At 38.9% G+C, this 57,671-nt stretch carries 43 protein-coding genes, 1 tRNA gene, 1 other RNA gene and 2 other annotated features; of the genes, 42 read left to right on the top strand and 3 right to left on the bottom strand.

The genetic code is table 11. The features are described from left to right. Positions 1 to 64 precede the first annotated feature (64 nt). The 28 genes from DWX61_RS12015 to DWX61_RS11880 all read left to right on the top strand — a co-directional run bounded on the left by DWX61_RS12015 (position 65) and on the right by DWX61_RS11880 (position 34,807). Complete coding sequence (locus DWX61_RS12015) at positions 65 to 487, top strand: RNA polymerase sigma factor (RefSeq protein WP_022615780.1); 423 nt, start codon at positions 65 to 67, stop codon at positions 485 to 487. Continuing rightward, on the top strand, positions 484 to 723 hold the full coding sequence (locus tag DWX61_RS12010; RefSeq protein WP_118625508.1) for a helix-turn-helix domain-containing protein: 240 nt from the start codon (positions 484 to 486) through the stop codon (positions 721 to 723). Before DWX61_RS12015 ends, DWX61_RS12010 begins: the two co-directional genes overlap by 4 nt. A 442-nt stretch (positions 724 to 1,165) precedes the next feature. Next, complete coding sequence (locus DWX61_RS12000) at positions 1,166 to 1,318, top strand: transposon-encoded TnpW family protein (protein ID WP_118625506.1); 153 nt, start codon at positions 1,166 to 1,168, stop codon at positions 1,316 to 1,318. A 94-nt stretch (positions 1,319 to 1,412) separates the two neighbouring features. After that, positions 1,413 to 3,089, top strand: coding sequence for a recombinase family protein (locus DWX61_RS11995; protein WP_118625504.1), 1,677 nt, complete (start codon positions 1,413 to 1,415; stop codon positions 3,087 to 3,089). A 561-nt stretch (positions 3,090 to 3,650) separates the two neighbouring features. Then, the gene (locus DWX61_RS11990) at positions 3,651 to 3,917 is read left to right on the top strand and encodes a hypothetical protein (RefSeq protein ID WP_118625502.1); all 267 of its coding nucleotides are present in this window, start codon (positions 3,651 to 3,653) and stop codon (positions 3,915 to 3,917) included. Between the two features lie 264 nt (positions 3,918 to 4,181). Further along, the gene (locus tag DWX61_RS11985) at positions 4,182 to 5,357 is read left to right on the top strand and encodes a peptidoglycan-binding domain-containing protein (RefSeq protein WP_182433992.1); all 1,176 of its coding nucleotides are present in this window, start codon (positions 4,182 to 4,184) and stop codon (positions 5,355 to 5,357) included. A gap of 300 nt (positions 5,358 to 5,657) precedes the next feature. Continuing rightward, positions 5,658 to 6,215, top strand: a complete 558-nt coding sequence (locus tag DWX61_RS11980) for a Uma2 family endonuclease (RefSeq protein ID WP_118625498.1) — start codon at positions 5,658 to 5,660, stop codon at positions 6,213 to 6,215. Positions 6,216 to 6,308: 93 nt separating this feature from the next. After that, positions 6,309 to 6,893: a hypothetical protein gene (locus tag DWX61_RS11975; protein ID WP_118625496.1), complete on the top strand. Its 585-nt coding sequence runs from the start codon at positions 6,309 to 6,311 to the stop codon at positions 6,891 to 6,893. Between the two features lie 207 nt (positions 6,894 to 7,100). Continuing rightward, a complete protein-coding gene (locus DWX61_RS11970; RefSeq protein ID WP_118625494.1) occupies positions 7,101 to 8,918 on the top strand; it encodes an N-6 DNA methylase in 1,818 nt (605 codons plus the stop codon). A 522-nt stretch (positions 8,919 to 9,440) separates the two neighbouring features. Next, on the top strand, positions 9,441 to 9,716 hold the full coding sequence (locus DWX61_RS11965; RefSeq protein ID WP_118625492.1) for a hypothetical protein: 276 nt from the start codon (positions 9,441 to 9,443) through the stop codon (positions 9,714 to 9,716). A gap of 157 nt (positions 9,717 to 9,873) precedes the next feature. Next, on the top strand, positions 9,874 to 10,128 hold the full coding sequence (locus DWX61_RS11960) for a hypothetical protein (RefSeq protein ID WP_118625490.1): 255 nt from the start codon (positions 9,874 to 9,876) through the stop codon (positions 10,126 to 10,128). Next, on the top strand, positions 10,121 to 11,170 hold the full coding sequence (locus tag DWX61_RS11955; protein WP_182433991.1) for an FtsZ/tubulin family protein: 1,050 nt from the start codon (positions 10,121 to 10,123) through the stop codon (positions 11,168 to 11,170). Before DWX61_RS11960 ends, DWX61_RS11955 begins: the two co-directional genes overlap by 8 nt. 93 nt (positions 11,171 to 11,263) lie before the next feature. After that, positions 11,264 to 11,563: a hypothetical protein gene (locus DWX61_RS11950; RefSeq protein WP_118625486.1), complete on the top strand. Its 300-nt coding sequence runs from the start codon at positions 11,264 to 11,266 to the stop codon at positions 11,561 to 11,563. A 20-nt stretch (positions 11,564 to 11,583) separates the two neighbouring features. Next, positions 11,584 to 12,270: a hypothetical protein gene (locus DWX61_RS11945; RefSeq protein WP_118625484.1), complete on the top strand. Its 687-nt coding sequence runs from the start codon at positions 11,584 to 11,586 to the stop codon at positions 12,268 to 12,270. Positions 12,271 to 12,336: 66 nt separating this feature from the next. After that, complete coding sequence (locus DWX61_RS11940; protein WP_118625482.1) at positions 12,337 to 12,648, top strand: hypothetical protein; 312 nt, start codon at positions 12,337 to 12,339, stop codon at positions 12,646 to 12,648. Positions 12,649 to 12,741: 93 nt separating this feature from the next. After that, complete coding sequence (locus tag DWX61_RS11935; RefSeq protein WP_118625480.1) at positions 12,742 to 13,062, top strand: hypothetical protein; 321 nt, start codon at positions 12,742 to 12,744, stop codon at positions 13,060 to 13,062. Between the two features lie 77 nt (positions 13,063 to 13,139). Further along, positions 13,140 to 13,364: a cold-shock protein gene (locus DWX61_RS11930; RefSeq protein ID WP_118625478.1), complete on the top strand. Its 225-nt coding sequence runs from the start codon at positions 13,140 to 13,142 to the stop codon at positions 13,362 to 13,364. A 109-nt stretch (positions 13,365 to 13,473) separates the two neighbouring features. Further along, positions 13,474 to 13,848 carry a hypothetical protein gene (locus DWX61_RS11925; protein WP_147419627.1) on the top strand — a complete coding sequence of 125 codons (375 nt, stop codon included), beginning with the start codon at positions 13,474 to 13,476 and terminating at the stop codon, positions 13,846 to 13,848. A gap of 52 nt (positions 13,849 to 13,900) precedes the next feature. Continuing rightward, a complete protein-coding gene (locus tag DWX61_RS11920) occupies positions 13,901 to 15,157 on the top strand; it encodes a DEAD/DEAH box helicase family protein (RefSeq protein ID WP_118625474.1) in 1,257 nt (418 codons plus the stop codon). Between the two features lie 320 nt (positions 15,158 to 15,477). Next, positions 15,478 to 15,846, top strand: coding sequence for a hypothetical protein (locus DWX61_RS11915; protein ID WP_118625472.1), 369 nt, complete (start codon positions 15,478 to 15,480; stop codon positions 15,844 to 15,846). Positions 15,847 to 15,963: 117 nt separating this feature from the next. Continuing rightward, a complete protein-coding gene (locus DWX61_RS11910) occupies positions 15,964 to 16,947 on the top strand; it encodes a hypothetical protein (RefSeq protein WP_118625470.1) in 984 nt (327 codons plus the stop codon). 64 nt (positions 16,948 to 17,011) lie between these two features. Beyond that, positions 17,012 to 19,633, top strand: a complete 2,622-nt coding sequence (locus DWX61_RS11905; protein ID WP_118625468.1) for a hypothetical protein — start codon at positions 17,012 to 17,014, stop codon at positions 19,631 to 19,633. Between the two features lie 257 nt (positions 19,634 to 19,890). Further along, positions 19,891 to 20,064 (top strand): hypothetical protein, encoded by a 174-nt coding sequence (locus tag DWX61_RS18960; RefSeq protein WP_021650867.1) that lies wholly within the window; start codon positions 19,891 to 19,893, stop codon positions 20,062 to 20,064. Positions 20,065 to 20,090: 26 nt separating this feature from the next. Continuing rightward, positions 20,091 to 20,570 (top strand): hypothetical protein, encoded by a 480-nt coding sequence (locus DWX61_RS11900; RefSeq protein WP_021650866.1) that lies wholly within the window; start codon positions 20,091 to 20,093, stop codon positions 20,568 to 20,570. A 35-nt stretch (positions 20,571 to 20,605) separates the two neighbouring features. Further along, a complete protein-coding gene (locus DWX61_RS11895; protein ID WP_118625466.1) occupies positions 20,606 to 23,431 on the top strand; it encodes a tail fiber domain-containing protein in 2,826 nt (941 codons plus the stop codon). Between the two features lie 50 nt (positions 23,432 to 23,481). Continuing rightward, positions 23,482 to 23,892, top strand: coding sequence for a hypothetical protein (locus DWX61_RS11890; RefSeq protein WP_147419626.1), 411 nt, complete (start codon positions 23,482 to 23,484; stop codon positions 23,890 to 23,892). A gap of 86 nt (positions 23,893 to 23,978) precedes the next feature. Beyond that, positions 23,979 to 33,332 carry a phage tail tape measure protein gene (locus DWX61_RS11885; RefSeq protein WP_118625462.1) on the top strand — a complete coding sequence of 3,118 codons (9,354 nt, stop codon included), beginning with the start codon at positions 23,979 to 23,981 and terminating at the stop codon, positions 33,330 to 33,332. A 266-nt stretch (positions 33,333 to 33,598) separates the two neighbouring features. Further along, positions 33,599 to 34,807, top strand: coding sequence for a tyrosine-type recombinase/integrase (locus DWX61_RS11880; protein ID WP_147419625.1), 1,209 nt, complete (start codon positions 33,599 to 33,601; stop codon positions 34,805 to 34,807). 77 nt (positions 34,808 to 34,884) lie between these two features. Here the strand turns inward: DWX61_RS11880 and DWX61_RS11875 are convergent. The 3 genes from DWX61_RS11875 to DWX61_RS11865 all read right to left on the bottom strand — a co-directional run bounded on the left by DWX61_RS11875 (position 34,885) and on the right by DWX61_RS11865 (position 38,430). Continuing rightward, positions 34,885 to 34,958 (bottom strand) — tRNA-Pro (locus tag DWX61_RS11875). 263 nt (positions 34,959 to 35,221) lie between these two features. After that, the gene (locus DWX61_RS11870) at positions 35,222 to 35,704 is read right to left on the bottom strand and encodes a hypothetical protein (protein ID WP_118515942.1); all 483 of its coding nucleotides are present in this window, start codon (positions 35,702 to 35,704) and stop codon (positions 35,222 to 35,224) included. A 455-nt stretch (positions 35,705 to 36,159) separates the two neighbouring features. Further along, positions 36,160 to 38,430 carry a glycoside hydrolase family 3 C-terminal domain-containing protein gene (locus DWX61_RS11865; RefSeq protein ID WP_118625458.1) on the bottom strand — a complete coding sequence of 757 codons (2,271 nt, stop codon included), beginning with the start codon at positions 38,428 to 38,430 and terminating at the stop codon, positions 36,160 to 36,162. A 339-nt stretch (positions 38,431 to 38,769) separates the two neighbouring features. Continuing rightward, positions 38,770 to 39,043: a binding site (T-box leader), on the top strand. Between the two features lie 96 nt (positions 39,044 to 39,139). Between DWX61_RS11865 and DWX61_RS11860 the strand changes: the two genes are divergently transcribed. The 14 genes from DWX61_RS11860 to DWX61_RS11795 all read left to right on the top strand — a co-directional run bounded on the left by DWX61_RS11860 (position 39,140) and on the right by DWX61_RS11795 (position 56,712). Beyond that, positions 39,140 to 40,795 (top strand): 2-isopropylmalate synthase, encoded by a 1,656-nt coding sequence (locus DWX61_RS11860; protein WP_182433990.1) that lies wholly within the window; start codon positions 39,140 to 39,142, stop codon positions 40,793 to 40,795. Between the two features lie 123 nt (positions 40,796 to 40,918). Continuing rightward, positions 40,919 to 42,865, top strand: coding sequence for a DUF2142 domain-containing protein (locus DWX61_RS11855; RefSeq protein ID WP_118369078.1), 1,947 nt, complete (start codon positions 40,919 to 40,921; stop codon positions 42,863 to 42,865). A 486-nt stretch (positions 42,866 to 43,351) separates the two neighbouring features. After that, positions 43,352 to 44,185 (top strand): cell wall hydrolase, encoded by an 834-nt coding sequence (locus tag DWX61_RS11850; protein WP_118515945.1) that lies wholly within the window; start codon positions 43,352 to 43,354, stop codon positions 44,183 to 44,185. A 215-nt stretch (positions 44,186 to 44,400) separates the two neighbouring features. Continuing rightward, positions 44,401 to 45,891, top strand: coding sequence for a threonine synthase (gene thrC / locus DWX61_RS11845; RefSeq protein WP_118369074.1), 1,491 nt, complete (start codon positions 44,401 to 44,403; stop codon positions 45,889 to 45,891). A gap of 82 nt (positions 45,892 to 45,973) precedes the next feature. Further along, positions 45,974 to 46,151: non-coding RNA, 6S RNA (gene ssrS / locus DWX61_RS11840), on the top strand. A 59-nt stretch (positions 46,152 to 46,210) separates the two neighbouring features. Beyond that, positions 46,211 to 47,269 (top strand): aldose epimerase family protein, encoded by a 1,059-nt coding sequence (locus DWX61_RS11835; protein WP_118369072.1) that lies wholly within the window; start codon positions 46,211 to 46,213, stop codon positions 47,267 to 47,269. 35 nt (positions 47,270 to 47,304) lie between these two features. Beyond that, positions 47,305 to 47,892, top strand: coding sequence for a GNAT family N-acetyltransferase (locus DWX61_RS11830; protein ID WP_118625456.1), 588 nt, complete (start codon positions 47,305 to 47,307; stop codon positions 47,890 to 47,892). Positions 47,893 to 47,917: 25 nt separating this feature from the next. Further along, positions 47,918 to 48,811 (top strand): YihY/virulence factor BrkB family protein, encoded by an 894-nt coding sequence (locus DWX61_RS11825; RefSeq protein ID WP_118369068.1) that lies wholly within the window; start codon positions 47,918 to 47,920, stop codon positions 48,809 to 48,811. Positions 48,812 to 48,858: 47 nt separating this feature from the next. Continuing rightward, positions 48,859 to 49,080: a binding site (T-box leader), on the top strand. 95 nt (positions 49,081 to 49,175) lie between these two features. Beyond that, positions 49,176 to 50,195, top strand: a complete 1,020-nt coding sequence (gene pheS / locus DWX61_RS11820; RefSeq protein ID WP_118369122.1) for a phenylalanine--tRNA ligase subunit alpha — start codon at positions 49,176 to 49,178, stop codon at positions 50,193 to 50,195. A 66-nt stretch (positions 50,196 to 50,261) separates the two neighbouring features. Continuing rightward, positions 50,262 to 52,679 (top strand): phenylalanine--tRNA ligase subunit beta, encoded by a 2,418-nt coding sequence (gene pheT / locus DWX61_RS11815; protein WP_118369066.1) that lies wholly within the window; start codon positions 50,262 to 50,264, stop codon positions 52,677 to 52,679. Next, positions 52,679 to 53,287: a histidine phosphatase family protein gene (locus DWX61_RS11810; protein ID WP_118369064.1), complete on the top strand. Its 609-nt coding sequence runs from the start codon at positions 52,679 to 52,681 to the stop codon at positions 53,285 to 53,287. The genes pheT and DWX61_RS11810 overlap by 1 nt, the downstream gene beginning before the upstream one ends. Positions 53,288 to 53,583: 296 nt before the next feature. Then, a complete protein-coding gene (locus DWX61_RS11805) occupies positions 53,584 to 53,796 on the top strand; it encodes a ferrous iron transport protein A (RefSeq protein ID WP_044962386.1) in 213 nt (70 codons plus the stop codon). Positions 53,797 to 53,941: 145 nt separating this feature from the next. Then, positions 53,942 to 55,603, top strand: coding sequence for an anti-phage protein ZorA-like protein (locus DWX61_RS11800; RefSeq protein WP_118625454.1), 1,662 nt, complete (start codon positions 53,942 to 53,944; stop codon positions 55,601 to 55,603). A 14-nt stretch (positions 55,604 to 55,617) separates the two neighbouring features. Beyond that, positions 55,618 to 56,712, top strand: coding sequence for an OmpA family protein (locus tag DWX61_RS11795; protein ID WP_118625452.1), 1,095 nt, complete (start codon positions 55,618 to 55,620; stop codon positions 56,710 to 56,712). The last annotated feature ends 959 nt before the right edge of the window (positions 56,713 to 57,671 follow it).

Here is a 57,671-nt window from a genome sequence, read left to right as displayed (position 1 = left end):
AGGGAGAAAGAAGCAGAAATTCCTATCAACTCGCTCCCTTTCAAGGCTGGAAAGGGGGTGAGCAATGATGAAGCCATCTGAATTTCAGACAACCATAGAGAACCAGTTTGATTATATCTGTAAAGTCGCTATGGAGGATGAACGCAAAGACTATCTCAAAGCGTTGTCCAGACAGTGTAAACGGGAAACCCTGTTCTGTGATATGGACGATTACACCGTCAACTTGTTTTCTTCCGAAGACACCTATCCCTCCCATTTCCATACTTTTGAAATGGACGGATTTACTGTCCGCATTGAAAACAGCCTATTAGCAGAAGCGTTGGAAAATCTGGATGGAAAGAAACGTGACGTTATCCTGAGATATTATTTTCTTGGATTTGACGATACGGAAATTTCAAAAATTCTGGAAGTTAATCGTTCTACTATCCAGAGAAGAAGACACGCCGGACTGGAATTTATCAAAAAATTTATGGAGGAAGAAGCATGACAGCAAAGCACCCTATGATTCCGTTTCCTGTGATTATAAGGGCTGCGGACGGCGATATTGAAGCAGTCAACCAGATTGTACGCCATTACAGTGGTTTTATTGCCAGCCGTTCCATGCGTCCCATGAAAGACGAATACGGGAACACCCACATGGTTGTAGATGAAACCCTACGCCGCCGGATGGAAACACGTCTGATTGCAAAGATTTTATCTTTTGAAATCAGGGAACCAAAGTAAAAATAACGCTCTCCTGTGGAAGCATGGACAAGCCCATGCTTCCCAGACAGAGCTTGCCAGTCTATTAAAGTGCATTTTAACAGGCTGACAAAGCCGGATTGTTCCTTGAAAAAGAAAGCGTCTAATCAACGCAGCATAAAGCAGCCGAATACGTTTCGATAGAAAGAGAGCCGTTGGGCTGGCACGCCGTAACCCACCAAAGGAGGGATGAAACCGGATAGCGATTCCTGCCAGCGTTCCATAAGCAGCTTCCCGCAAAAGCTGCCGCCATGACCTTCTATCGTGATAATGATACTTCCGTACAGCCTTAGTCCGTGTGATGATGTAGCACCGCTGGCAAAGGGTACGGCTGGATGAGAACCATGCAGGGGTGAGATTCCCATGAGCTTTAGCGAAAGCTGTTCGGTTTGCTTCAAAGAAAATAACAGGAGGTTGTTATCTTATGGAAAATACAAATAATCCTGCCCCTGAAATGATACGGGAATACCAGATAGGAAACACCTGCTATGTGGTAAAATCCCGCTCAAAAGAACAGGCACAGGAAGACGCAGTAACGAAAGTAAAAAGGCTTATCCATAATGACTTGAAACAATAATTTTGATATAAAACAAGGCAGACAGAAAACAGAAAATGCGGTACAATAAAGTTGCAAAAGCATTGTCTGTTTGACTGTCGGATAGGAGGTATTTATGTTACAGCAGTCAAACAGCACTATCACTTCCATTTATCCGATTGGAAATCAAACAGAGGAATTAACCGCATTATACTGTCGGCTTTCACAAGATGATAAACAGGAGGGTGATTCAAACAGTATTATTAACCAGAAAAAAATCCTGAAGCGTTATGCAATCGAGCACGGGTATCAGCCTTATGTGTTTTTTGTAGATGATGGATTTTCCGGTACAAACTTCAACAGACCAGATTTTCAAAGAATGATTGCAGAGGTCGAAGCAGGAAGAATTAAACGCGTTATAGTCAAAGATATGTCAAGACTTGGGCGCGATTATTTGCAGGTGGGAATGTACACAGAAATTATGTTCCCGAACATGGATGTCCATTTTATTGCTGTCAATGATGGCGTAGATAGTCATGTGGGGGATAATGAATTTACCCCATTTCGTAACATAATCAACGAATGGTACGCAAAGGACACCAGCAAAAAAATCCGTGCAGTCAAACGTTCTAAAGGAATGGCAGGCGAGCATATCGGTTCTCACGCTCCTTATGGCTACATGAAGAATCCTGACAATAAAAAGGAATGGCTTATAGATGAAGAAGCCGCCGAAGTGGTTCGGGAAATCTTCCGTTTATGTGTCAATGGTTATGGACCCACACGAATTGCCAATATTCTAACGGAAAGAAAAATTCTTTGCCCTACTTATTATGCGCTAGAGCATGGGGAAAAGCCACGAACCGTTCTTCCACCTGACAAGTATCTGTGGAGCGCGACTGTGGTATCTCATATCTTAGAAAGAATGGACTATTTAGGACATACTGTGAATTTTAAGACCCATGTTAAGTCTTATAAAAATCGCAAAAAAATTGATAACAGTCCTGAACAATGGAAGATTTTTGAGAATACCCATGAAGCAATCATTGACAAGGAAACCTTTGAGATTGTACAGAAAATCCGTTCTGGAAAACGCCGCCCTACCAAAATGGGGGATATGCCTATGTTCTCTGGTTTGCTCTACTGTGCAGATTGTGGAAGCAAAATGACATTTCATAGGCAAATGGCACAGAGCGCAGAGAAACATAATTTTGTATGCAGCAATTACCGACACAATTCAAAATCATGTACTATGCACTATATTCGTAATGTAGTAGTTGAACAAATTGTACTGGAAAACCTGAAAGAAGTTATCCGCTATGTGTCAGATTATGAAGATGAATTTGTTCAGATGGTAATGGACACGGATATGCGGCAAAGAAATAAAGAACTGTTGCACAAGAAGAAGCGGCTTACAGAAATTCATTCCCGTATTCAGGAGTTGGACAAAATTTTTCAACGGATTTATGAAGACAACATTAGTGGAAAACTTTCAGATGAACGCTTTATGAAACTTTCAAGAGGATATGAGGAAGAACAGCATACTTTGCAGGAAGAACAGACTTCCTTAGAGAAAGAATTACAGAAAGAAGAAAAACAATCTGTGGATGTAAAGCAATTTCTTTCAGTAGTCCGCAAGTACACTAACCTTACAGAACTCACACCAGAAATTGTGCATGAGTTTATCGACAAAATTATTGTCCATGCTCCTGATAAGAGCAGCGGTAAACGCTTACAGGAAATTGAAATTATCTATAACCATATCGGAGTATTCGACCATTCAAAGGTCACTTTGTGGAAAGGAAAAGCGGTATAGTACATAACATACTATACCGCAAAACCTAAATCTTAAAAACATCCTTACCAAACCCTCACATTTATAAGGCTATCTGGGAGTTTTCAGTTTATAAGAAATAGTTTGATAATCAAAGCAAATATCAAGGATTGTTGTTCGTGATTAAAATATTTTTGGGTTATGAGAGAGTGAGATTGCACAATATATAGTATGTAAAACATAAATAACATACAATATATAGCATACCAGAAACCAATTACACACAACATATAGCACATAAAACACCAACATCATCCCTGCTGCAACATTAATAAATATACCATCCCCCGTTTTGGGGACGCTCAGAAAAGTTAGAGTCTTCTCCAAATGGAGAACAGTCTAAATAATTGTCACCAAGTGACAACTTTACGGCAAATTTGCCAGAATGTTAAACGGATCATTCCATACTGGGTGAGGTTCAAAAAAACTATCCTTATATATTCATAACCGACAGTATCGGTTACTCCTATTCAGAAAATTGCTATTACCGAAAAGTATAGACCTATTTATGAAAAACAGGCAAAGGAGAATAAGCAAAATGCAATGATGATTGCAAGACAAAACAATGAAAACAATAAGAATGAACAGTTTTTGCAGATTTCTTCAACAACTGTCGATTCTAAAAATAAAATTGATGTACGTGCTAAATTAGCAGAAACAGCGGGTGTATCAACTGATACATACTCTAAAGGAAAGAAGATATTAGATTCAGACAATGAGAAACTAAAACAAGAAGTTCTCTCAGGTGAAAAGAGTATCAACGCAGGATATAAGGAATTAACTGGAAAGAAAGAGAATCAGTATATATAACCGTTCTCAAATCTGGGAACGCTACATAATGGAATCAACGCTACCGATTCTCAAAATGGAAACGCTCATACAGTTCACAGAATGACTACCTTAGTATTTCTGTGAACAAAATAATATAATAATCATAGTATCATCGAAAAAGAAAAAATATAATCTGTTGAATGGGTGTTCTTAACATGATATTATAATGAATAAGAAGTTGTATTCTTATTTAAAATAGGAAGTTGCTCAGATAAAAAATAATAAAGAATGGAGAGCGAACAAATGAAAAAGAAAATATTCAAAAGTGTACTTGCTGTTATTACGGCAATTTCTATGATGTCTTCGATAACGGTAATGGCAAAAGAGAAAAATAATACTGCATCTCAAGAAGACTTTTTAGATGATTTGAAAACAGGTCTTGAAAAACGCTGGGAAATTAGTGATAACTCAGGAGATACTGAAAGTATGTCCAGTGATGAAGTTATAGATTTTGATACAAATGTTGTAAACGCAGAATATGATCTGTTAGAAAAATATAAGGATTGTACTTTTGATAATAAAAAATTTTCAATGATGGCAGCTGCATATATTGATGCGCTTGAAACACAGCAAAAAGCTATTGGATATTATAAGGATTCTAATAGCATATATAATCAGTTTTGGAGTGCTGGTTATAACGTTCGTGCTATATTGGTTCCGGATTTTGTAGATTATTATGGCATGGATATTGAGGATCAAACAAATTTGAAAGAGTTTAGAGATACTAAGACAGCATTAGAATCTGGTACAGCAACATACACCATTACTTCAACAGATACTACAGATGGAACAACATCCGCTGATACAAGTGATGTCAATTTAGGTGAAAATCAACAGCCGATAGAAGTTTATAATGACGATGGCATTAAAATTACAATCACAGGATATGGAAAATCACAGTATAATAGCCAGAGATTAGTGATGAGCGTTGTCAATTTGTATCATAAGGATATATCAATCTCATCAGCAAACAACAGTATAGTTGTGAATGGAACATCTATTAATTCCTCACTATATGGTGAAATTCAATCTGGAAAAACTGGTGAAGCAATTTTAGATATTTATCAGGATCAGCTCGGAAGTATAGATATTGATGATATCAGTACTATTGATTTTAAATTGGCAATTTATAAAAAAGACAGTTATCAGTTAAAAGCAGAAACAAATGAGATTTACTTAACTGTTAATAATGGAATAGTATCACAGAGAGTTGTTTATACTGACAAAGAAAATATTCAAAAAGTTCAGCAATTATTAACGCAGTTGGGATATAACTCAGGAAGCACCGATGGAGTTCCAGGAAAATTGACAAATAGTGCAATTCTTCAATTTGAAAAAGATTATGGATATGCTGAAAACACAGATATTACACCGGATTTAATTGCTCAGTTGGAACAGGCAGTGCAGCAACAAAATTGATTTTTTATGACGGAAGGGAAGTAAAACAGAATTGTAACTATTAAATTCTACGCTGAGAATCCTTATATACAACCTTAAATTCTGGACGAAAACCATCTACCCTAACAACTTTACCTTAAAGGCATTTGCGTTGAAATTTGATGGTTATTTCATTAATATATTGTGAAGAAATGAGTATAACACGACTGCTGCTGTGATGATATTTATATCTGCTTTGTTAGAAGCAGAAAAATAAGTTGCTGAACAGACATGATCTATATTATAATGTACATATAACAAAATTCACTTGGAGGTGATAATATGCCATTACTTAAAGAGGAATATAGAAAAGAAGAGAAGATTAATGGTGTAATCTATAATATGTCACCATCACCGAATTATCAGCATGGGATTGTAGACGGTAATATTTATTCCATCATAAAAATAGGATTAAAAGGCAGCTTGTGTTTAGCATTTATGGAGAATCTGGATTATAAATATCATGCACAGGAAAATAATGATTATGTGATACCGGATGTAATGATTATATGTGACCGTAAGCATTTGAAAGGTTGTTCTTATACTGGTACACCCAGATTTATTGTGGAAACTCTTAGTCCTGCAACAGCATTGAGAGATATGACCGTAAAGAAAGAAATTTATCAAGCAGCAGGCGTAGAAGAGTATTGGATCATCTCACCGAAAGAAAGAGCAGTACAGATTTATTATCTTGAAGATGGTAAATATGATTTGAAGTATAGCTATATCTTGCAGGATGATCCAGAAGAAGATCATTATAATGCAGATACAGTGGTGACGCTGAAAGATTTTCCGAAAATCTCTATGACATTAGCAGAGATGTTTGAGAACGTAGAATAAAGATTAAATAATAGACGATTTTACAAAAGAGGATTTTCATATACAAATAGTAGTATAGAAAATTCTCTTTTTTATAAAAGGAGCTGTCAAATAATGAGTATTATAAATTTTTTTGTAGAATTTACACCGTGGTTAAAAGAATTTGTTTTTGATCAAATACTTACAGAGATAATTAATGCAACTAAAAATAGACTTTTTAATGGTCATTTAAAGAAAATTGAAAAAGGAAAATTTGAGATTGCATATACTACTGTTGGGTATAAATATTGGGAGAAAGATATTCCATGTAATGGGGATTATCTTTTAGATGAAACTGGATTACCAATTCGAAATATGGGACAAACTGGCGTAGATATTTTACATATGGATGTTTTTGTAAATGGAAATCAAACAAGAAATATAACTTACAAGGAAGGAGAAGATCATTATTCAACAGGTGAGATTAATTCTACAAAAAATGTAAATTTAAATCTAAACGAAATTGATAAAAAACATAATGAATTAAATGTTGTAATAATATTATTAATGAAATCTGATAAAAATATGTATGTTCAAGAAATAACCATAAAATTTCAACGTTGCGATGAAAACAGGTGGCGTAGAATTTCGTGTAATACAGATATATTTTTTAAGAAATCAAAATTGGATTTGGAAATAAAACGCATTTCAGAGTCTTGAAAATTTTTGTCGACATGATTTTAAAAGAGATATTTGAAATATGTAATAGACATAATTTAATATGAACAGTATGAAAGCCTCTCAGGAGTTAATCTGGGAGGCTTTTGTGTTGGAAACAAAACTTAGGTTATCAATAACCTTGACTAAAAAAATAAATAGATGTATAGTAAAATAGTGATTTGATATATAGAACGGAGGATTATAAGATTGGATGCAATAAGAGTTCAGAGCCACTTGAAAGAAATTCAAGATTATATAAATTATAAATCTCAAAGATCAGATGCTTCTTTATTAATGCTAGAAGCATCGTCTATTATTGTACTTATTGGTAAAGAACAAATGGACGAAATAATAACGTATGTTAAATTAAACTTAGTTTCAAGACATGTGCCTTTTGGAATTGTTGAAAGTATAAAAAGAAGTGCAAGCAATAAGGAGAAAAGATGTCGAGATATAATTTGGGGGGTGGCAGGAGACTTTATTGATATATCAGACACAATATTAATAACATTGTTTGATTCATTGGCTTCGTTAGGTGAAGAACATTTGAAAGAATTTATTTTGAATCCGCCTTTTAAAGAGGTAGCTCAAAATTATAAGTTGCTTAGTAATTTTAACGAAATAAACACAATAAATGACTTGGTGATGAAATTATTAGATGTAAAAAAAGAAAATAGCATTTTACACGCTGATTGTGGCATAGGGTCATTTTTGTTAGAAATGGCACAAAAATATAAAGCTACTTGTTTTTGCGGATATTCATCAAATATAAGATTTGCAGATATAGCGAAAGCCAGAGCATATATATGTGATTCTAATATTCAAATTGATAGGAAAGAGATATTTACTATATCTGAACAAATGTTTGATGGTATATATGTAACTTACCCATTTAATATAAAGTATGACATGGACGAAATGATACCAAAACTTTATTTGTCGTCCATTGCAAAAAATAATTTAAAGATAAAAAGATATTCATCAAATATGTTAAGTTGTGTGTTCTTTTTAGAACAATTGTCACATGATGGAAAGATGATTGTTTTAGTTCCAGAAGGTGGATTATTTAATAGTGTAGACAAAAATATAAGGGAATTGATGATTAATAATAATTATTTGGATGCGGTTATTTCTCTTCCTGTTGGAATTTTATCACCATATACAGGTGTTAAATCATCACTTTTAGTATTAAAGAAGAATAGAGCGTTAACAGATAAAGTGATTATGATAGATGCGGAAGAAATGTGTCATAAAACAAGAAGAGAGACTATTTTTACAGAAGAAGATATTGATTCAATTGTAAATTTGTATGTACATTCTGGAGAAAATAAATATTTAGTAACTAGGGAGGAGATTGTACAAGCGGATTACTATTTATCAGTTCAAAAATATATAGACAGTGGAGAAGTGTTAATAAATGGTACAGAATTAGGAAAAATGTGTACTATTATTTTTAGGGGATACCAGATTAATGCACAAAATTTAGATAACATTATTACTGATAATCCAGAAATCACGCCATATAGAATTATAAATATATCGGATTTAACAAATGAGGGATTTATAGTTGATGGGCTTACTCCTGTAGTTATAGAGGATATATCTAAAGTTCAAAAATTTCTTTTAGAAGATGGTGATATAGTATTGACTGCGAAAAATACAACAATAAAGTGTGCCGTTTATGAGCAAAAGAATGATATAAAGACTATATTAAGCGGAAATCTTATTGCAATTCGTACTAATAAGAAAGTCTTAAATCCGTTTTATCTTAAAACATTTTTAGATAGCGAAACAGGAAAGGCACAGTTATCAAGTATTCAAACGGGAACATCTATAAAAACTATTACTCCGAAAAACCTTGAGAAAATGGAAGTGTCATTATTACCAAAAACGGATCAGGATGAATTGGCAACAAAATACGTAAAAAAATTAGGTGAAGTTAAGGAATTAATAAACAAATATGTTTCAACAATGAATGAAATAGAACATATTTATGATGATAGTATTGAAATTATTCCAAATTAGGTTATCAAAAACCTTTTTGAAAAGATATAGAAAACATATTGACACATTCCAGATGGAATGATATAATCAAAACATCAACAAGAGCAGTAGAGAAACATAGCTGCTCAGTTGATGGGACAATAGTATATCGGAACGAGTAAGGAAACTTAAAAATTTTGTAACGTTGCAATTGACAGAACACATGTTCGGATATATAATGGTGTTACGGAAAATAAAAAGGAAAGTTTCAGCATCTCCTACAACGCTGAAACTTCCCTTTAGTTTGGAAAGAGCTTCCTACGACTCAATCCAATATGTAATTGTACAGGCATCACGAATGAAGTCTATACTTTTCCTTAGACAAGATAAAGTATATCATTAATTTCATTTTTGTGCAAGTCTGCACAGTTTATTTCCCGATAAAAAAATTTAAGAGTAATAAGAATATGACAGGTAAGCTATGTACTTTTGTGCATTCGCAGATCAGTTTATTTCTTATACCTAAAATGAACCATGAAAACTGAATAACAGGAGGATCACAGTATGGTTAAAGCCGAAGAAATTATGGCAATGTATCCAAGACTACGCTATTATGTGCCATCTTGGGGAGATGATGTACTCGAAGTGAACATCATGGATTTACTACCTGGTGATATGGCGTTGGTAAGTGTAAACTTTTATTCATTTAGAGATAGTGAAACATTTACCATTCCGCTAAAGCACGTATTCAAAACCCGTAAGCAAGCACATAGAAGCAGAAAACGATGGGAGAAGTCTATCAAAAAGCAGCAAAATGAGCCAGAAAAGACGGATGTTTGAAACAATGATTTCATCTTGATTATATGGATGGAATCAAAAATTTTTACCTTTCAGTGGTCAGTTATACAACACTATTGAAATTGTATTACTATCCTATAGCACACTACGGACTAACTAATAAACAGGAAAGTGATAAATACGGGAGGTGATTTATCAAATGAACAGATTGGGTTATGTGATTCTAAAGATTTTGAAAAAGAAGAATTGTACCAGTCATTTTCACAGCATGACATTACAGGAAATCATGGAAATGTCAAAATCATGCAGAACAACAACTTCTCGAAAAATAAAAAATTTACGAGAGCAAGGATATGTAGAGCGTGGATGTGGAGATTGGCAAGCATACACATATTACATCACAGAAAAAGGCTTGAAGCTAATAAAGAATGAAGAGGAGAACGAACATGCTTAAAGATTCAACGGCAGTTATTGGTTTAGGTTTAGGCGGTATGACTGTAACTTATGAGTTCCAGGAGAGAAATTATCTTACATATTCGGTAAACGGATCAGAACAAGATATTAAAAGTATTCCCAATGCTAAAAATAGTATGAGGCTTGAAGGATATGACGGTCTTGCAGGAAATAGAGAACTTGCCTATGAAGCGTTAAAACGTAACAAGCATATATTGAAGAAACTTAAAGAAATAGAGAAAAAAATCAATATTGTGATTGCTTCTGGAGGCGGTTCATCAGGATCAGGATGTATTACATTTGTAAGTGAAATTCTGGTGCAAAATCCAGATAAAATTGTTGTTCCAGTAATTCTTATGCCAAGACAAGATGAGTCAATTCAGAAAAGACTGAATGCGTATAACGTAGCAAAAGAACTTATGCAGATTGAAGAACTGGGTGCAATCATCTTTGTAAATAATGAATCTTATTCAGATTTGAAAAAGATTAATACGATTCTGGTAAATATGTTGGATGCATTTTTAAGTGATACTTCCTATTCCAGTGGGTCAAACTTTGATGATTCTGAAAAGATGAAGATGCTGAAAGATAACGGTGCATTTGTGATTGCTATGTTATCTGATAAAAATTCAGAAAATAACAGAGTAACTACCGCTGATATGGTAAAAGCATTAACTGTAAAAAATATTTTTCTTCCTATCAATGCAGATGGTATTGTTGGAAACCTTGGAATCATCAATCAAGGCAAAAATAAGATTGACGAGCATGAAATTGAAAAAGCTATTGGTGTTCCAGAGAACATTTTTACGGGATCTAATGGAGCGGTCAATATAGCTTGTGCATCAGGATTATCTTTTCCAGTTGAATATATTAAAAAACTTGGTAAAGATGCTTCGGATGAACAACGTGCTAGGCTCAGTCGTAGACAATCTTTAACTCTACTTGATGATTTAGAAGAGATTGAGAGTCCAGTTATTCCAGATAATAAGTCAGTAAGTAAGCGTAAACGTACAAGTCTGGAATTATTGGAAGGGTTAGATTGAGAAGCTACGAACAACTATGAACAAGTAACATATAGAGAATATATAAGTAACCTATATCAAAACAACAAGTAAGAACACAGGAGGACAAGAGACATGATGACAAAAGATTCAGCAACAGTAGAACAGTTTATGGAGTGGGTTGGAGATGCAAAAGTAATGATTGCTATCAATTCATATGAAGTATGTGAAAAAATAATGGGAGTAGAGATTCCTTTTGCGGAAGTTCACTATGACAAAAACAAGAAAGAGATTACTTTCTCATCTAATGACAAAGCATCACTTACGCTCAAGACAGACAGCATTGAGCGTATTGATAAAATCAGCGAGAGAGATACCTGTTATTCCATTCGCATGGAAGTATACAATATCAATTTTATCGTAATCAGACGCTAATACAGGGGAGGACACATATCATGATGAAAAAAATCACAGTTGAAGAATTTAAGAAAGCAATGGCAGATAAAACATGGAGACATATGGATAAAAGTGTTCCGGGAATTGTAGGGTTTATGGATGGAGATAAAATCCATATGTCATATATGTTGGAAAATGCAGATCAGATATTAGTGGATACAGACACAGGTGTATATATTTTGGATTATGGCGAATGCGGGGCAAGTGTTTTTGAAGAAGCCAACGTTGAAAAATTTAATTTAAGAAGATATATCCGTATGAAGGAATATATGACAGATGAGGAATTAGAAAATGTTGAAAAATTAAGTAAGGTAAGAGAGAAAGTTATGATGGGTATGACAATAAAACAAGCATATGAGGAAGTGGGGATTGAGATTCCGTCCAACAACGATAGTGAATCAAAATCATTCATTGGAGTACCAGTACATAAACAGTGTGAACTAGCACGAACATGGACAAAAAGTATTGCTTCCGATGAGCAGATTAAATTGGAGCTTATGAGTAAAACTGATGCTGAATGGTGCTTATGGTCAGAAATTATGGATAAGATTTTATCTGTAAGTAATCTTTCTTTAGATAAAGGAAGAATTATTTTTCAGATTGGCACTGTAAACAATATTGATCCTGCTACATTATTTGTTGCCTATATGGACTGGAAGAACAAAAACAAAGAAACAGCAAACTAAAATAAACACACAGAGAAATATATATCAGTGGATGGAGCTGCATCTGAGAAAAGGAGAACTAAAATTATGTCAGAAAATATTATGAGTGGAATTATGAAAGCGGTAAATAAAAATCTTGAGCGTGACATTGCTAAAAAGCTTAATAGCTTATGTAGCAAATATTACAACAGCAATAAAAAGCTTCAGGAAATGATTTCTAAAGAGAATTTTTCCGATGTTATCAAGAGGGCAAATGTTGATTTCACAAATGGAAATCTGAATGTTTCCGTAGATCCTCAAGATGATGATATCGTTGCAGAAGAGAATAAAAAGAAATTCGATGAATTCTGTAATGAGTTTTTCAATCAGGCGGTATCTGAATATTTTGCAATTCATTAATCAGAAATTGCAACAGAGAAATAAATAATATACAGTGCATTGCATCGGTATATCTGGTGCAATGTACTATCAAAAAACACAGGAGCAAAAAACATGAAGAAGAATACAACACCTAAAAAATTATTGGATGCTATTAATAATAAGAAGTTATCTGTTGTTGGCGGCAAAATATATTCAGTTGATATGGTAAGAAACTACCCACCAGACCAATTTGTAGAAGAATTAGAGTTCCTTTGTGAATCAGGATGCTTTGCAGAGATGATTGATATTAAATATGAGGTTGCTGTGGGACATGTATTGTTAGACATTGGACGGATGTGTGCAAAGGATATCTATGCATTAATGCAACTTGATGTTGCTGATGGTGTTACACCACAAGAGATTAAAGATATGCTGCTGTATACAGATTACTAAATGAAATAGAGAACTAATAGGTAATACGGGTTCGATTCCCGTATTGATTATATGTATAGAGAAAGGAAAAATTAAAAATGTCAGAAGAGAAGAAAGTGATAGGAACAGTTAAATGGTTCAATCCAGAAAAAGGTTACGGATTTATTACAGTGGATGATGGTACTGAGTATTTCATCCATTATACAGGAATTAGTATTGATGGAAGAAAAGGATACCGTTTTCTCAAAGAGAAAGAAGTTGTTAAGTTTGATGTAGGACAGAATGAAAAAGGTTCATATGCGACAAATGTAACCTTAGCTTAATCAGAATTGAGCAACAGAGAACGATAAATAAAAAGGTCAGTTTGTGAACTGGAGAACATCATAAGGGATTTCCTTAGTTCAACCGATGAAAATGGGAAAGGATAGACTAATGGATAAGGAATTTTTAGCCAGTAAAGAATTTTTAGATTATATGAGAAAAGAATCCAGAAAAGTAGGGGCTGCAAATCTCAAAAGAGTAGCAAATACAGGAAAGAAATTTTATCTTGGAGAATTGAATATTTCTAACGGAGTAATGGCAATGGGATATAATCTGGATTCCACAGAGATTCAATCTTTGCTTAAAACATATGAGTCATGTGATTGGGGTGAGGGATGGGAAGATGCAAAAATAAATGAAGCAGCCATAAGATCTGGACATGGTGATGTTATAGGAATTTATAGACTTGATGGTAAAGAAGTTTGGATTCAAACGGATTTGAATGAAAATCCACAAACAACAATTTTCTTACCAGAAGAACGATAAGAAGAGAATAAATAACAGATAAATAAAGTTTTAGCATGAGGAGGAATGCGTTATGATTGAAGAATCAGTAATTAAAATTGTAGATGACATTATGGGAAGTGGGAAAAGTACATGGGCAATTAATCACATCAATCAGAATCCTGACAAAAAGTTTTTATGTATAGTACCACTTTTATCAGAATGTGAGAGATTTAAAGAGAAAACAGATATTGATATTATTGATCCAGAAAAATGGGGGAGTAAGTGGAAGAATTTCAGATGGTTAGTTGAGAATGATAAAAATATTGTAACAACTCATTCGCTAATAAAAATGATGGATCTGGATATGTTGGAATTATTAAAAAGCAAGAACTATGTACTGATGATTGATGAATGCCTAGATGTTCTGGATACATATAAAATCAGCAAGGATGACTTAAAAATCATATTTAATGAAAAACTTGTGTCATTAGATGAAGATGGATTTTTAGTTTGGAATGAAGAAAGAAAACCATATAAAGGTGTTTATGGTGATATTAAAAGACTTTGCAGTTTTAAATCGTTAATGGGATTTAAAAAAGAGAATAGTGATGAATTAGCAAGGATTATTATGTGGAATTTTCCTGTTGATTTTTTCAAATGTTTTGATGAAAGTTATATTTTTACATACTTGTGGGAAGGAAGTATTCAGAAATCTTATTTTGATATTCATGGAATCAAGTACGAAAAATATATGTTGGATTATGATAGACAATTGATTCCGCATTGTAAAGAAATTGAATATGAGAAGAGAAAAAATATTGTTGATTTAATTAATATATACGATGGCAAATTTAACAAAATTGGGATGAAAATAGGAAAGTCAAATCCATTATCAAAATCATGGTATGAAGATAAGAGAAAAAAGAACAGATCCATATTTTCACAGTTGAAGAACAATACAGAGAATTATTTTAGAACGGTTACTAAAACAAAATCCATAGATAATATGTATACAGTTTTTAAACCTTACTGTAAATATGTGAAAGGTGAAGGATATACAAAAGGATTTGTTTCTTGCAATGCAAGAGGAACCAATGAGTTTAAAAATAAGAAGTCTTTAGCGTATCTAATAAACTTTTTTATGTCACCTGATATAAAACAATTCGTAGAGCATTACCATATTGAATTTGATGATAATTTATTTTCTTTATCTGCTTTATTACAATGGATTTGGAGAAGTCAAATAAGAGATGGTAAATCAATAAATCTTTATATTCCCAGTGAAAGAATGAGAGAATTATTAAAAATGTGGATTAATGAATGTAAGACAATGAGTGAAGCAGCATGATAAAAATGTGGAAAATGAGCTTCTTAAAATCCACATTTAGTTTCTGAAATGCCCTATTTACAAGGGTTTCAGGGGTCTTTCCGTAAAGAAAAGGATAAGGTAATACTATATTAATTCAATCATAATATCATAAATAATCTGCTTAAAAGAGATAATCCAGAATGTGTCACATTTTTTATATTTCGTAGCGTAAGCGGAGAAATGTAAAAAATTGCACATTGTGATGCTACTAATTCTCTGTTCACAAGCTTGCTTGTGGGCAGAAATTAGGAGTCTACTGTCAGAGACATAAGTTACTACACAAAGAAAGGCGAACACATATGTATAGAAAAACGATACAGCATGAGAAAGAGAATTTATCCAATGGACTAATCAGTGAAGAATTAATATATGCCTGTCTGATGACTTGTGAAAAGGTTATCAGCAAAAATGCATATTTAGAGAAGAAATGGGGCAAATGGTATGAGGGTCTTACTGGATCAGCAGATGCTAGTAACTATAACGCAGATAGACTCACATGGATGGAGTATAGAAAGAAATTACAATCCCTGCTGCTGGATAAACATTCTATGAGAGAAATCATACAGAATACAAAGTCTACAAAAGTATATACGGATACTGCCCCAAAGACAATGGTAAAGACAGTTATTGATTTAATTGATACAGGGAAATATGAAGTGCTTCTTTGATGATATAGTTTCCAACAGGTAGGCGGCAAGTTGACAAACAGCTTACCGATGTATTTCCTTGCTTACGCAAGAGAAATATCATAGAGAGAAAAGCAGTTGAATAAAGGAAGATGAATTATGTCACTTAAAAGAGAATTTATAGATATGCTACATTTGATTATTAATCCATTATTAGAAGATGAAGAGAGCGGTTATTATAATATTGAAGAAGATTCCTATAGAGACATCTGTATGAAATATTATGGAGAAGATGTTACATACGGGAACTTCTACGAATGTGATAGTGATTGTTCAAAGTGTTCAGAATGTAAGCATATGAAGGTAGACGTTTCTTTTTTTGATGGAGAATGGATTAGAAATTATTTCTTCGGCAATAAAGCAGATGTAAAAGGAATTGTTACGATTAAGAATAGAAAACAGTTAATGAATGAGATGTTCCATCTAAAGAAAGACCTAGAATATTATAAAGATTTCTGTGCTGAGTTTGGCAAGAGATATGATGATTATTTACAATATGCAAGAGAGTTTGCAAAGCAGTTAAAAGAGGATTTTGTTTATGTAATGGATGGAGAATCTTATTCAACATTGACTATTGATCCAGAACGTCTTCCGATAGTATTTCATACAGATTATCGTAAAGATACAGACTTAAAAAGCAAGACGTTCGTAGCTGGCAATATGACTGTTATTGGTATGCAAAGTCTTATAAATATTTATTGCTGTATGGATGCAGAAAAAGAAATTAAACAACGCTTACGGCATGAATTGATCCATTATTGCCTCTATATTAATAAGACAAAACACGATGATGATGATGCATTATTCCATGCTTTATGTCAGATTTATGATGCTTATGCATACGAAAAAATGCCTGATGAAGAACAGATATTATATGATAAATTTAATGCTGCATTTGATAATTTGAATGCGTTGAAAGAGAAACAAAAATTAGAGGAAGATTCTACGGCATATAGAAATGCAAAGCTTATACTATTGTTTGCAATAGGTTTTAATCCTCATAGTGTGGTGGGGAAAGATTTTTTGAGTACTTGTACTGAGACATTAAATAAAATGAGCAAGGAAAGAGATAATGTGGCATAAGAAGATGTAAAATTTACGATGAAATCGGTATTTCTTAGGATGCACGAAAGGGGAGTATATAAATATGAATACAAAAGAAGATTGCACATTTAAAATCCGTAGTGTGCAAGCAAACAGGATTTATCAGGTGAATAATGGATACGTGGATAAAGATGAGAATGGAATAATCAAAAAATATTATCTTACATGGAGAGATGCAGTAATCAACGATAGTATATTTTCTCATTATATGCTTCATCATGGAGTCAGGTTGATGAAAAAGGATCATACTCTTGATTTTGTTATAATAAAATTTGATTATTCCGTACCCAAAAGTGCAGATAATATTAATGACAGTAAGCCAAAGATTTCACCAGATAAATTAAGAGAAATGTATTATAGAGATGGCTGTGAAATCACTTGGAATACATATGATAAAAAGACTGGTGAAGTTGTAGCATTTCAGACTATTCTATATCGTATGTTATATCGTACTCCTGGAAAAGCTAAAGACGGAAGTTGCATATTTATTCGTGATGAATTGCTTAATAAAGCGAGAAAATATCTTACAATGGATTTGTATGATAAAATGCCAGATACAGGAGCAAAAATTGTAGAGATGTCAGCATACAGTACATTGATCACTGCATCTGCAATGGATTATATTCATATTCCAATGGAGAACATTCTGATTGTAAAAGATCAAAAATCAGCAACAGAACTTCCTGCATTGGCGGTTAGAGTTGATGATGAAAAACATTGTTATGTACAGGAATATAAAAAATATAAAATTGAAAATGTTCTTTGGGATGGGATGGGATTAATTGATGATTCTATCTTTCCAGAAGACATGGAAGGCTTTATCTATTGCAGAAGTCACTTCTTTAAATCATGCCTGTTTCGTGGCAATATCCAACAATACTTTAAAGATTATTACAAAACTGAATACGAGACATCAACAGTTACGGATATGTTTGGAAACGTCATGAAGGTTTCTGATGTAAAAGTGATCGTGACGGATAACTCTATCAAATGGCTGAAGTTTAAGGACTTAATGGGTAAGACTGACTTAAAAGCATACCGTTCCTACAAAAAATTCATGCAGAGAGATGGAGAACAGTTTGCAATAGTTAAGACAGCGCACAAAAGTAAGTATGGAAATCTGCAACGTAGTTCCTATCAGATGAATAACAGTTTACCTACGACTGACCAAGAAGTGCTACAGCGAATTGCACAGCCAAGTATTGATTATTATGATAATATGATTAAGAGTACCGATGCATTTGTAGATCACTTGCGTATGAATAAATCTGTTTATAGTATAGACAGGATTCTGGTGGCATTATATGAACACAATACAGACATTCAGTATACTTCATTTTTTAAGGACAGGAAAAGTGATATCCTTACTAAGTTCAAGAGAAAGCGTTTGATGCTTGGCAAGTTACTTCAAGAGGGTGACAATCTTACGATTTGTGGAAATCCTATAAGTTTATTAATGATGGTCACAGGACAAGATTATCTAAATGAAGGATGTTTTATAAGCCGTAGGGATGGGATTGGATGTTATACCACAAGATTTAATGATGGTGAATGTCTGGCAGGTTTCCGAAGTCCGCACAATTCTCCAAATAATATTGTGCATCTGATTAATAAATACAGTGAGCCAATTCAGACATATTTTCCCAAATTAGGTGATAATATTATTATCATTAATGGTATTGGCAGTGATGTTCAGGCAAGATTAAATGGACAGGATCTTGATAGTGACTCATGTTTTGTAACAAATCAAGTGGATATTGTTGAGTTAGCAAAGAAAGCATATACAGAATATTATACCATTATTAATGAGATTCCTTTAAAAGGAGCAAGCGTATATAGTAAAGATATGAAATCCTATGCCACTATGGATAATAAAATTGCAAGTGGACAGGATGATATAGGCAGTAGTAGTAATATCGCACAATTGGCGTTGAGTTATTATTATGATGCTATATATCATGGTGAACAGAATAAGGATTTAAGAGATATTTTTGTTATCTGCTCTGTACTTGCGCAAGTGTCGATTGACGCATCAAAACGTGTTTTTGACGTATCAGTTGGAGATGAATTAGTCAGATTACAAAGAAAATCCAGTGAAATAAATAAAAAAAATAATAAATCTTTTGGTCGTTCAATAAAAACAAAATATCCTGTTTTTTATGCTAAAATTCAAGCAGAAAAACCAAAAAAGAAACAACCTAAGAAGAAATCAAAGAATAAAATGACAGATTACTTTAAATGTCCGATGGAGATACTTTTACAATTAATTTTAGATAAAACTATAGATACAAGAGTAGAGCAGCAATATCAGAGAAAGTCAATAAGAATAAAAGAAGTTTTCGTATTTCCTGAAAAAGGTGTAAAGAAAACATCTCAGTATAAGACAGTAATTAGAAAAGCTAGGGCATTTGATACTGAAATGAAAGCTCTCGATTCCAATGAAAATAATTATTCCGATATGGCAACTTATATATTTGAAAGTTATGTAAAGCGTATACAAAAATTGAAAATATCAAAATCTACAATGCAGGTTCTTATCAGTGCTGCATTTAATGCAGAATCGTATATGCAGAATAGATTGTTAGAAATACTTTTTGATTATGACAAGGAATTATTTTTGTCATGTTTTTACAAAAAAACAGCACCAAAAATGCCAGAAATGTAGCAATATCAACGAAAATCAATATTTCCCTTAGGGAGAAAGAAAAGACCGTAAGCTTAGTACTTCTTCCCACACGGTTACACTTGCTCCCAACGAGTGTAACCGTATCGCTGATATTATCGACATTATGCCGTTTCAATATAACCCTCATCTGTATACGATCGAAATATATGCCAGGAGTTTAACTTCTGGTGTATATTTTTACAAAATTTTTTAATTAAAAAATATGTTAGAAAAAATAATTGAGCAAAGGAGCATATATGGCACAAGATGAATTAAGAAAGCTTTACAATGAAAGATTGATAAGAGAAAAGCAATCTTATATAAGCAATGTGACGCATATCAGTTCAAGCTGCTTATCACAGTTTAGACATGGAAGATTAGAATTATATCCAAAGCAGTATGAACGGCTGAAAGAATATCTTTCAAAATAAATCATTGAAAAGGAGAACAATTAATTATGAAAACTAAAAAAATGGTATTAACTAACATTGAGGCGAACAATATTATTTGCAATTTTGCGAAATATAATCAGCAGGAAAATGTAATGACTATGATTAATAGAATTACGGAAAAGAGCACTCTTCAAACAAAATGGAATATTTTAAAGAATTTACAAAAAGTAAATAAAATTAAAATAGCTTACAATTGGGAAATCTCAAAAATTCAGTCCGAATATGAGGATAATGAACATTCTACAGAGTCAATTATGAAAGATGAAAAAGGTAATCCCGTAAAGGATGAATATGGGGACGAAGTTAAAATCAGAACAGTTAAACCTGAATACCTTTCTGAGTTTCAGAAAAGACATTATAATCTTATGCTACAAGAAAATGAGATCAATTTCAAGCTTATCACTATTGATGATATTGAAGATGCAAACCCATCTTTTGCAGACCTTGAAATGCTATCATTTATGATTGATGATGAGGACGAATAATATCGTCCTCTTTTTTGAAAGGAGGTGCGATTTATTTGGCTCAATTAAATAATTTGATCGTGACAGGTAGTTCACGATTCTTGAATAAGGTTTATTTTAATAATGGTGGTACATTTAATGGAAATTTGAATGTTAATAATGGAAACATAAATGTTACCAATGGCAATCTACAATTATATGGTAAAGTTGCTCTGCAAGGATATGATAATTGGCTTCGTATCAATAATAGCGTTAATGGCACTAACTCTCCATTTACATATGGTATTTATTGTGGTAATGGAACATTAAGAACTGACGGTGAATTTCAAGTTGGGGATGGTGGAAATTGCTTTAAAGCAAACAGTTCTGCTATTACTTGCAATAGATCATTGATAGTAAATGCGGGCGTTGATTTTGGATATGGTGCTACAATTAGAAACGCAGGTTTAGAATTATATTTTTCAACTCCATTTATAGATTTTCATTTTAATAACAGCAATAAGGATTTTACTTCAAGAATTATTGAAAGTAAAGAGAGCGTTCTAAGCATCAATGGCGTAACCTGTTCAAGTTCAAATTTAGCTGCAAACAATGTTAGTGCAACAAACGTCAATGTTTCTTCTCGCATTAATGCTGATGCTGCAACAGCTATATTTAATAATGTTTACATTAAAGATGAACTTCGTAGTACAACATGGGCGATTGATAATATTACAAATCTTGGTTCTACATTCTATGTATCTCCATGTATTATCTTTACAAATCCAAGTGTTTATATTAATTCAAAATCTGGCACTACTGTTACTCTCACTATCACTGATAACAATATTATAAGTTCTACTATTGGAGGTCAAACATGGACTTCTGGCAGTAAGATCAAGCTTATGGGACGTATCAATACATCAGTTCTTGGTGTAGTAAATGGTACTATGGCAAGACAGCTAAATACTACTACTGCTAAAACAGCATACATCACATTAAATTTTGCAACTACTAATGACTGTGCAGGAATTGAGCAAGGCAAGACTTATTCTGGTTCAGCTATCGGTGATTTAAAAATGATGATGTATGAGGTAAATCTTAGTGTTAATGGCACAACTAAGAATAGACCCGTTGGTATCAGAATGTCGTCTTATAATGAAGATAAGAAGTCAAGTATTGATATTTATAATGGAACGGTAGATGATGGAAAACCAGTTGCAAGAATGGGATATTTAGGTGGACTTCCTGCTGTTAATGGGGCTAATCCTACAGGATATGGATTTTATGCAGCAGGTAATGCTTATTTTAATGGTACATTGGTAAGTTCATCTGGTAAAATTGGTGGATTTAGGTTATCAGAAAATTCTATACAGAATGGTGCTTTGGGTCAATCTGGCAGTGTATTGATATGTACAGGCACTAATAGCTATGCGAGTATTGGTGGATCAAACTCAATCAATGGTTGGTGTTTTACAGCAGGCAGTACGTTTGGAGTTACTAATACTGGTACATTATATGCTACAAATGCAAATATCACAGGTGTCATAAACGCTAATAGTGGTAAAATTGGAAGTTTTACTTTAGATTCCACATATCTTCAATCTGCTGATAAAACCGTTGGATTAAGTCCTACTGCATCTGATTGGGCGTTTTGGGCTGGTGGTTCAAACACTTCTACTGCTAAATTTAGAGTCAATCATGCTGGTGAATTATATGCTACAGGTGCAAATATTTCAGGTAACATTACTGCTACTTCTGGTACGATTGGAAAATTTTATATTACCAAAACATATTTAGCCGCTGGTAGTGGTTCTACTTGTATTGGTATGTGTGGAGATCAAGCTTTTTGGGCTGGCAATAGCTCTAGTAATAGCGCACCGTTTAGAGTTAGTTACGAGGGTAAATTTGTATCTACTAATGCGGATATTACTGGAACGGTTAATGCCACCACTATGAGAGCAAAACAAAAATATTCTATTTACGATAGCTCATATAATGTATATCAAGACGTTATACAATGGTTCGGATCTTCTTTAAATATTGGGCTTGCAGGAGGCGATGATAATGGCACTTTAACTATGGCCGGTGCTTATTTTTCGTTTTTAGATAACAATATAACTTGTAATGGAAACTTAAATATCGTTGGAGATGGAAATCTATCTGTTGCCGAAACAATATCAGCTAATTCAATTGATGCTACTGCTATATATACAAATAATAAAAATACCTCTATGGGAGTAAATTTATATACAAGTGGAACATTGACTGTTAAAAGTAGCACAACGTTAAAAAGTACGTTACATGTTGATGGAGAATCAGGATTTTATGGAAAAGTAACAGCTCGAAGTTCCTTTGCGTTTCTTGATTATAATGCAGAAGAAGATGCTAATGCAACTGCCGTATTTAGACGACCTATAGCATCGGCGGGTTCTAATAAAACCAAAGTTGCTTTTTTACAATCTCATGCAGGAAACAAAATCAGTATTCGTGCACAATATGGATCTACATCATGGGGAACAGCAACATTTACTGGCTCAAGTTCAGACATACGATTAAAAAGAGATATAAAAGATTCTTCCGTTAATGCTTTATCGAAAATTATGCAAATGAAAATCAGAAAATTTAATTGGAAACAAACAGGAGTACACCAAGAATTAGGATGCGTTGCGGATGAATTAGAGTTAATCGATCCTCTTCTTACAGTTGGTGGCGGATATGATGACGATGGTACTATGAATGTGAAGTGCATTAACACTTTATTGTTGACAGAATATAATTCTAAAGCAATTCAAGAACTTGGAAAAGAGAATGAACGGTTGAATGAAGAAATTATAGAATTAAGACAGCAGCTTTCTAAAACAAGAGGGATTGTTGAGTCTATTTTGAAAAGGAGTGCGTAAAAATGCACTCCTTTCTAACCTTATAGTAAAAATTTATGAGATAGTATGAATTGAAATATTCTAAGGAAAGTAGAGAGAAAAAAATTATGGGAGGAATATTTACATCATGGGGTGCACTTAAGGCAGCTATACAAAAAGAATGTGAAGAAGCAATGCAAGAAACTATGGAGAAATCATATGAGAATGCAAAAAATAATGTGAATGATTTCTATACTGTACCAGAGAGCGATTATCATAGAATAGGTGCATTAAAAGAATCACCAACAATGTTTGTATCTGGTATGCATGGCGAGTTATCTTTAAACACAGGATATGCTTATTCTCCGGCAGGAAGAGATACAAATACTATTTACAATTATGCAGAATCTGGTGGACTGATTGGTAATGGTGGATTCTGGGCGAATACCGAAGCAGATGTACAGAAGAATATAGATGAATCGTTTGGTAAACGGTTCAAATAGAAGAACACAAGAGACTATTTAATAGGTAGTCTTTTTTTATTAAAAATAATATTACAATATGATAATACAAAGAAAGTGAGGTTTAAATGTCAGATTTTGAAATAAATGTCAAGGCTGATCTGGACACGTCAGCAGCCGAAGAGAAGCTAAATGCTCTGACCAAAGAGCAAAGAAAAATAAAATTGGATGTGGAAGTCAATCAGGATTCTACAAAGAAATTAGCATCTAATATAGAAAAAGGTCTATCAAGTACAAAAATTGACACATCTTCAATCGCAAATCAATTAGCAAATTCTTTTAATATCTCAGATTCAAAAACTATCAATAAATTAAAATCCCAAATGAATAGTATGGTTTCCAGCCTGGCAAAGACATGGAACGGTAAAGATTTTGATTTCGCCAAAGCGGATGGTTTTTATAAGGGGCTAAATGGACTTGAACAAGCAGTCACGAAAAATGCAAAAGTTATTAAATCCAGTTCTGGTATTTATGATAACTTCTTCAACTATTTCAAAGATAAGAAAATCTATGTCTCTGATGAATTGAAAAAAGCAATGGGCGGTGATGCCTATAAAGAGTTACTGCAAAATAATGTAGGGAAAATTGTCCGTGATGCCACGAAAGGAGTGTCTATTGATTCTATCTGGGGAGAGATGACCACTCTATTTCCAGAACATTTTGCAACAGATATTACAACTCAGGCAGATCAGATTGTTCATGCTTTTGACTTGATGAAGCAAGCCAGGGCAGATATGACACAAAGTTTTTCTGTTAATGAGCTAAAAGGCTCAGAATTTACAGCAATGTCGGATGCCATTGCACAAGAAGTATTGTCTGCGGCAACCAAAATGAAAGATGCCCTACAGACAAATATCATGTCTGCGACAGAATCTAATAAGTCAACAATTCAGCTTGATGTAGAGGTTAATTCAGAGAAAATTGCTTCTGATATTCGTTCTGCTATCCAGAATGCAGGAACAGAATCTGGTGAAGCTATTAATATAGATTTAAAGATTAACGAGGAAGAAATTGTATCAAAGCTTCGTAGCTCTATTAGCCAGTTAAGCACAGGGGATGAACCTGTAAAAGTAGATTTAAAGATTAATGAAGAATCACTAAAATCAAATTTGACTGCCGCATTAACAGATGTTAATATTCCTGTTAATTTTAAGGTTGATGCAGAAGAGATTGAGTCACAGATACGTTCCGCAATTGAGAATATTAAAGATGTAAATATTGACGTTCATGTTAATGCTGATACATTACGTGATTCAGTTGGTAGTGCGCTTGATATTGCTACACAGACAGAACAGGAAATCAATGTTCCCAACATTGACAGATCTGGTTTAACTTATATGCAGGATGCATTAAATAATGTAAATGCAGCAGGACAGAGAAGCCAGGGAATCTTTTCTTCACTAGGAAGTAGTTTCAGAGAAGCATTCAGCGCATATAGTTTAGCGAATCTAATGCAGGATGGACTGTATAAGATTACGGATGCAGGTAAAGAAGCACTTTCAACAGTTAAAGAATTTAATGATCTTGAAACGGATTTATCTATGGCTACTGGTGAGAGTCGTTCTTATGCAAGAGAACTGATGCAGAGCTATAATGATTTAGGTCAAGAGTTAGGTAGTGTGACATCAGATGTTGCGAAATCTGCGGATAGTTGGTTAAGACAGGGACGTTCCATGTCTGAAACAAAACAACTTATCAAGGACAGTATGGTGCTATCCAAAGATGCACAGATGAGTTCTGAGGATGCATCAGAGGTATTAACTGCAACTCTGAATGGTTTCCAGATGAGCGCAGATCAGGCGAGCAAAGTTAATGATATTCTTACAAGCATTGACCTTGAGTCTGCTTCTGATGCAGGTGGTATCGGTTCAGCGTTGACAAAAGTTGCATCACAGGCGAATAATGCAGGTGTCAGTCTGGAAAAGACGGCTGCCATGATCGCTACAGTTAAAGACGTAACACAAGCAAATGATGAGACAATTGGTAATGCTATGAAGTCAATCCTAGCCAGAATGAATAACATTAAGGCAGGGAAGTTTGTAGATGACAATGGCGAAGCATTAAATGATGTTGAAAAGGTTCTGAATAAAATTGGGATTTCAATGAGAGATAACAATGATCAGTTTCTTGATTCAGAAACAATTCTTGATACTGTTGCTGATAAATGGGAGTCATTTGATAAGAAAACTCAAAAGGCGGTCAGTACAGCTTTGGGCGGCACATATCAGGCAAACTCCATTGCCGCTATGTTAGATAACTGGGATAAAGTACAGAAATTGACAGATGTTGCTTATAATTCTGAAGGAACAGCACAGAAGAAATTTGAGGATAATTATTTAACTTCTCTGGAAGCAAAGACAAACGCATTAAAAGCGAGCCTTGAAAATCTAGCCACTACTACAGTGTCAAGTGATTTATACTCTGGATTTCTGGACGGGGCAAAAGCAATGGCGGACTTTGCAGCAAATACAGATATTTTACAGGCATCTCTGGCCGGACTTGCATCTGCTGGTGGTGTATACGCATTTCAACAGCTGATAAATCTGTTCAGGGAGTTTTCCAACATGGGACAGGCTATGGATATCAGCCGAATGACAGAGATTTCCACAGATTCTTTTGAACAGCTGTTAGGATTAACACAGGGATTAAGTGAATCTCAGACCCGAATGGTATTGTCCAGTACGGCTTTAACAGAAGCACAGAGGGCAGCAGTCCTTGTAAATCAGGGGATGAGTGAAGCAGAAGCACAGGCTGCCGTTGCTGCAATGGGATTATCTGCTGCAAATGAAACTGCTGCTGCCAGTACCTTTACATTATCCGGCGCTATGGAAGGAATGCTTGCAACACTGATGGCTAATCCGCTGATTCTGGTTGCAGCAGGTGTTACCGCAGCAGTTACGGCCTACAGTGCTTATAAAAGATCCATTGAGGAAGCAGTAAGCTCTGCGAAAAGTGCAGGAAATACATGGGAAGAGAACACGACTTCCATACAGGATAATATCAGCAGGATTCAGGAGTTAAGGACAGCACTTGCAACTGGTACTTTAACAGAACAGGAAGCAGCAGACGCAAAGAGTGAGCTGTTATCCATACAGGAATCTTTATCCGAATCCTACGGAAATCAGGTCAGTGGGATTGATCTGATAAACGGATCTCTTACGGAGCAGATCGCATTACTGGATCAGGTGAACGAAAAACAGTCACAGAATTTCCTGAATGAAAATAAAAAGGGTATTGACAAAGCTCAGAAAGAGATGGAGAAAAACCGTCATACATACTTGGGTCGTTTTTATGATAATGGATCAGAGGAATCCGAAGCAATCAAAAAGAGTATCAAGAATCTTCAGGAAACTTATGGAGAAGATATATTTAAGCTGGACAGTGCAGACGGAATCACGATGGATATTCAGTTTAATGCGGACGCTTCTACAGCAAAAGACGCATTGAATGATTTCATGACAGAGGTTTCCGGTATTGAGGATCAGTTTGGTGAAACGGATGTAACCGATCAGCTTGCTAACAATGCAGCATCCGGTCTGACAAAAGCAAAGGATGTTCTCAGTGAATATCAGGATATTTATAAACAGGCACAGGAAGCAGAGTTGCTATCCGATGATAAGCTGTATAAGTCCGGTGATACGGAACAGAAAGCTTCCAAGTGGATCTCTGATTATGCAAAAGCAGTTGAGGACTATAACAATGCGATTGCCGATGGAGATAACAGCAAGATTTCAGAAGCATCCCAGAAATTCTCAGAACTGGATAGCACAGTAAACGGTCTGGTGAAAAATACAGGCATGTCCGCTTATGCAGATCAGGTAAAAGAAGTCCGGGACGAGCTGAATGATACAGCCATTGCCAATGATAAGTTTACCAAGGCCGTGAACGGTACGGACACAAGTAAGTTTGGAAAGTCTGTCTCAGATAATGCAAAAGCACTGAAGGAATGGAATCTTTCAGATACCGATTTCCGATATGCTTTTGAGACAGATGGGATACAGAAGGGTGAGGATCAGATCAATACTCTGGTACAGGCTGCCTTAGATGCAGGTGTTATTAGTGATACTTCTGCATCCAGTGTGGCGAATCTTGCCAGTATGCTTGCAGAGTTGGGTGTAATCTCTTCCAGTACCGGATCTTCTCTGGATGAAGCAGCAGATTCCATCGGGGATATCAGTGAAAGAATCGACAAAGCCAGTGCTGCATTAACCGGAATCCAGAAAGCGGAATCTGTTCTGGATGCACAAAGCACAGGAAAATCTATCTCTCTGGATGATTTCAATTCAGACGAGCTTGCAGATTATACTTCCGCTCTGGAATATAATAACGGAGCCTTACAACTGAACGCAGAGAAAGTACGTGAGTTACAGAAAGCCAAGGCAGAGGAACAGATACAGACCAACAACAGCCAGAAAGCAGAAAAACAGAATCAGTACATGCAGAACATTGCACAGATCGAACAGCTTCAGGATCAGTTAAGAGGATTAACCGATGCAAAAGGTGAGGAAGCACAGGCAATCCAGTCCAGTATTGATGCTCTTTTATCGGATAATGACGCTATTGTAAATCAGTGCAATCAGCTGGATCTGCTCTCTGCATCTCTCAGGGAAGCAACTGGGGCTTACCAGAACTGGCTTGACAAACAGAACGCTTCGGAATCGGGTGATATGTTCGATGATGCTATGGGAGCTATGGAAAAGATCGACAACGTAACCAAAAACAGTGATTCTGAGGATTACGGAAGGATTGGAACAAACTCCTATAAGGCAGCCGTGGATTTTATTGTTCCTGATACCGTGGATAGCCAGGACGCAGAAGCCGTTTCTTCTTATATGAGTTCTATTGAACATTACTTTAATCATGACGAGGACGGCAACCGGATTGGTCTTGATGTGCAGGAGTTCTGTGCAAAAGCTACCAAGGCTGGACTGATGGAACTGGATGAAGCTAGTGGCGAATATAAAGTTGCAGGCCAGAAAACTATGGAGGATTTTGCGGAGGGATTGAATCTTTCTATGCCAATGGTTCAATCTATGTTTGGTGAGATGGAAGAGTTCGGCGGGGAATTTGACTGGGCGGATGAAGCTACAAAGACGTTAGGTGATATGGCAGTTGCAGCCGGGGAAGCCAAGGGACGGATCGAGGAAATGTCTGGTGATACCGACATGAATATCCAGATTGATGTTTCCGACATTGATAATACCGAGGATAAAGTCAAGACACTGGACAATACCATAGCTCAGATGCAGAATTACAAAACTACTCTGGATGTGGATTCCTCTCAGGTGGATGATGCCAACGCAGTTATCCAGTATTGTGTTACACAGAAACAGATGTTGGAAGCTCCTGCTGTTATGTCAGTAGATACTTCACAGGTGGATGGGGAGCTTGGAAATGCGTTATCTTTATTACAGCAGTTTCAGGAAGCACAGAACAGTGTAGAGCTACAGGCTTCAGTTGGGGCAGATACTTCAGAAGCACAAGGCAAAGTGGACAGTCTGGTTGGGGAGATTCAGGGATTAAGCCCGGAGATTAAGGCAACACTGGGGATTGATGGATCTTCAGAAGCTTCAATTACAGCTTCGATACAGGGATTATCACCTGAAATCATGGTAAAAGCTGGTGTGGATTCTTCTGCTGTGGATGCTTATGCAGCAGAAGAAAAGCAATCTTCCGGTAAAGTGACATGGGATAATGAAACCGGAGCTGTAGATGCGTTTGCAGCACAGGTACACCGTTCTTCCGGTCTTGTATCATGGGGAAATGAAACTTCCAGAGTAAAGACACATTTCACAGCAACCGGAACCGTGAACTGGACAAACACAACACCACCAACAAAAGGTGCAGGTGGCGCAAATGGAACAGCTCATGCCAGTGGAACCGCACATGCATCAGGTTCAGCACAGTATAATCATCTTTCAGGCCATGCACAGGCAAGCGGTAACTGGGCTACTAAGACAGGCGGAACTACTCTGGTAGGTGAGTTGGGTCGTGAAATTGTAGTCAATCCTGCAACTGGTACATGGAATACCGTAGGTGATAACGGAGCAGAGTTTGTAAATATCCCGGCAGGAAGCATTGTATTCAATCATCTTCAGACGGAAGCTTTATTGGATCGTGGGTTTATAAACAGCAGAGGTCTGGCACAGGCAAGCGGATCGGCTATGGTCAGAGGTGGAATCCCTGTAAAACAGGCCAGTATTGCATCGAAACATACGACTTACAGTGGTTCAAAATCTTCCAACACCAAGACTAATACCACCCCAACATCTTCTGGCGGTAGTGGAAACTCTGGTGGAGGAGGTGGGAATAATTCTTCAACCGCTTCCAAACAAAAGCACGCAGAGCAAGTATTTGACTGGGTAGCAAGAACCTTAACAAAATTTAAAGATACTGTAGAAAACATATCTAATCGTATCAATGATTATGTATCTTCTGCATTTAAGAAAACAATGCTCAATCGTCAAGAAAAAGCTATTGTAGAAGAAATTAATGCAAATAAACATGGTGCACAGTCTTATACCAATAAAGCTAATTCTATCGCATCTGGATATACATATTATTACACACCAGAGGGTTCTGACTCTGAACAAAAAATGAATATTGTTATTCCAGATTCTTATAAGAAAGCTGTTCAAGGCGGATATTGGAATATTGAAGATATGGATACTACTACAGACTTTGGAAAAGGTCTTGCAGAAGCAATTCAGAAATATCAGGATTATTACGACAAAGCAAAAAATTGTACGCAAGAAGCTCAGAATTTGTATAATGAGCAATTAAAAGTATTTGAACAGTGGGCGAATATGCCAACTGAGGATGCAGGTAAAAAGATTGATATATTAACAAATAAAGTCACTGGGCTTAAAAGTGCGATCTCTTCTTTATCTACAGGTAAATCTGGACTTGCTTCTATTGCTAGACAAATCAAAGTAGATAATCCTAATTTAACAAAAGCAGAACAAAAATTAAACAGTGCAAAGAAAGCACAAAGCAACGCACAAAAAAAGCTTACCTCTGCGAGGAAAGCACGTGGTAATGCTGTTAAAGTAGCTACACAATCAACCATAAAAGCTGATTCAGCTTCTTCTAATTTAAGATCTGTCGTAAATAAATCAAACGTTTCTTCTGCCAGAAAAGCACAAATCCAAAAAGCTATAAATTCAGGAGAAATAATTAATACAAAAGGTTTAAAAGGTACGACTCTTAAAGCGGCAAACCAATATAATTCAGCAGTTAAAAAGAATACCCAAGATAAGAGTAGGCTTAGTGCTGCTGAATATCAAGTAACAAGAGCACAAAAACATTTATCAATAACAAATAAAAATGTTAAAACTCAGCAGACAAATTTAGCGAATACTAAGAAAAATCTCACCGCAACACAAAGAGCAATTCTCAGTAACCAGAAATCAAAGAAAACTTTTGTTGCACAAAATGCATTATTGGATTATCAAACGTCAGCATCAAAACAAGAGAACTCCTATCGTCAATCTGCTTTGAAAACAGCCAAAAAGAATATGCAGACTTATAAAAATAATGTTACTAATCGTGACAAATCTAAGAAAGCATTATTGGCTACAAAAGGGAAAATCACTATTGCGCAGAGGAACGCAATAAAGAAAAATCAAAAGGTTGATACTTCTAATGTAAAAGACCCAAAGATAAAGAAACAACTGGAAACATATAACAAATATGTAGCTGGTTCAAATCCAGATAAAGGACGTATTCTCTCAAATGCTTTAAGTACGGCTCAGAGTAATGCTGACCAGGCTCAGGCTGAATACGCTGCTATGCGTGTTACAAATGAACAAGAGAAATTCAAGAATGTTCAGAACTATTACAGTGGATGGAATGATAGATATTCCAATTATACAGAACAACATCAGAAAAAATATGAAAAATCAGAAGCTCATGGGGATTATACAAATAGCAAAAAATATGATACGCAAATCACAGACTTACAAAAGCAAAGAAAGTATAAACAAAATGAAGTAACTGATTTACAGAAACAACTGGATGCATCTGTAAAAAGTGGAATTATTAAAAAGGGTTCAGAGGAATGGTTGGAAATGACTAACCAAATTCTTGAAGCCCAAAATGCGGTAAGTGATTTTGACACACAGATTGAACAAGCAAAACAAGATAAGATCACTGTTGTTTATGAAGAAATGTTTGATCGTGCGATCGAAAAAGCAAATCGGCTAAAAGATAAGATTGGTTCCATCAACGATCTTATCACAGAAGACATGATGATTGATAAGGATTCTGGAAATCTCACTGAAATGGGCGCATTGTCTATTACGATGAACTCTCAACAATTAAATACAGAACTGAATAATCTTCAAACATATGTGAAGAAACGTCAGCAAATCATGGATGATTTTGCAAACGGTTCTAGCAAATCAAAATATGGCGAAAAGACATATGATGAATTAATGTCTGAGAATGATTCAGCAATGCAGGAATCTTTGAAAAATGCAAATAGTTATAGACAGTCTATTATCAGTATTGTTACTAATCAGGCTAAAGCTGTACAGGATGCAATGTTCAAAGAAATTGATGCTCGTAAAAAGGCACTCAAGAAAAAGAAAGAGTATTATGATTATGACAAAACCATTAAGAAGAAAACAGATGAGATTGAACTTATCAAACAACAAATCCGTGGTCTTGAGGGATTGACAGATGCAGAATCTAAAGCGCAGAAAGCACGACTTGAAGCGTCACTCAAGGATAAGCAAGACGATCTTGACGATACTGTACGTGACCATGTATATGATATCACAGTGAATGGTCTGGATGATCTTGAAACTCAGTTAAGTGAAGATTTTGAGAAGTGGTCTAATCAGTTAAGCTCAGACCTTGCAAAAATGTCAGATGCTATCAGTGATGCTATTAGTGGAGCTGGCGAAAATTATAGCGACATGATGGCAGGTATTAATTATATCTTGAATAATATTGGGGGTATATCTTCTGGTCAATATTTTACTAATCAAGATAAATCTAATATGAAAAATTCCAATTCCCTTAATTCTGGACATCTAAAAGGATATGCAAAGGGAACGAAGCATGTAGGTTCAAATCGTATTGCTATGACAAATGAAAATGGTCGTGAAATCATCGTCACAAAAGATGGTTGGATTACCCCATTAGAAGCTTCTGATATGGTAATTCCAAATGATATTACAGAAACTTTAATTGATATGGCAGAACGTCAACAGAATTACGCAATGAATGGTAACTTTAAAATGCCAGAACTTAAAGTTAAGGATGCTTCTGGGAACAGTGTAAACAATGTATATAATACATTTACTGTACAAGGTGATCTAACACGTGATACTCTTCCAGAATTGAATAAGATTCTTGATCTTGCAAGTAGTAAAACACAGAATGATATCCGTAAGAATAAGCGGAGATTTGGATGATTGTATTATTCTTTAAAAATGGTATGTTTGGTGATTGATCCTGTAGGAAATTGGATATCTGAGGAAAACAATAACAAGTAGAAAGAATTAACAGTAAACATTTACAGGATGATGTTCAGACGGAGAATATCATCCTGTTTTTAATAAAAGGAGTCGAGTTCTTTGGCTCTGTCTATGAACAATTCTAATAAAAATCCCAAAATATAAAAATAAATAATGGAGTGATAAATACTTTGCAATGTAATGAAAAAGACGACCTATATAGTATGTTGAAATATCTGCAAGAAAATGATATTGTTGATATGTCACAAGTGCGGAATGTAATTGAAATGAAAAAAAGAGAGGAATTATTAAAACAACATCATGGAAAAATAACGCAGGGCAGTGATGGCAAATGGAGAACTTATGTAAAAGATGAAACAAAGAAAAATGGTTTGCGGATGATAAAAAAATCATCAAAAGCCAAGTTAGAAGATGAAATTATTTCCTATTATAAAGCACATAGCAACAAAAAGCCTACATTTGATAAAATGTATAAGAGTTGGAGATCAGTGCAGGATCATTTAGTTGGGGATAACACTATATATAAGTATCAGACTGATTACAAACGTTTCTTTGAAGGCTCAGAATTTGCTGCACAGGAAATAGAAAAAATTTCCGAAGATGATTTAAAAATATTTTTCCATGACAGTATTGTTTCCAACAAATTGGGTAAAGGGGCATTTAAGAAATTATTTGGATATGTAAATAATACATTTGGAAAAGCGTACAGAGAAAAAGTAATACATGAAAATCCAATGAGTTATTTGGTGTGTAAGCAGTTTTATGGCTATTGCGAAGAAATAAATAAGCCATTGTCACAGCAGATATATTCTGACGAAGAGGTAAAAACAATATTGGAGTGGTTACATAAAGAATACGAAGAGAAACCATCCTATATTCCCAATTATGCTGTGGAATTTGCCAGTCTCACGGGCATGAGGGTAGGAGAGATTGTTGCTCTGAAATGGGAAGATTTTGATTATGAAAATGGATTTTTCATGATTGATAAGTCTGAAAAGTTCAATAGGATAACCAAAGAGTATTATATTGATACTACCAAAAATAAGAAAAAGCGGCAATTCCCTATAGATGAGAAATTGAAAAAGCTTTTGCTTAAAATAAAAAAGAGTGAGCTTAGTGCAGGATATCTCTGTGAGTGGGTATTTGCAAATGAAGAAGGAAGAATTCATGCGCCTGTTGTTTCATCTTGCATCAAAAATAAGTGTAAACAATTGGAAATACCAGAAAGAGGAATTCATGCATTTAGAAAAACTCTTAATTCCAACATGAGATGTGCAGGTGTATCAGAAATGATGACTTCTTCTTTATTAGGACATTCTCCGCAAGTCAACAGACAATATTACACCTTTGATGTGACAACCTTATCAGATAAGGCAGAGATAATAACTAAAATGCATGAAAGCATTGGATGAGTTCTAAAAAGGTAATAAAGGTAATAAAAAAATCCGAAGTCATCAGACCTCGGAAACCCTTGAATTTATGGGGAATATCGGGGCAACAGGATTTGAACCTGCGACCTCACGGCCCCCAGCCGTGCGCGCTACCAAGCTACGCCATACCCCGCAACGCATATAACTATAACATAAACGAATTGTAAATGCAACCATTTTTTGAGGAGAAAGAGTGTGATCCCTTGATACTTGTTACTGTTCACTCCGTTCTCAGTAACACGCTTCGCGATGCACAGAATTTATGCTGATCGCAAAAATTCGCGCGGTATGTCTCGGGTTTTCTGTGACCTTCGCTCACAAAAAACACCTCGCGGAACATTACCAGTGAACAGTAACTGATACTTTCATAGGCTTCACACTCTTTACATGGTATGATCAGGCTGTCTGTATTGTGTTACCTGGGTCAGGTAAAATACCTCTTCCCTGAAGTACAACAACAAGAGTTTCTGTTGTGTCCTGTAAATTCTTGATATCTTTTCGGATATCCCGTTCTGCAAGCTTAACATCCAGTGAAAGGTCGTCCAGGCGTTTTCTGTTGGTATCACATTTCAGATCGATCATTTCAAGTCTGTTTTCTACCCGGTTGAAGCGGGCATCTATTTCATCGAAGCGAACATCCATAGCATCGAGACGAGCGTCGATACCGTCGAAGCGAACATCCATAGCATCAAGACGAGCGTCGATACCGTCGAAGCGAACATCCATAGCATCGAGACGAGCGTCGATACCGTCGAGACGAGCATCCACAGCATCCAGTCTGGCGTCGATACCATCTAATCGGTTATTTATATTGCCCAGCTGGACATTGATCGGGTTTATCATACCGGCTAATAATTCCAAATCTTTCTGATCTAACATATGCGCATCCTCCCATAAAAACTGTACCGCATATTTCTCTGTGCGGATATTGTATCATGTTTCGAGTGTGAAGTCTATGAAATTATCAAAGAACAAACTGGACAGGAACAATAAGTTCTTAATCAGTATAATATATGAAAGAGGAAAAAACAAGACATATTTTTATATCTTTAATAATAATAGAAAATGCAGGCGAACTGCCTGAAGAACAAAAAAAGGAGGCCGGGAGTTGTGCAGACTCCCGGCAAAAAAGTATGAAAAAGAAAAAGATTGTTTAGCATTTGCATTTGCTATCTACAGTTAATAATATAGTAAAAAAATGTGTGCATTGTGTGAAAGGAAAATGAAGATAATGTGAAAACTGCCGCTTAATGTTAGATTAAGCGACAGTAATATGTCATTTTTTGTGCTTTTTATGTAAGTATAATTCGTTTGGCAGAGGATGCTCTGTGAAATTATACCAGTTTATTTAATTTTTCAATAATTTTTGTAAGTTCTTCTCTGGAATACCCGCCGAAGCTTACCAGTGCGCGTAATGGCATGGAGTCGGTCATGGCTTCTGTCATTTCTTCGGTGACAGCTTCGGAAGCGGCTTCAGAAGAGGACTCTTCACCAACGTTCATGGCTGAGATATATTTTGCTGTCAGTTCTTTTGCTGTTTCGCTTGTTTTCGGGTTGCGGAACAGTTCGCCCAGGGTAGTGTTCATATGAACATGCATCGGAAGCTCCTGACTGCTGTTCAGATGGATCCTGCTTTCAAGATGGATATCTCTGGAAGAGGTACCGACAAGGAGCTTATATTCGCCGCTGGCTGCGAACCAGTCATGAAGTTCTGTATTGTACCATGCGAAGCTTCTCTTGTCCAGTTCCATGGTTACTGTTTTGGTCTCGCCTGGGTTCAGGAAAACCTTTTCGAAGCCTTTGAGCTCTTTTTCCGGACGGATCGCGGAATGGGTACAGTCTTTGACATAGAGCTGTACGACTTCTTTTCCTGCCACGTTTCCTGTATTTGTTACATCAACCGAAATGGTGATCGTGTCTTTGTCTGTAGGATTTTCATTGGAGATCTTCAGGTTGCTGCAGGCAAAGGTAGTGTAGGAGAGTCCATAGCCAAACGGATATGCTACATCCATTTCTTTTGTATCGTAGTAGCGATAGCCTACGAATACCCCTTCACGGTATTCAACCTTTTCACCACCGCCGAAGTTCAGGTAAGATGGATTGTCGGAGAGCTTGAGCGGCATTGTCTCGGCAAGCTTGCCGCTTGGATTTACTTTTCCGTAAAGGATGTTTGCGACAGCGGCACCGCCTGCCTGACCGCCGAGGTATGCTTCCAGAAGTCCTTTTACATCATTGAGCCATGGCATCTCCACGGGGGAACCGTTGTGGAGGACGATCACGGTATTCGGCTGTACTTTAAGGATCTCAGCAATGAGACGGTTCTGGCATTTAGGAAGCCTCATGTGGGAACGGTCGTATCCTTCAGATTCAAAGCTGTCCGGAAGTCCGGCGAAGATCACAACCTTGTCAGCGGCGGCAGCAGTTTTAATTGCTTCAGCTGCAAGTGCGTCATCGTAGAGATCTTTGTCTGCAGGAAAACCTTCCGCATAAGTAACCTGTGCATCGGAAGGAATGGAATCCAGTGCATTTGTGATCTTGAAGCAGTTGATATGAGAGCTTCCGCCACCTTGGAAACGAGGCTTCTTTGCAAAACCACCGATGAAAGCAACTTTTTCGGATGCTTTCAGAGGGAGAATTTGCATATCGTTTTTCAGAAGAACCATAGATTCTTCCGCAATGTGGCGTGCTTCTTTATGGTCTTTTTCCATAGTGAAGTCCTGCGGTGCACGGTTGTCTGTATATTCAAAAATTATGCGTAAAATACGTTCAACAGCCTGGTCAAGAATGTCTTCCCTGAGGGAACCGTCTTTTACGGCCTGTACGATGAGGGCATCGTTGACCCCATTGGAGGAAGGCATTTCCAGCTCAAGACCTGCCTCAAGACCTTTGACGCGGTCATTGACTGCACCCCAGTCGGACATTACATAGCCCTTGAAGCCCCAGTCGCTGCGGAGAACATCTGTGAGAAGCCATTTATTCTCAGATGCGAAAGTGCCGTTGATCTGGTTGTAGGAGCACATGAAGGTGTATGGCTGAGCTTTTTTTACTGCAGTTTCGAATGCAGGGAAATAGATTTCACGTAAAGTGCGCTCATCAGCCTCGGAAGAGTTGCTCATGCGGTGATATTCCTGGTTGTTTGCTGCAAAGTGCTTGATAGAGGTTCCTACATGCTGGGACTGTACTCCGTTTATAAAAGCGGCTGCGATCTCACCTGCAAGATATGGATCCTCGGAATAATATTCGAAGTTTCTTCCGCAGAGAGGAGAACGTTTGATGTTTACGGCCGGTCCGAGAACTATGGATACATCGTTGGCCTGAGCTTCTTTTCCGATAGTTTTGCCCATTTCTTCCATCAGCTTGCGGTCAAAGGAGCAGGCACTTAAAGCAGCCGGCGGGAAGCAGACGGCTTTGATGCTGTCATTCATTCCAAGATGATCGCCCTTGTCATCCTGCTTACGAAGTCCGTGAGGGCCGTCGCTGACCATTACTTCCGGGATTCCTAAGCGCTCCACATGTTTCAGATGCCAGAAATCAAGACCTGAGCACATGCCGGCTTTTTCTTCCAGTGTCATCTGGCTTACGATTTTTTTCAGATCACGTTTCATTAAAAATACCTCCGAAATTTTTTTCTTACTATGAACTATAGCATGTTTTACTGGTAAAATATAACAAAAATTTGTTAAAAATAAAAAAATATTGCAGTTTAGCCGAATCAAGTAAGTCCCCTGCTTCAATTGCGAATATCCGCATGACCCTCACATTTTCAGGAATATAAAAACGATATGCAGGTCGATTGACAGAGCGGTGAGAGATATCTATTTCTGGTTTTTTATATAATCATAATCTTGTTTTGCACGGTGCATCGTTAAAATTTTGTACGGTGCATCGTTAAAATTTCGTTGACAAATCTTCCATAACGTGTTAACCTAATACCAGTTCAAAAAGAAAATGCGTAGATGAGGAATAGTACACAAGAGAACGGAACACAGAGAGCTGCTGGCCGGTGAGAAGCAGCGGAAGGGATTTGTGGAACTCGCCTCGGAGCATCTGCCTGAAATCTTTATATATTATATAAGAGAGTAGACGCAGACGGTGTCCGCCGTTATCCGGAGAGGATATAAGGATGTATATACATTCCGTATCTGTCAAGTGTGTGAATTTTTATTCATGAAATAAGAGTGGTACCGCGTAGGACAGCAGTTGTCTTTCGTCTCTTGCAGAATCTGCAGAGTCGGAAGATTTTTTTATGTCTTTATATCAAAAACAGAAATCAAAGAGAAATTTTAATGGAAACAGAAAGTGGAGGAAAACAAAATGATGACACCATCCAAGTACAAACGTCAGTATTACATGCCGCCGGTGAAATGTATGAAATGGGCGGAGAAAGAATATGTGGATAAGGCCCCGATCTGGTGCTCTGTAGACCTTCGTGACGGAAATCAGGCACTTGTGATCCCGATGAGCTTGGAGCAGAAAGTGGAATTTTTCAAGCTTCTTGTAAAAATCGGTTTTAAAGAGATCGAGGTTGGATTTCCTGCTGCTTCTGAGACAGAGTATGAGTTTCTCCGTACGCTGATCGAGCAGGATCTGATCCCGAAGGATGTAACGATCCAGGTGCTGACTCAGGCAAGAGAGCATATCATCCGTAAGACCTTTGAAGCTGTTAAAGGCGCCCCAAAAGCAATCGTTCATGTATACAACTCCACATCCGTATCTCAAAGAGAGCAGGTATTTAGAAAATCAAAAGAAGAGATCCTGAAGATTGCAGTAGATGGCGCTGCACTTCTGAAAAAACTGGCTGATGAGACAGAGGGCAATTTCCAGTTTGAGTACAGCCCGGAGAGCTTTACGGGAACAGAGCCTGAGTATGCGCTGGAGGTGTGCAATGCGGTTCTGGATGTATGGCAGCCCACTGCAGATAACAAAGCGATCATCAACCTGCCTGTTACTGTTGAGCATTCTATGCCGCATGTGTATGCAAGCCAGGTGGAATACATGTGTAATAATCTGAAATACCGTGAAAACGTGATCGTTTCTCTTCATCCGCACAATGATCGTGGATGTGGCGTTGCAGATTCTGAGATGGGTCTTCTTGCGGGTGCTGACCGAATTGAGGGAACTTTGTTCGGAAATGGTGAGCGTACCGGTAATGTGGATATTGTAACACTTGGTATGAATATGTATTCCCAGGGTGTGGATCCGAAGATCGATTTCTCTGATATGCCGCATATCTGTGAGGTTTATGAGAAATGTACCGGAATGCAGATCTATGAAAGAAGTCCGTACAGTGGAGCTCTTGTATTTGCTGCATTTTCCGGATCTCATCAGGATGCCATCGCAAAGGGTATGCACTGGAGAGAAAATGGAAATCTGGAGCACTGGACTGTTCCGTATCTGCCGATCGATCCGACAGACGTGGGAAGAAATTACGACGCAGATGTTATCCGTATCAACAGCCAGTCCGGAAAGGGTGGCGTAGGCTATATACTGGAGACAAAGTTTGGACTGAACCTTCCTCCGAAAATGCGAGAGGCTATGGGCTATGCAGCCAAAGCAGTGTCCGATCACAAGCACAAAGAGCTTCATCCGGACGAGATCTTCAGTCTGTTCAAATCTACCTTCGAAAATGTGGTTGAACCATACAGCATCAGTGATGTTCATTTCCAGCAGAAAGAAGATGGCATCGTAACACGGGTTACTTCTACATTCCGTGGAAAAACCATCGTTACAGAGGCTTCCGGAAATGGTCGTCTGGATGCGGTAAACAATGCACTGAAGAAAGCTTACGAACTGAAATACACACTGGAGACTTATCAGGAGCATGCTCTGGAGCAGAGCTCTTCCTCCAAGGCTATCGCTTATGTGGGAATCCGCAAACCAGATGGAACGCTTGCCTGGGGAGCAGGTGTTGATCAGGATATCATCCGTGCCTCTATTGATGCACTGGTAACTGCGATCAACAATCGATAAGCATCCAGTTCCGGATAGGTTTACAAAAAATGAGAAGCTGCCATAAAACGCAGCTTCTTTTTTTGCCGTGCAGATGCTATAATAGTGCGGAATGTGAAAATAACAGAGAGTAAGAGGGATATTATGAAAAATAAGAAAAAAAACAGGAGCTCATACAGCCTGTCTGCAGAGCTGAAAAACGCTCTGAAATATCTGTTGATATGGGGAATGATCCTAATCTTTTCCGCATATCTGCTAAGTGATTCGGAGATTCTCGGAAATGTAAAGCAGCAGGCAAGACCGGATACCTGGTCGATGATCGGTGTGGGAGGATGCTTTGAAGAGGAGTTTACCTGCAAAACGAACCGTCTGTCAGGTGTGGAGCTTTTTCTTTCTACAGAGAGTGCATCGGTTGCTGGAACGTTTCAGGTAACTCTGTATCAGAATGACAGGGAGATCCAGAGCTGGCAGGCCAGCAGACTGACCATATCGTCGGGGGATACCACGTATTTCAGGCTTGCCCAGAAGCTTACGGAATGTAAGGGGCAGAAATTTCGAATCGTTTTAGATGGCGCAAAAGGGGATACCGGAGTGGCTGCAGGGCTGGTGAGCCAGAAGGATGATACACAGACACTTGCCTATCGTATTATTTCCAGTCCATTTCCAAAATCACTGGTGTTTCTGGTGGTTGGGGCGGCGGCAGCTGTGATGCTGGTGATCTTTGCATTTCTGAAACGCAGACAGCTCCGGGCAGAAGTGGTGTTTGCCGTTGTTTATATTTTTATGAGTATCTGTACGCTGGCGGCGGTTCCGGCCTTTAATTCGCCGGATGAGTACAGCCATTATCTGAGAAGCTATGAGGTTTCCAGAGGATATCTGACGTCGGAAGGCAACGGAGGAAACGACTTATTCTCATATGGAAGGACGTTTAACAGTGGTCTGGTTCCGGAATTTACCTCCAAGGATCATGTATCATTATGGCATATCGGAGAGAATGCAGATCAGCGTATCGACCGGGAAAAAACACAGTTTTACGGATTTGGAAATACAGCCTTGTATGCACCTACTTCGTATCTTCCCCAGGCAGTGGGGATCCGCATTGCAGATCTGTTTACAGACCGGCCGATGGTCCTTGCCTATGCGGGAAGGATCGCCAATATGCTTATGTTTGGACTGTTCTTTTTCTTTGCCATTCGTCTGACGCCTGTTGGGAAAAATTTTCTCGTACTTCTGGGTCTGGTACCTGTGAATATCCAGTCAGCAAATTCCATGTCAGCAGATGCCCTGGCCCTGGCTCTGACGGTTGCTCTGGCTGCCTTTGTATTGGCCATGCGATATAAACAAAAAGAAGTTATGAGTGTAAGACAGCTGATATGGATGTACGTACTGACCGGATTTCTGTGTCTTTGCAAAGTGGTTTACATGCCGTTTTGCCTGCTCCTGTTCCTGATTCCGAAAGAACGGTTTAGAAGCAGGAAAAATTACTGGTTCCACGTAGTCTGCGCAGGAACCGTGATCCTGATCTTAAGTTTCGGCTGGCTGGCCATTGCGTCCCGATATCTCTGTGAGTCACAGCCGGGTGTGGATACAGCTGCACAGCTTGTGGGGATTCTGAAGGATCCGGCTGCCTTTGTCCTGACTTTTGTGCGGAGCCTGGACAGCTTTGGTGTGACCTATCTTACAGAAATGATAGGAAGTAATCTTGGATGGCTGAACATTCCTGTCTGTGCCCTGCTAGCAATGGGATATCTTCTGATCCTGGTCCTTCAGGTTTCCGGGAATGATGATATGTCGGGAATCCGTCTGGATCTTCCGGCAAAGGGTATTCTGGGAGGAGTTAGTCTCCTGGTATTTGCGCTGATCTTTGTCACGTTATACGGACAGTGGACAGCCTATGGCTACGATAAGATCCTGGGCGTTCAGGGACGGTATTTTCTGCCGCTTCTTTTTTCGCTGATCCTTGCGCTGAAGCCCAAACGGTTTGCCGAAGGAGCCGGGGAAACACCATGGGGGCTGTTTCTGGGAGCCTGGAGTATCGATCTGTGCGTTTATGCGACACTTTTCGTGCAGGCATTGTGCCGTTTTGCATAAGGTGTCAGATCTGGTCGAGCAAAAATCCTTGACTGGATGAAAACAAAATATTATAATCAAATCCGTAAATAACAGAAGAAAAAACTGTTCTGAAAAAGGATAAACAGGCAGATAGAAGTACGATTTCCGGAAAGTGGGTGTACAACATTGGACGGAGATGGAGACGCTATCTGTCTTTTTTTCTGAAATGAAATATGGTATGAGTGTGGATAACTCTGAGATTTTATGTGGATTTAATGTGGAATACATGTGGATAAAGTGTGGATAAAACACAAATACCGCCGTTGAAGCGTTAAATACGGGAAAAAGCTTGACATATTCAATATTATTAAATATAATTTTCCCATACATTACAAAAATGTTACAAACATGTAAAGGAAATCGTAATGATCCGTAAATATCCGGGAAGCGATGATAATGGGGGTTGTGATATCGCATCGGAGGATTATGGGCTGTTACAGAAAATGAAACGCAAGGAATGAGATTATGAAAGTTGAGAAAGATTTACGTGAGGCTGACGGAGTGCAGGATGAACGTAGAAATGGAAAAACCGGAGGAAATTCCGCGCGCAGTTTTGCAGTGCTGACATTATGTGCAGTTTTGGCGATGGTTATTTCTCTGGGGACAAGGACATTTGCAGAAAGTGAAGGAGGCAGGGTTTATGCAGCTTCAGATGGAGGAGAGGGCTCTTCCTATGAAGAGGTTGCTGTTCCTACCGGGATCGCAGGTGTGGTTTCAGGAGTTACGGATACACCATTATCCGGAAGCACGGTTACAAGGATCGGAAGCTCCTGTGAGCAGGTGATCGTAGGCCAGAGAGTACAGAGAGTGACCAATACTGCTGCAGATCTTAATGTAAGCTCCTCTATGGAAAACAAAGTAAATGAACTTGATGCAAGATCGATCACACTGGCAGAAAATCCCACACTGATGTCAGATGAGGACTATGATACACTTCTGAGGATCGTGGAGGCAGAAGCAGGAAGTGAAGATATCAAGGGCCGTGTTCTGGTGGCCAATGTCATCATGAACCGTGTAAAAAGCGAAGATTTTCCGAATACGGTGACAGAGGTTGTCTGGGATAACAGTGACGGCGTTCCGCAGTTTTCACCGACCTATGATGGCAGGATCAATGAAGTTGCAGTTTCTGATGAAACAAGGGAAGCGGTCAAGCAGGCGCTGAAGGGTGCTGATTATTCTGAAGGTGCACTGTTCTTTATCCAGAAATCCGCAGCGGAGGAACACAATGTGAAATGGTTTGAAAAGGACCTGAAGAGGCTCTTTAAATATGGGGTCCATGAATTTTATACATATAAATAGGAAGAACTGATGCAGTACAGAAGGAACCAACCGCCGGCAGAAACAGACCGGCGGTTTCTTTTTATCCGAAAGCTGTGAATATCTGTCTGATCACAGGGTGGATTGGGCAAGACAGATTCTTTTTTAAAAGTGGTGGCATTTTCCATAATTCCATGCTATAATGTGATAACGTTGAAAAGAAAACGAATATCTTACAATAGAAAGGCGGAACACCAATGCAGGTATTGTACAAGAGCACCAGAGGAAAAGAGCAGGCAGTTACAGCGTCTATGGCCATACTTAAGGGCCTTTCTGAGGACGGCGGACTGTTCGTGCCTGAAAGCATTCCACAGTTGGATGTACCAATGGACAAGCTGGCACAGATGACCTACCAGGAGACAGCATATGAGGTAATGAGCCGTTTCCTTACAGATTTTACTGAGGATGAGCTTAAGAACTGTATCAACAAAGCATACGACAGTAAATTTGATACAGAAAAGATTGCACCTCTTCATGAAGCGGATGGGGCATATTTTCTGGAACTGTTCCATGGCGCGACCATCGCATTTAAGGATATGGCACTTTCCATTCTTCCGCATCTGATGACAACTGCAGCGAAGAAGAATAATGTTAAGAATGAGATCGTAATCCTTACCGCAACATCAGGAGATACCGGTAAAGCTGCCATGGCAGGCTTTGCAGATGTGCCTGGAACGAAGATCATTGTATTTTATCCGAAGCATGGTGTCAGCCCGATCCAGGAGAAACAGATGGTAACTCAGAAGGGTGCCAACACTTATGTGGTAGGTATTACCGGTAACTTTGATGATGCCCAGACTGCAGTTAAGAAGATGTTCAATGATCACGAGCTGGCAGCAGAGCTGGATCAGGCAGGTTTCCAGTTTTCTTCTGCAAACTCTATCAACATAGGTCGTCTTGTTCCTCAGATCGTGTATTATGTATATGCCTACGCATCACTGGTACGCGACGGCAGGATCAAAGACGGACAGGAGATCAATGTGGTAGTTCCTACCGGAAACTTCGGAAATATCCTTGCTGCGTACTATGCGAAACAGATGGGCCTTCCGATCCACAAGCTGATCTGTGCATCGAATGAGAACCGTGTTCTTTATGATTTCTTCCGCACAGGAACTTATGACAGAAAGAGAGATTTCATCCTTACGACATCTCCTTCCATGGATATCCTGATCTCCAGCAATCTGGAAAGACTGATCTATCGTCTTACCGGAGAAAATGCTGAAAAATGTGCAGAGCTTATGAAATCTTTAAGTGAGGGCGGCGAATATACCATTACTGACGAGATGAAAGCACAGCTTGGTGATTTTTATGGCAATTTCTGCAGCGAAGATGAGACTGCACAGGCCATCAGTGATATCTACAAAGACAGCAATTATGTGATCGATACGCATACAGCGGTTGCAGCCGGCGTATATAAGAAGTATGTAAGTGAGACAGCGGATCATCTTCCGACAGTGATCGCTTCTACTGCAAGTCCGTATAAATTCACAAGAAGTGTTATGGAAGCACTTGGCGAGGAGCATAAAGATCTGGATGATTTTGGCCTTGTAGACGCATTAAGTGCGCTTTCCGGAGTACCTGTTCCACGTGCAGTTGAAGAAATCCGTACTGCGCCGATCCTTCATGACAGGGTGGTAGATGCAGTGGATATGCCGGCAGCAGTAAAGGATATTCTTAAGATCAAATAATAATTGATAATAAAATCAGTAAGAAAATGTATTTTCTGTTGAAAAAGCACAAATACTGGTTTATAATAAAAACAACGAAAACCGAATCCTGGAATGTTCGATCCCCCTTTTCTTTTTGAACCTACATTGACATTTTGGGAATCCAAAATCGCAGGTTGGATGTCAGACCTCACGTCGTGGTAGGCAGAAGACACTGTTGAGGATACCCACCTAGCATCTGCTAGGCGTCAAAAATAAGGGAACGGCATCCCGGGATTAATCGGTTAAAGACATGGAGCCGGTTAGTGGCTCTTTTTTCATATATAGGAGGAATTAAAACATGAGTGTTTCTGAAAGGAAATTTGGGACGCTTCCTACAGGGGAAGAAGTAAAGATCTATCATCTTGAGAATAAAAAAGGTGCCTACGCTGAAGTACTTCAGTATGGCGCGATTCTGGTGAAGATATGTGTTCCGGATAAGAACGGAGATCTGAAGGATGTGGTTCTTGGATATGACGATATCCGGGGATATGAGGTTAATGGATGCTTTTTCGGTGCAATCATTGGAAGAAGCGGAAACCGTATCGAGAATTCCAGATTTTTTATTGATGATAAAGAAGTGGTTCTTGCAGAGAATGAGAATCATAACAATCTTCACAGCGGTCCGGATGGCTTTGAGAAAAAGCTGTGGGGAGTAAAAGAAATTTCCCAGGAGAAGAACAGCGTGGATTTTTTCCGCATCAGTCCGGATGGAGAAAACGGATTTCCGGGAGAATTTTCCATTGTTGTGAAATATGAATTCACAGAGGAAAACGAACTGAAGATTTTTTACAGAGGACGCTCTGATGCAGCTACCGTTGCCAATATGACCAACCATTCTTATTTTAACCTGAACGGAGAAGGCAGCGGAGATGTGCTTGCCCAGGAAGTGTGTATTCATGCGAAGTATTTTACTCCGGTAAAAGACAGCCAGTCCATTCCTACCGGTGAATATGCACCGGTGGCGGGAACGCCGATGGATTTCAATGTTTCCAAACCGATCGGCAGAGACATTGAGGCGGACTTTGAACAGCTGAAGTTTACAGGCGGTTATGACCATAACTATGTAACAGATAATTATGCAAAGGGCAATGTCCGTTCGATTGCGACTGCATACTGCAGGGAATCCGGTATCGGTATGGAGGTTTCCTCCGATTGCCCGTGTGTGCAGTTCTATGCAGGCAATTTTGTTAAGGATGAGAAGGGAAAGAACGGTCATGTTTATCATGAACGTTATGGATTCTGCCTGGAGACACAGGTGGAGCCAAATGCAGTCAATGTAGAGGATTTCCATTCTCCGATCCTGCTTCCCGGTGAAGAGTACAGCTCTGAGACGGTTTACCGTTTCTTTGTGAAATAACAGATAAACAGAATTAAAAGAGGTGCGAGAAGGCAATGCAGATACGTGTGGCAGAAGAAAGGGATGCAGCAACACTTTTAGAGATTTATTCCTACTACGTAGAAAAAACTGCGATTACATTTGAATATGAAACACCTTCCATAGAAGAGTTTACGCAGCGAATCCATGATATAAAGGTGAAATATCCGTACATTGTGGCAGAAGAGAAGGGAGAGATCCTGGGGTATGCCTATGGTTCGGCGTTTCACCCGAGGGCTGCTTATGGCTGGTGTGCGGAGATGTCTGTTTATGTGAGACATGACCGGCGGGGCAGCGGTGCAGGAGGCAGACTCTATCGAGCCCTGGAGAGTCTTCTTGCAGAGATGGGAATTCTGAACCTGAATGCCTGCATTGCAGTTGCACTAAAAGAAGATGAATACCTGACCAATGCCAGTGTGGATTTTCATAAACATTTTGGTTATAAGCGTGTGGGAGAGTTCCACAGATGCGGCTATAAGTTTAACCGTTGGTATAATATGGTATGGATGGAAAAGATGATAGGCGAACATAAGAGCCTGCAGCCGGAAGTAAAGATTTTTCCGGAAATCCAGGATAAGATCGGATTTGAACGTTTTTCCTGGTAAAAAAAGAAACCTGAGGGAGGTCAGCATGGACGAGGAAAAGAAAAATATAATCCAGCTCATGCTGGGATTTGTGCGCAGGGCAAACGGAGATCATGTCAGTGCATATGCGGCCCAGGCAGCGTATTTTCTGATCATGTCTTTTATCCCGTTTATACTGTTTCTTACAACGCTGATCCGTTATACACCGTTAAGCTATAATGTTGTCAGGGATGCTATCATCGGGTTTGTGCCCGGAAATCTGCAGACCTTTGTGCTGAGCATTGTGGTAGAAGTATACAAAAGAAGTACAGCCATCGTGCCGTTGTCTGCGCTGATGGCGCTCTGGGCGTCCGGAAAGGGAATGCAGGCGATCACCAATGGTTTAAATACCATTTATCATGTAAAGGAAACCCGAAACTGGCTGATGACCAGAATCTATTCGGTTTTTTATATGCTGTTGTTTGTGCTGGCGATCATTGTCACTCTTCTGGTTCTGGTTCTTGGTAACCGGATCCAGGTAGCTGCACAGAGAACCATTCCGATTCTTGGGAGGCTGCTGGCCAAGGTTATGGGGGCCAGGACATTGCTTGTATTTGCCGTGCTGTTTGCAGTGTTTCTGGTTCTTTATAAAGTACTTCCAAACCGAAAGGCAACCTTTAAAAGCCAGCTTCCGGGTGCATTTATGATCGCAGTGGCGTGGATGATATTTTCCTACGGATTTTCCCTGTATTTTGCATTTTTTCCGGATTTCGGAAATATGTACGGAAGTCTGACTGCGCTGATCATGGTAATGCTGTGGCTGTATGTGTGTATGAACCTGCTTCTTTACGGGGCGGAGATTAATGCCTACTTCGAAAATGAATTCCGAAAGGCCCAGAGATCTGTAAAAACACTTCTTTCCAAGAAAGAAAATGAAAAAAACAGTACCAAAGAATCCTGACTTTGCGCTTGACAGAAGACAGACCTTGTGGCATAGTATTAAAAGACAGAAAAGCTGTGAAGGTGTTTATAGAGGATCGTTTTCTCACAGAGAAGGGAAGTCACCGGCTGTAAGCTTCCCCGAGTTCAGATGGTTCTTGAATTTCCCACCGGAGCTTCCTCTCTGAAGTAACAGTAGGAGATGACGTAAGCTGCGCGTTAAGCAGACAAGAGGTGCCCGTGATATTTTCATGGGAAACTGGGTGGTACCGCGGATATTCCGTCCCTTTTATAAGGGGCGGTTTTTTTATTGCCCATATCTGGATCTTCGGGGTGGGCGGCGGATCATTTGATCATTTTAATTAAAGGAGAAATAGACCATGGATATGAAAGAAAGACTTCAGGAACTGGCTGAAAATGCCAGAAAACGGATCGAGGAATCCGAGGGCCTGGATAAGCTGAATGATGTGCGTGTTGCATATCTTGGAAAAAAAGGTGAGCTTACTGCAATCTTAAAAGGTATGAAGGATGTTGCTCCGGAAGAGCGTCCGAAGGTTGGGCAGCTTGTCAATGAGACAAGAGCTAAGATCGAAGAACTTCTGGAAGCCTCCAAAAAGGATTTCGAGGAGAAGGTCCGTGAGGAAAAAATGAAGGCAGAAGTGATTGACGTAACACTTCCTGCAAAGAAAGCAAAGATCGGTCATCGCCATCCGAATACTATCGCTCTGGAAGAAGTTGAGCGTATTTTCATCGGAATGGGCTATGAGGTTGTGGAAGGTCCGGAGATTGAGTATGCGGACTACAACTTTACAAAGCTGAATATTCCGGAGAATCATCCGGCAAGAGATGAGCAGGATACATTCTTTATCAATGATTCCATTCTGCTCCGTTCCCAGACATCACCGGTGCAGGCACGTGAGATGGAAAAAGGCAAGCTTCCGATCCGTATGATCGCACCTGGCCGTGTATTCCGTTCTGATGAGGTAGATGCAACACATTCACCTTCCTTCCATCAGATCGAGGGTCTTGTTATTGATAAGAATGTTACGTTTGCAGATCTTAAGGGAACCCTTCAGGAGTTCGCAAAAGAGCTGTTCGGACCGGAGACAAAGACCAAATTCCGTCCGCATCATTTCCCGTTCACAGAGCCGAGCGCTGAGGTTGATGTTTCCTGCTTCAAATGCGGCGGAAAGGGCTGCCGTTTCTGTAAAGGTTCCGGCTGGATCGAAATCCTTGGCTGTGGTATGGTTCATCCGAATGTTCTCCGTATGTGCGGGATCGATCCGGATGAGTATACAGGATTTGCCTTTGGTGTGGGTCTGGAGCGTATCGCACTTCTGAAATATGAGATCGATGATATGCGTCTTCTCTATGAGAACGACAGCAGATTCCTGAAACAGTTCTAAAACAGTGAACACGGATCATGAGTATCCGTCTGACAGTAAATATAGAAAAAAGAAGGGACAACCAAAATGAATACTTCATTATCTTGGATTAAAACATATGTGCCGGATCTGGATGTAACGGCACAGGAATATACAGATGCCATGACCTTAACAGGCACAAAGGTAGAGGGCTTTACAGAGCTGGATGCAGATCTTGATAAGATCGTGATCGGCCAGATCGATAAGATCGAGAAACATCCGGATGCAGATAAGCTGATCATCTGCCAGGTGAATATCGGAACTGAGAGTGTGCAGATCGTAACAGGCGCTCCAAATGTAAAAGAAGGAGATAAGGTTCCGGTTGTTCTTGATGGCGGACGTGTTGCAGGCGGCCACGATGGAAAAATGACTCCCGGAGGTATCAAGATCAAAAAAGGCAAACTCCGTGGCGTGGAGTCCTTTGGTATGATGTGCTCTATCGAGGAACTTGGAAGTACCAGAGAAATGTATCCGGAAGCACCGGAATACGGAATCTATATTTTTCCTGAGGATGCAGTTGTGGGGGAGAGCGCTGTTAAGGCACTTGGCCTTGATGATGTGGTATTTGAGTATGAGATCACTTCCAACCGTGTAGACTGCTACGGCGTTCTTGGAATCGCAAGAGAGGCAGCAGCAACCTTCCAGAAGAAATTCTGCCCGCCGATTGTAGAGGTTAAGGAAAATGACGAGAAAGCTTCCGATTATGTAAAGGTTACTGTAGAAGATCCGGAGCTTTGCCCGCGTTACTGTGCAAGAGTTGTAAAAAATGTCAAGATCGGTCCGTCCCCGAAGTGGATGCAGAGATGTCTGGCTTCCAATGGAATCCGCCCGATCAACAACCTGGTTGATATCACAAACTATGTAATGGAAGAATTTGGACAGCCAATGCATGCATATGATCTGGATACCATCGCAAATCAGGAGATCATTGTACGCCGTGCAGGAAAAGATGAGAAATTTGTTACACTGGATGGCCAGGAGCGTATCATGGATGAGAACGTTCTGATGATCTGTGACGGTGAGAAGGCTGTCGGCATCGCAGGTATCATGGGTGGAGAGAATTCCATGATCACAGACGATGTAAAAACTGTTCTTTTTGAGGCAGCGTGCTTCGATGGAACCAGCATCCGTCTTTCTTCCAAGAGGATCGGACTTCGTACAGATGCATCCGGTAAATTTGAGAAGGGTCTTGACCCGAACAATGCACAGGCTGCAATTGACCGTGCATGCCAGCTGATGGAAGAACTTGGTGCAGGCGAGGTTGTAGGCGGAATGGTTGATGTCTGCAGCGAGACAAGAGAACCATCCAGAGTAAAATTTGAGCCTGAGAAGATCAACAAGCTTCTTGGAACCAGCCTTACAAAAGAAGAGATGATCGATTATCTTGGACGTGTAGAACTGGCTTATGATGAAAAAACAGACGAGATCGTTGCACCGACATTCCGTCAGGATATCCACTGCAATGCAGATGTTGCAGAGGAGGTTGCAAGATTCTATGGCTATGATAAGATTCCGATGACACTTCCTACAGGAGAGGCTACTACAGGTAAGCTGCCATTTAAGCTTCGTATCCAGGAGGTTGCAAGAGATATTGCAGAATACTGCGGATTTTCAGAGGGAATGTCCTATTCTTTCGAAAGCCCGAAGGTATTTGACAAGCTTTGTATTCCTGAGGACAGTGAGCTTCGTAAGGTTATCACCATCAGCAATCCTCTCGGAGAGGACTACAGTATCATGCGTACAAGCACACTGAACGGTATGCTGGCATCCCTTTCTACAAACTATAACAGACGTAATAAAGATGTTCGTCTTTACGAGCTTGGAAATATCTATCTTCCAAAGTCTCTTCCGGTCACAGAGCTTCCGGATGAGCGTACCATGTTTACACTTGGAATGTACGGAAAAGGCGATTTCTTTGATATGAAGGGTGTGTGTGAGGAGTTCTTCGAGAAGATCGGAATGAAGAAAAAGGTTACCTACGATCCAAACAGCGGAAAACCATTCCTTCATCCAGGAAGACAGGCTAACATGATCTACGAGGGTAAGGTGGTTGGATACTTAGGGGAGGTTCATCCGGCTGTTGCAGATAATTACTCTATCGGAGAAAAAGCATATATCGCAGTGATCGACATTCTGGATGTTCTGGAATTTGCTGGCTTCAACCACAAATATACAGGAATTGCCAAATATCCGGCTGTAACTCGTGACCTGAGCCTCGTAGTTCCTCATGCAGTTCTTGCAGGACAGATTGAGGAGATTTTTGACCAGAGAGGCGGAAATATTCTTGAGAGCTATCAGCTGTTCGATATCTACGAGGGTGCACAGATTGAGAAAGGTTTCAAATCCATGGCTTATTCTTTGGTATTCCGTGCTCATGACAAGACTCTTGGTGAAAACGAGATCTCCGCAGCAATGAAAAAGATCATGAATGGTCTTAACGGACTTGGAATCGAGCTGAGAAGCTGATGCTGATCTACATTGTAAGACATGGCCTGACCGAGTGGAATAAATTAAAAAAACTTCAGGGTGCAGCGGATGTGCCTCTTGCGAAGGAAGGGATCCTTCTTGCGGAAAAAACAGGAGAAGCTCTCCGTAATGTGATGTTTGATATCTGTTTTACAAGTCCGCTCTCAAGGGCAAAACAGACAGCAGAATATGTTCTGGGGAAACGAGATGTTCCGATCATACCGGATAAGCGGATTCAGGAGATCGATTTTGGCGTGCTGGAGGGTGATCAGGTAAGAGATGCAGATGGCAATTATATCGATCCGCAGATTGAGACTTTTTTCCGTGATCCGGTAAATTTTAAACGACCGGAAAAGGGCGAGGATATTTTTGATGTGATCGCCAGGACAAAGGATTTCTGGGATGAAAAAACATCAGATCCGACTCTTGCGGATAAAACAATTCTTGTTGCCTCTCATGGATGTGCAGTCCGTGCTCTTCTTCAAAATGTAGATCCTGATCCGAAGAATTTCTGGAGAGGCTCCGTGCCGCCTAACTGCTGTATTAATCTTGTGGAAGTAAAGAATGGAATGACAACACTTCTGGAAGAAGATAAAGTTTATGCATAAAAAATAATGAGAAACGCAGAATAACCGTAATGGCTGTTCCGCGTTTCTTTTTTTGTCTGTTTTTATTGGTGGAATTTTACAGGTTATGATTGACTAATCGAGATAAAATGAGATAAAATATACAAAAGAAATAAATAGTTCAGAAAAATAAAAGTTAAACTTTACTAATTATATAAAAATACAGAATTGTGTTGAAATTATATGAAATCATTTAACTGAGTGTGGATTGCGAATATCCGCCTACGGATAGAGGATGATTACTGATAGTGATGTGATATGTGGAATGGGGTGAGTGTATGCAGTCATTAAATGAGACAAAAGCAGGGGAAAGCTACACGATCAAGTGGATGACCGGAATGCCGGAGACTATGGAACAGATCAGGCAATATGATGTCAGTGAAGGAAAGACCGTACAGATCATAAGTAGGATACTTGGCGGAGTGATCGTAGGTGTTTGCGGACGCAGGATCCTGATCAGCGATGATGCAGCCTGCCGTATAAAAGTCTAAATAAAAGTATAAAATAGAAAAAAGACGAAAGGACAATTCTTTTGGCGAAGGAATTGTCCTTTCTGGTTGTTTTAGGGAAGAGGTTATGGTAGTATGGGGACAAAAGAATAACTTTTTTCAAAAGTAAAGACAGGGGAGGCATATTATGGGAAAAAAGTTTATGAATACAGTGCTGTTTCTGGCAGTAACAGTGGCCGCGGCAACCCTGACCGCTTATGTGGGAAAAGGCTCCGGGAATGTGTTGTTTTATAATTTTACATTTCTGGGACTTATGCTGATCATATACGCAGTGGGGCTTTTTGCAGGTTTATATCGGATGGATAACCTGTCAAGAGCACTGAAGCATGGCGCTGGTGAGATCACAGAAGTGTTTCAGCTTCCGGGAAGAGCCAGAAAAGAAGAGATTGGACAGCTGCGAGGGATTTTTGGTGACCGCTATCTCGATAAAAAGATGGATGATTTTGTTGACAGCATCAGCAGAACAGAAGAAGGAATCGCTGAAGTAGAGGATTTTGTGAATATTGAGGATGTAGATGTACATATTCACAAGAGACTCCTTGAGATGGCTCCGGACATTTTTACAAGCCTTGGTATCCTTGGAACATTTATCGGTCTTGTGTGGGGACTTAAGAATTTTCAGCCCACGGATTATGAAGTGATGACAAGCTCGGTATCCGCTCTTGTGGATGGCATCAAAGTTGCGTTTCTGACCTCCATTTATGGAGTTGCACTTTCTGTTGTGTACACATTTGGGATGAAAAGCGGATATTCTGCGATGTCCCAGGCAATGCAGGATTTTCTGGATCGTTTTCACGCACTGGTGCTCCCTACTGCGGAGAATGAGTCCTGGAATCTCCTTGTTTCCAGCCAGAAGACGCAGACAGAAGCCATGAAACAGATGGCGGAACAGTTTTCTGTGCAGATGGCAGACAGCTTTGAGAAAGTGATCACACCTACTTTTCAGAAGATGAATGATTCTCTAGACGTTCTTACTGCATCTGTGACAAAAGGGCAGCAGGATGCGATTCGGGAGATTCTGGATACGTTTTTAAGCGAGATGCATGGTTCCTTTCAGATGCAGTTTGAAGATTTTAATGATGCCCTGGCAGAACTTAAGAAGGTGCAGAAGGAGAATACAGAATATACATCAGAATTGTACAAGACCATGAGTAGTCAGCTGAGTGAAACCTTTACGAAGCAGGAACGTGCCATGAAGGAAGCTATTAAGGAAATCGATGAGATGCAGAGTAGTTATATGAAGACCGCAGACCGTATTATCCGGGATAATCAGACGATCCAGCAGCTGCAGAAACGGGATTACGAAAAGCTTGCCCGGCATATGCATGAAAATGAAAAAGAATCCGCAGATCTCTGGAAAAACTGCAATGCATCTATGCGCCAGTATGTGGACAGTGCTGCAGAAGGGATGAAAGCAGTTGCGGATTCCAATAGGATCAGCGAGGAGCTGCTTCGTGAAGATAAAAAGATGATTGAAGATTTTGAAGCCAGAGTGAAAGAATTTACTGAGAGCCAGAAGATGGTCAACAGTGTTCTGGATGAGGTGCGCAGGCTTCTTTCTGAGATCAAGACGGCAAAAAATAACCGTGATATCCATCTGATCGCCGGACAGCCCTGGGGCTATGGAAGCAATGCCGGTATCCAGGAACTTAAGGATAAGCTGACGGGTCTGGAGGATCTTCTGGAAGGACAGGGTGCAAGACAGGAAGCATTGCTGGATGAGATCGAGCGCAGTATCCGTGAGGCAACGAAGGCAGCACAGAAAAGCCGTTTTGGTTTATTTAAATAAGAGAGGAATTGTCAATGCGCAAAAAAAGAAAGCCGGAGGAGCATGGATTTAATGTCTGGCGTTCTTATTCGGATATGATGGCAGGAGTTTTGCTGCTTTTTGTTCTGATCATGTGTGTGACACTTTTTCAGGCACAGAAGAGCTATCAGGACAGTCTGAAGGAACGGGATGAAAAAATTGCTCTTCAGGAAAAATATACAGAAGAGCTTCTGGAAAAACAGAATGCGCTGGATGAGCAGGCAGGGACATTAAAGAGCCAGGATGAGCAGATCAAGTCCAAGGACAAGCAGATCAAATCTCAGGATGAAGAACTGTCTTCTCTGGCGGAGAAGCTTGCCAAACAGCAGGAAACGCTTGAGGCGCAGCAGAAGAAGCTGAAAGAACAGCAGAAAAAGCTGGCCTCTCAGAAAAAGAAGCTTTCCAGCCAGCAGAATACATTGAAAGAGCAGCAGTCTGCGCTGGATGAAAAAACAGAGCTTCTGGAAGAGCAGCAGGAGAAGATCGATAAGATCATCGGCGTGAAAGCTGAGGTTGTGGAAGCTTTGCAGAAGGAATTTGAGAAAAAGAACCTCAATGTGGATATTGATCCACAGACAGGTGCGCTGACATTGAATGCCAATGTTATGTTTGATTATGATCAGGCAGAGCTTACCGATTCCGGTAAGATGACATTGTCTATGGTGTTGCCGACATATTGTAAGGTATTGCTGGATGATTCCTATAAGAAATATCTTGGCGAGATCATTATTGATGGTTATACGGATACAGATGGAGATTACAGTTATAACCTGGAGCTGTCACAGAAGAGGTCTCTGGCGGTAGCGCAGTATCTTTTGGATATTAAGAGTGATTTTCTGAAGGATTCACAGGTTCAGGAACTGAAGGATTGTCTGACAGTGAATGGGCATTCCATGTCAGATCCGGTTCTGGATGCAGATGGAAATGTAGATAAAGACGCGTCCAGACGTGTAGAGGTAAAATTCCGTCTGAAGGATGAAGAGATGATCCAGGAACTGAATAAGATCATGCAGGGAGATTCTGCAGAGTCCGATGGTACTGCTCAGAAAAAAGAAAAGAATCAGGAAGAAAATCAGGATAATAAGCAGTAATTAAATATGGCTGCTTTATATTTGGCAGGGGATTATCTGATGAATTTTCTGACATTGGTTACGGTTGGAAGGGATTGCCTTGACAGACTGAGTTATCGGTTCCAGGCGAATTTTTCTATGAATTATGAAGCTTGTATTTCGGGATGTAAGCCTAATGCAGTGTATGGGAAGTGAATGAGGTTTAACTGAATCAAGTAAATCCGTTGCGGGTCTGCGAAAAGCGCTGAGCTGTTATTCGGTTATGAGCAAGTAGCGAAGTGGATTGTGAATATCCGCTTGACATTTGTTCTTTTTTCTCTGGTGTCTGGTAGTGTTGTATTTGCTAGGCGCCGGGGATTTTTTGTTTTGTTGGAGATATAGAGGGACGCTAGAGAAAGATGGAATCGGTCTGTGTGGGGGATGGAGAGAGGGACACCAGAGGAAGGTGGCATCGGTTCGGGGGTGGATGCAGTCGAGGATGTTTTTGAGGTTTTCAGTATTGGATGTGGACGAGGGACGCCAGAGGAAGGTGGCATCGGTCCGGGCAGGGACTCCGTCGGGGGATACTACTAGGACTCCGTGAGACGGCTAAAAGCATTGCGGCAGGGCCAGAACTCGCCTTCGGCTCAGACAGCAGCCCCTGCCGCAATAACGCCGTCTCCCGCAGTCCAAGTAGTAATCACCCCTCCTCCGCAGCAACCCGGCCCGATGCCACCTTCCTCTGGCTGACACTTCCAGCCGACAGGAAAAACATGCGGGGGACGGAAGCGGACTGGGCGTCCTGTCCTGAAATGTTGGACCGGTACAGAATATTCCTATAAGTACCGAAGAATCCCCGGAATCAGATCGGCCCAGCGTATCACTATAAATATCGAAGAATACAGGAACCAGATCGGCCCAGCGTTCCACTCTGAGTACCGCAGCATACAGACAAAAGTCAACAACGCAGCACACACAACAACGAAGAACTCCTTCCGTGC

Origin of the sequence: Ruminococcus sp. AF20-12LB, assembly GCF_003478985.1 — a bacterium.
Classification (GTDB): Bacteria; Bacillota; Clostridia; order Lachnospirales; family Lachnospiraceae; genus Blautia_A.
The sequence above is the reverse complement of the archived record's forward strand: the minus strand, read 5'-3'. Positions and strand labels throughout refer to the sequence as shown.

Bases quoted from the DNA above. Each gene is read 5' to 3' on its own strand.
- DWX61_RS12015 (WP_022615780.1), top strand. From the start codon at position 65: ATGATGAAGCCATCTGAATTTCAGACAACCATAGAGAACCAGTTTGAT.
- DWX61_RS12010 (WP_118625508.1), top strand. From the start codon at position 484: ATGACAGCAAAGCACCCTATGATTCCGTTTCCTGTGATTATAAGGGCT.
- DWX61_RS12000 (WP_118625506.1), top strand. From the start codon at position 1,166: ATGGAAAATACAAATAATCCTGCCCCTGAAATGATACGGGAATACCAG.
- DWX61_RS11995 (WP_118625504.1), top strand. From the start codon at position 1,413: ATGTTACAGCAGTCAAACAGCACTATCACTTCCATTTATCCGATTGGA.
- DWX61_RS11990 (WP_118625502.1), top strand. From the start codon at position 3,651: ATGATGATTGCAAGACAAAACAATGAAAACAATAAGAATGAACAGTTT.
- DWX61_RS11985 (WP_182433992.1), top strand. From the start codon at position 4,182: ATGAAAAAGAAAATATTCAAAAGTGTACTTGCTGTTATTACGGCAATT.
- DWX61_RS11980 (WP_118625498.1), top strand. From the start codon at position 5,658: ATGCCATTACTTAAAGAGGAATATAGAAAAGAAGAGAAGATTAATGGT.
- DWX61_RS11975 (WP_118625496.1), top strand. From the start codon at position 6,309: ATGAGTATTATAAATTTTTTTGTAGAATTTACACCGTGGTTAAAAGAA.
- DWX61_RS11965 (WP_118625492.1), top strand. From the start codon at position 9,441: ATGGTTAAAGCCGAAGAAATTATGGCAATGTATCCAAGACTACGCTAT.
- DWX61_RS11960 (WP_118625490.1), top strand. From the start codon at position 9,874: ATGAACAGATTGGGTTATGTGATTCTAAAGATTTTGAAAAAGAAGAAT.
- DWX61_RS11955 (WP_182433991.1), top strand. From the start codon at position 10,121: ATGCTTAAAGATTCAACGGCAGTTATTGGTTTAGGTTTAGGCGGTATG.
- DWX61_RS11950 (WP_118625486.1), top strand. From the start codon at position 11,264: ATGATGACAAAAGATTCAGCAACAGTAGAACAGTTTATGGAGTGGGTT.
- DWX61_RS11945 (WP_118625484.1), top strand. From the start codon at position 11,584: ATGATGAAAAAAATCACAGTTGAAGAATTTAAGAAAGCAATGGCAGAT.
- DWX61_RS11940 (WP_118625482.1), top strand. From the start codon at position 12,337: ATGTCAGAAAATATTATGAGTGGAATTATGAAAGCGGTAAATAAAAAT.
- DWX61_RS11935 (WP_118625480.1), top strand. From the start codon at position 12,742: ATGAAGAAGAATACAACACCTAAAAAATTATTGGATGCTATTAATAAT.
- DWX61_RS11930 (WP_118625478.1), top strand. From the start codon at position 13,140: ATGTCAGAAGAGAAGAAAGTGATAGGAACAGTTAAATGGTTCAATCCA.
- DWX61_RS11925 (WP_147419627.1), top strand. From the start codon at position 13,474: ATGGATAAGGAATTTTTAGCCAGTAAAGAATTTTTAGATTATATGAGA.
- DWX61_RS11920 (WP_118625474.1), top strand. From the start codon at position 13,901: ATGATTGAAGAATCAGTAATTAAAATTGTAGATGACATTATGGGAAGT.
- DWX61_RS11915 (WP_118625472.1), top strand. From the start codon at position 15,478: ATGTATAGAAAAACGATACAGCATGAGAAAGAGAATTTATCCAATGGA.
- DWX61_RS11910 (WP_118625470.1), top strand. From the start codon at position 15,964: ATGTCACTTAAAAGAGAATTTATAGATATGCTACATTTGATTATTAAT.
- DWX61_RS11905 (WP_118625468.1), top strand. From the start codon at position 17,012: ATGAATACAAAAGAAGATTGCACATTTAAAATCCGTAGTGTGCAAGCA.
- DWX61_RS18960 (WP_021650867.1), top strand. From the start codon at position 19,891: ATGGCACAAGATGAATTAAGAAAGCTTTACAATGAAAGATTGATAAGA.
- DWX61_RS11900 (WP_021650866.1), top strand. From the start codon at position 20,091: ATGAAAACTAAAAAAATGGTATTAACTAACATTGAGGCGAACAATATT.
- DWX61_RS11885 (WP_118625462.1), top strand. From the start codon at position 23,979: ATGTCAGATTTTGAAATAAATGTCAAGGCTGATCTGGACACGTCAGCA.
- DWX61_RS11880 (WP_147419625.1), top strand. From the start codon at position 33,599: ATGTTGAAATATCTGCAAGAAAATGATATTGTTGATATGTCACAAGTG.
- DWX61_RS11870 (WP_118515942.1), bottom strand. From the start codon at position 35,704: ATGTTAGATCAGAAAGATTTGGAATTATTAGCCGGTATGATAAACCCG.
- DWX61_RS11865 (WP_118625458.1), bottom strand. From the start codon at position 38,430: ATGAAACGTGATCTGAAAAAAATCGTAAGCCAGATGACACTGGAAGAA.
- DWX61_RS11860 (WP_182433990.1), top strand. From the start codon at position 39,140: ATGATGACACCATCCAAGTACAAACGTCAGTATTACATGCCGCCGGTG.
- DWX61_RS11855 (WP_118369078.1), top strand. From the start codon at position 40,919: ATGAAAAATAAGAAAAAAAACAGGAGCTCATACAGCCTGTCTGCAGAG.
- DWX61_RS11850 (WP_118515945.1), top strand. From the start codon at position 43,352: ATGAAAGTTGAGAAAGATTTACGTGAGGCTGACGGAGTGCAGGATGAA.
- thrC (WP_118369074.1), top strand. From the start codon at position 44,401: ATGCAGGTATTGTACAAGAGCACCAGAGGAAAAGAGCAGGCAGTTACA.
- DWX61_RS11835 (WP_118369072.1), top strand. From the start codon at position 46,211: ATGAGTGTTTCTGAAAGGAAATTTGGGACGCTTCCTACAGGGGAAGAA.
- DWX61_RS11830 (WP_118625456.1), top strand. From the start codon at position 47,305: ATGCAGATACGTGTGGCAGAAGAAAGGGATGCAGCAACACTTTTAGAG.
- DWX61_RS11825 (WP_118369068.1), top strand. From the start codon at position 47,918: ATGGACGAGGAAAAGAAAAATATAATCCAGCTCATGCTGGGATTTGTG.
- pheS (WP_118369122.1), top strand. From the start codon at position 49,176: ATGAAAGAAAGACTTCAGGAACTGGCTGAAAATGCCAGAAAACGGATC.
- pheT (WP_118369066.1), top strand. From the start codon at position 50,262: ATGAATACTTCATTATCTTGGATTAAAACATATGTGCCGGATCTGGAT.
- DWX61_RS11810 (WP_118369064.1), top strand. From the start codon at position 52,679: ATGCTGATCTACATTGTAAGACATGGCCTGACCGAGTGGAATAAATTA.
- DWX61_RS11805 (WP_044962386.1), top strand. From the start codon at position 53,584: ATGCAGTCATTAAATGAGACAAAAGCAGGGGAAAGCTACACGATCAAG.
- DWX61_RS11800 (WP_118625454.1), top strand. From the start codon at position 53,942: ATGGGAAAAAAGTTTATGAATACAGTGCTGTTTCTGGCAGTAACAGTG.
- DWX61_RS11795 (WP_118625452.1), top strand. From the start codon at position 55,618: ATGCGCAAAAAAAGAAAGCCGGAGGAGCATGGATTTAATGTCTGGCGT.